The sequence below is a fragment of the Brevibacillus invocatus genome (assembly GCF_003710915.1).
In the GTDB taxonomy this organism is placed as follows: domain Bacteria; phylum Bacillota; class Bacilli; order Brevibacillales; family Brevibacillaceae; genus Brevibacillus; species Brevibacillus invocatus.
Genome location: NZ_RHHR01000037.1, coordinates 57,672 through 98,687, shown reverse-complemented (window position 1 = coordinate 98,687; position 41,016 = coordinate 57,672). Strand labels below are relative to the sequence as shown.

The window sequence follows — 41,016 nt, the reverse complement described above, 5'->3', positions numbered from 1 at the left end:
CGACATTGTAGTGGAGTTCGTATCTTCTGGCAACGGCAGCTCGATTTCCACTTTCCAGAGCTTCTTTTACCACTTGCATTTTAAACTCATTGGAGTATTGTTTTCGTTTCATTGTTGCCTTCCCCCTGTTCACATATAGTGTACTAAATTACACTCCATGTGTCCAAGTTTCCTAAGGGGCTATTGAGAAATCTGTTTAAGAATATTTGTCTCCATATAACGATTTTACCAACAAATAGAGGGGCTTGCGCCCCTCAAAATTATATACTTTCCTATATAGTAAAAAAGCCACCTTTTCAGGTGACTCGTGAGCATTTGAACAATCAAGTTATATCAAGGTTTTATGTATGGTGGAGCATAGCGGGATCGAACCGCTGACCTCTACACTGCCAGTGTAGCGCTCTGCCGTAGTGGTTATTTAACAGCCTAACATTTATGGAGAAAAACTGAAATTAGAACCCTTTTACTTATTGCTTGTCTTATTATAGGTATATCTAATTTTTTCAATTTGATGTTGGCTAATATTTTCGGCACCTTTTTCAAAGTGAGCAATACTATTATTAATAACACGAACTACTACTTCAGGAATAATTGGAAGAACCTCATCTTTTATGGTGTTCTGTTTATAAATTTGATACTTTTTCATGTTTGAGTCGGGGTCACCTATCACATCACCAATTATAATCATATTTGGTACCTTTACAAATACAAAGCCCCAGTATTGGTCATCAAACACTTTAAAATCAATACCCACGCTTCTATTGTAGGCTATACTAATTGGCTGACCATTATCAAGAAATTGCTTTACAGGAATAATGTAAACATGGTTTTTTCCTATTCCTTGTGAATTATCTAATAAATAATCCTTCCAAGTTTCCAATGCTTTTTGCATATCATTTAGTTCTTCTTCAGTCATGTCTGAGATTAAGTTCATTCCATAATTATATTCCAATGCTCTCCATACAATTGATACACCAAACTTCAGTATATATTCATCATCACACTTAAATGAAAATGTTGCGTTACAATTAGATAAAGGTTTAAATATTTTTTCTGAGAAGCTCTTTTCCCATTTACCCATAACCTTCTCACAGTTTGAACAGAGGAATTCAAGCTTTAAGCCATCCTGCAACCTTTTATTGGAATTTTGCGGTTCTCTTAAAAACCCCGTTGGCGAAGTGCGTTTTAACCAATCGAAAAAAAATTTAGAAACTATATGACTTTCAGGTTTGTCCATGTTTGGATTTCCACACAATTTACATATCATTAAATCACTCCTTAAAACAACAAACTGTTGAGCATAATCTACAGACTCTTCTACCATTTAATAGATTTATATACTGCTATCAATTATATTGAGTAAATGATTAGCAAACTCTTCTGATAGCCTAATCTTATCTGCACCAAACTGTAATGCTCCAAGAGTTTTTCCTCCAACATACGTAACGGGATACATGGTATCAAAGGAAGCCTGAATCGATGAGATCGTATTTTCGAAAGACATCCATGACTGGCTGTACTTAGGGCTAAGGTTTTTTGCTTTAATTTCCCAAGGCCATCTGCTCTTTTCGTCCCAAATGTACGGTTCGCTAATAACCTCGAAGTACCCCAATAGCTTCGTCGTTCCGACGCCATAACATATCAAAATGTCACCAATACGAATGGAGTTTGGGCGTCTTTTCGAAAAGTGCATGACCTCAATACCACTTGATAAAGTCCTTGTAGTCTCAAACGGCTCATCGGAAAAACCAACTGGCTTTATGAAATAGCGAATGTCTGTCATAGGTTCAACAACCTTATGCTTGATGAAATTGTTGATCTTTAGATTGATCTTAGGGGAAAGCGGTACTCCGTTCTGAGAGAAACTATCAATCTTAATAATAATGTTGTGAAGCTCTTCGTACGTAAGAGCATGACTACTAACTTTACTGATATCGGTTATAATTTGTTTTAGCCGCGTAGTATCATCGATCTGTATACCCCATTCATGGTTATGATTTAACCCTCGATCCGTAAAGTTTGCTGATGTGATAATACCACTGATCGGAGAACTATCTTTACAAGCGATATAAATTTTACCATGCAGCTTATTGTCCACATGAATTCGATATGCAATCGTTCGGGTAAGGCAATTCACCGAAAACGAATAAAGAGAATTTGCCTTCTTAAACAAGTCGGGGTCATTGTCCCGCAGGGTTGTTATGAGCACAATACGTTTCACACCTGAAGGGGCGATGATCTCGTCAAAAAATACATCGAAAGACTCCATGAGGTATGGACTAATGATATAAAACTCATCTGCATCCCTGACTAATTCCTTTATGTCATTGAAGTGACTAGACTCGATATTGTTTAGAATCTTCATTACCAACCTTCTCCTTGTATGTCTTGACCCAGTTTATTTTTTCGTTTCGCTTCGAAGAATTTCTCTTCCATAATGCGTTGGTAATGAGTAATTAAACTTGAGTCTGTAATAATTCGCATCTAATCCCTCCTGATAAACTACTTCTTCTATTTCATTTTTTCAAAAATTTATAACTACAAGTTGAATAACCCACCATTAATTCCACTTATTATTGATTAAAAGGTCCATAGGCAGAGTTTCCAGTACGCTATTGAGATAAGTTGGTATATGGTAAAATTGTACTATAATATGTTAAATATGGGGAGGACTATAAATGAGTGAAATATTCAGTAATGTCGAACAATGGCTATGTCAACGCCCACGCTGGCTTCAAGACGCTGCATCACGTCTAATAAGCAATAGCAATACACTGACTGATACAGACCTCCAAGAGTTAATTGAATTATGCAAAGCCGAAGTACAGCTTTTAGATTCAGAAAAGGAATTCAAACGAGTTGAAACAAATAGTCTCTCAGCAAAGGATTCATCGACACAATTAAGACTTGAAGCAATACATAGTGTTAAGGGAATAAGTGCTCTTGGTCCAAGAAGTCCGATAACCTTTGGTAGTTCTTTATCCATTGTCTATGGTCAAAATGGCTCAGGTAAATCAAGTTATGTACGTTTACTAAAACATATCTCTGGAGCTAAAAAGCCGGGAAAGTTGTTGGGGAATGTGTATGCTAAAGAACAACAACCCCAAGAATGTAGCCTGACTATTACCAAAAATGAGAAGGCAAGCGAAGTTCATTGGACTCCCGAAATGGGGCCTATTAATGAGTTAAGCACGTTACAACTGTACGATACTGACTGTGCCAATGTATATGTCAATGATGAGAACGAAGTTGCTTATGAGCCTTGGCTCCTCAAATTTTTTAGTCAATTGACAGATACATGCATCAAAGTCGGACAAGCAGTTAAACAGGAAATGGACAGCATTTCTCTGACAAAATTAACCCCTCCAGATGGAAGTTCAAGAACCAAATCTGTTATGTGGTTAAATAACATTAGCGACAAAACACTCTCCCAAGATATTGATACACGCTGTTCGTGGATAGAAGCGGATGAATTTGAGCTCAACAATAAAAGACAACAAATTGCCGAGACTGATCCTATTGAAAAGATGAAACAATTTAAGAACACAGCAAAGAGTATTAAAAATCTACATACTCAATTAACCGATATAAAAAATTCCTTAAGCGATGATGCATGTACAAAAATAATCAATGCGAAGGTAGACTATGAGAGTAAAAAGAAAGCTGCAGACGAAGATGCTAAGAAGGTATTCGAAGGCCTTCCGCTTGAAGGTATAGGTACTGATAGCTGGAAATTGCTCTGGGAGCAAGCTAGATTATTCTCTGAGCAATATGCCTATCCAAGTGAAACATTTCCATACACTTCCACCGATTCAAACTGTGTACTATGCCATCAACCCCTTTCACTGGAAGCTCAGGGCAGACTAAACTCTTTTGAATCATATGTAAAAACTTCCCTTAACAAGCAAGCTAAAACTGCCGAAGAACATCTTGCTACATTAATCAAAGCAGTTAAAGAGATTCCCAGTGAGCCAACCTTGGCATTACATTTTACTTCTATGGGTATGACATCTGATGACGAAAGGCAGAATGTAATTGACTTTTGTACTGCTCTTCAAAATCGAAATAGGTGTTTAAATGAAGCTACATCTCTCGACCAACTTGCACCCTTACCTCACGAAGACATTCTAACCGCCTTAAACGAAGCTGCAATTGTTAAAGAGCTACAAGCTGCTGACTATGATAAGTTGTCTAAAATGGAAAACAGAGATCAGATAAAGAATAACATTGTCGAACTTGAAGCTCGCAAATGGCTGCATCAAAACAAAAATATTATTGTTGATAATATTAGTAAGTTAAAACGCATTACAAAATTTAAGACTGCCCTGTCATTGACAAATACTCAAGCATTATCTATAAAAAAATCTTCACTGTCTGACGAGCTGATTACAGCAGAATACATTAAAAGATTCCAGAAAGAACTAAAAGAACTCGGTGGTTCAAGAATAAATGTTGACCTTATAAAAAGTAAGGCCGAGAGAGGACATATCTATCATCAAATCCGACTTAAAAATAACCAAACTAACGTTCGTACTTCAGAAGTACTGAGTGAAGGTGAGTTTCGAATAGTCTCCCTTGCTGGATTTCTTGCAGACGTTGAAGGAAGTTCAGATAACACTCCCTTCATATTTGATGACCCAATATCTTCCCTAGATCAAATATTTGAAGAAGCAACTGTTAAAAGAATCGCTAAACTAAGTCAATCCCGGCAAGTCATTGTTTTCACTCATAGACTTTCGTTTCTGACTTTACTTGAAGAGGCTGCAAGTGATTTGGGAGTAGATTGTACCGTAACATGGCTTAGAGCAGAATCTTGGGGTTCAGGTGAACCTGGGGAAACCCCTGTATTTGCTAAGAAACCTGATAAGGCACTAAATCTTCTCCTGAACGACAGACTTAATAGAGCACAGAAAATCTTACTTGAACATGGAAGACTAGAATACGATCTTCTGGCAAAAGGTATTTGCAGTGATTTCAGAATTTTAATCGAACGCTTTATAGAGAATGACTTACTCGCTGATGTAGTTCAACGATTTAGGCGCTCAGTAAATACAATGGGAAAAATCCATAAATTGGCTCATATCTCTGTAGATGATTGTAAAATGTTTGAAGAGTATATGACCAAGTACTCTACATATGAGCATTCTCAGTCTTATGAAACACCAGTAATGTTGCCTGAACCAGATGAACTTAAAGCCGACATGGAACGGTTAAAAACATGGTTAGTGGAATTTAAGAAACGTTCGACAGCGTAACGATTTTTATAAGAAATACAAGAATAGGCAGTGTAGAATCCATAGTGATTCTACACTGCCTTTATTTAACTATCTCTCATACCCACTCTACTCGGAGCGAGTAACTATAAGCCGCGAAATTTATACTCAGACGAGGTCAATATTAATGTAAGACCTCTTAACCACAAAACAAGTTCTAATCAAGAAATACAAAAAAACGCTCGGAAACCCAAGCGTTTAGCGACTTCTTTATGGTGGAGCATAGCGGGATCGAACCGCTGACCTCTACACTGCCAGTGTAGCGCTCTCCCAGCTGAGCTAATGCCCCATGAACTGAACAAGATTTATCTTAGCATGGAGAAAATTCAATGTCAACAAAATTTGCGCCTAAATTATCCATATACGAATACGGCTTGTATGTACACAGTAGACGTTCTCAAACAACTCGGTAAATTGTGTCCAACCCGAAAATGACAACATCAGCTTGACGAAATAACGGTATACAAAATACATTTAACTGTATAAATTTCCAAACCAATTCGGACCGGGAGGAAAGCTCGTGCCACTCACTCAAGATCAACTTTGGACCAGAAACGATGAATTCACTATCAGTACAAATAAAGATTATTTAGACGTCGAAGCCATCTATCAATTCCTCAATAAAGAATCCTATTGGGCGAACGGCATTGCAAAAGAGCTGGTACAAGCAGCGATTACCCATTCAAGCCTATGCTACGGAATCTACGAAGGCAACCCTTCGATCGGTCAGGCTAAACAAGTGGGTTTTGCTAGAGTTGTTTCGGATTTTGTCCGCTTCTCTTGGTTAGGCGATGTCTTCGTTCTACCCGGATATAGAGGTAAGGGGCTCAGCAAATGGCTGATGAGCATCATTGTTGAACATCCCCACTTAAAAGGAACCAGTTTTACACTCGCCACAAATGATGCCCATTCCTTATACGCTCAATTTGGTTTTCAGCCACTCGGGCAAATGGAAAAACGGATGGGTCGGCCGCTGAATTGGGATGAGGTGTACAGCGGATACAGCTTGACCAGGAACCAAGAGTGATCTTCATCTACATAGACACCCTTTCTATTCTATGAATAAAAAGCCATACAAAAAGCCTTTCAGGCCTTATCCTGGTTGAATACACCAAGATAAGGCCTGAACGTTTTTACTTAATTCCAAATAAGAAACATTCCACCTACTCTATTCCTTCAATGAGCTATCCCGATACACTACCTGCCCTTCAAACAACGTCAGCAGCACTTTGGTTTCACTGATCTCACTTGCCGGGATTTCCAACAGATTTTTATCCAATACGATGATATCTGCCTTCTTCCCTACCTCAATCGATCCGACTTCCTGCTCCATGAAGTTGGCGTACGCGCCGTTGTAGGTCAGCGCTTTGATCATGTCCGCTACACTGACACGCTCTTCCGGCCAAAGTGTGCGATTGACATCCGTCTCCCCGATTTCCATGCGGGTGACCCCGATCTGAATGGCTTGCATAGGGTTCCAGTTCACCGTTACAGGGTAGTCGCTGGAGTTGGTGAAGATGGCGCCTGCATCCATAAAGCTTTTCAGCGGGTATTGATGATGCGCGCGTTCATCTCCCAAGAACTCGACAGACTGCTCGAAGTATCCCTTTTCCTCCATATGCCAGAATACTTGTGCATCCGCCACTACGCCCAGCTCGCCAAAGCGTTTGACATCCTCAGGCGTGACGAGTTGAATATGGGTAATGGCGTGACGCGCGTCGTCTGTGGCGTTGTCTTTCTTCGCCAGTGCGAAGGAATCCAGTACGGTTGACGTCGCTTTATCTCCGATCGAGTGCACGTGAACCTGGAAGCCTGCTTCATCCAAAGCGACCACAGCCTTGTTCAACACTTCTGGTTCTACTTCCGCGATACCATTGAAATTGTCCTTATGCTCGTAGGACTCGTTCAGCCATGCAGTGCCGCCTTCGACGACGCCATCCATAAACAGCTTGACGGAGTTGGTTTGGAACAAAGGCCCTTGGTTTTTCGCTCTTTCCTGAACAAATACTGGGAGCTGCTTGTCGATCTCTGCAGCCTCTCCTCGAAATGCAAGGCGATAGCGCATATGCAAGTCATTGGCTGCTTCCAGCTCTTTGAATGCCTTGTATGGATTGCTATCCGGGCTAATTGCCGGAATATGTACCTCGGTAATCCCCATCGATGCTGCCTTTTTCTCAAAGCCGTGGATGGCTTCCTTGTATTGCTCCACCGTGTAATCGCTTGGCAAGATCGGCTTCAGCAGGTCTTTTGCTCCCTCGCGCAAGGTGCCGCTTGGCTCACCTGTTTTCGGATCGCGCTCAATCAAGCCGTCTTTGGGATCTGCTGTTTCCTTGGTGATGCCCGCCAGCTCCAACGCCTTCGAATTGACCCATGCGGAATGTCCGTCTTCGGATGTCAGGACTACTGGTACGTTTGGCGCCAGCTCGTCTAAAAGCTCTTTAGATGGACCAGTAGGACCAAATACGGGAGCTTGCCAGCCCATTCCCTGCACGAACTGAATGTCAGGATGTTCTTCGAGATACGCCTTCAAGGCAGCTTGATACTCTTCTAAAGTCGATTTTCCAAACAGCGGCAAGGAAAAGATCTCTCGGACGAAATAATGGGCATGATTATGGTTGTCCATCATTCCGGGCATGACCATCTTGCCATCCAGGTCAATCACTTGGGTCTGCTCGCCTTTAAATTTCTTTACGCCGTTGTTCGTTCCGACGTACACGATCTCGCCGTTTTTAATGGCGATTGCCTCTGCCCAAGGCTTGTCTTTGTCTACCGTGTACACCTTGGCATCCTCGATGACCAAATCAGCCGATTTGATGCTGAAGGGCGCAGATGAGCCGCCAGCTGCACTGGCGGCGCTTACCAGCAAGGAGCTGAGCAGCAGGCTCGCTGTACTTGTGGAAATGATTTTTGCGATATTCATTTTATCCCCCATTAACTATACTAAATAAGAAACACTTTCTTCCTATTATGACTAATTATTCACAATGGTCAATAAATATTCATGCTCCTGATAGAATGACGAAACAACCATGCGTGAATTGTGCGGCTATATGAGAATATGCTGCGATCCCGATCACGATTACGAGCAGGTTTTGTTATCGATATGGAGGTAAACCATGAGCAAAAAGAATATGTACGGGCTGCTAATCATCGCCCTGCTTGCAGTCGTCATTGCCGTTGCCGCGTTCCAGCTGTCATCAGGCATTCCGTCGACACCATCATCGCTGACTCCCCATTCCATCGTCACTACCTTCAAGGAAAATCCCCAGACAAGCCGCGCCTTTACTTGGCAGACTGCTAATCCGGATGCTGCTACTGTCCTCCAGATCGCGCCCGGCTCCGGTATTACGGATTTTGATCGGGATGTCGTGCTGACCTTCGAGGGTACGACCACACCGATCGATACGGGAAATGGCACTGTGCAAGGTGCCCACAAGGTCTTCGCAACCAATCTCACTCCTGGCACTCGTTATACCTACCGGGTAGGTAATGGCGAAAACGAAGGCTGGAGCCAACCTGCGGAGTTTGAAACCGAAGCCAAACATACGACAGCCTTTACTTTCATCAATGTAACGGATTCACAAGGGGTCACTGACGCAGATTTCCAGCTGTGGGGCAAAACCTTGAACCAAGCCTTTGCCACCTTCCCAGACGCCAAATTTATTGTGCACAACGGCGATCTGACGGAAGATCCGGAAGATGAACGCTCCTGGCAGTCGTTCTTCTCCCATGCACAAACCTGGCTTGCCAGCTATCCGCTGATGCCAGCAACCGGCAACCACGAAGAAATCGATGGGAACGCAGACCGCTTCCTTGCTCATTTCAATTTGCCTGAAAACGGTTCGGACAGCGTAAAACCCGGTACCAGCTATTCCTTCGATTACGGCCCGGCTCATTTCGTTTTTCTGAATACAGAATCGAAGGTAAAGAAGCAAACCGAATGGCTGCGTGCAGATTTGGCCGCCACGAAACAGCCCTGGATTATCGTGGCCATGCATCATGGACCCTATGGCGGCAATCAAAAAGAGTCCCTGCTGGACAAGTGGGTACCGCTCTTCGATGAATTCGGTGTCGATCTGGTATTGCAAGGCCATAATCATGAATACTCGAGGTCTTATCCACTCCAAAACAACCAAATCGTCGAGGATGGAAAAGGCACCGTATATGTCGTCACGAATGCTGCCGGCAGCAAATGGAACAAAAAGAAGGCCGATCTGTTCTACCATCGCGTCCATCTGCAAAACGGAAAGCCGACGTTTGCAGGTATTCAAATCGCGGGAAACACCCTCACGTATGCAGCTTTTGCGGTTGATGGCTCACCAGTTGATACTTTTACAATAAATAAATAAGAGAAACGAAAAACACGCCAGCTAGTAACGGCGTGTTTACCCTTTCATTCTTCAATTAGCTCGAACGCTTGAACTGGCTGTTGTACAGCTCGTAATAAAAACCGCGCTCCTCCAGCAGCTCGTCGTGGGTCCCCCGCTCGATAATCCCGCCCTGATTGATAACCAGGATCTGGTCTGCCTCTCGAATCGTACTGAGACGGTGGGCGATCACAAAGCTGGTGCGTCCCTTCATCAGCTTTCGCATCGCGGTCTGAATATGCATCTCCGTACGGGTATCGATGCTGCTCGTCGCCTCATCGAGGATCAGAATGGCCGGATCGGCAAGCACCGCACGGGCGATGGTCAAGAGCTGTCGTTGACCTTGGCTGAGATTGCCGCCACCACTCATGAGCATGGTGTCGTAGCCGTCTGGCAGCTTTTGAATAAAAGTGTGCGCGTTGGCGAGTCTGGCTGCTGCCTCAATCTCCTCGTCTGTGGCATCCAGTCTGCCGTACCGGATATTCTCGCGGATTGTATCGGAAAACACGTACGCATCCTGCAGAACGATGCCCAGCTTGCTGCGCAAACTGTTTTTATCCAGCTGTCGGATGTCCACACCGTCGATAGTGACGATACCGGAATCAATCTCGTAAAAACGAGTCAGCAGATTGATAATCGTCGTTTTTCCAGCACCTGTCGGACCGACAAGAGCGATCGTCTGCCCCGGACTTGCGGTCAGCGACACCTCGCTCAGAATGGGAACACCATTCTTGTAGCTGAAGGATACACGATCAAAGCGAACCTCGCCTCTCACCTCTTCGATGCTCCTGCTATGCGCTTCATCCTCATACTCTGTTTTTGTATCGATGGTTTCAAACGCACGCTCCGCCCCAGCGACAGCAGATTGCAGGAGATTGAACTGGTTGGCCAAATCGCTTAGCGGTCGCTGAAACTGCTTCGAGTAGTTCAGAAAAGCCACGATGACCCCGACAGTCGTCCATTCGTTGAACGCCATCCAGCCGCCAACCGCTGCAATCAGTGCAAAGCTCAGGTTGTTCAGTACGTTCATGACCGGGCCCATGGTGCCCGAATAGATTTGTGCCTGTATACTCGCGTTCGTCAGCTTGTGGTTGATTTCATCGAACTGCTCCGCCGCCTTTTGTTCCCTGCGGTATACCTGCACGACCTTCTGTCCGGAAACGGTCTCTTCGATAAAGCTGTTCAGTTCTCCCAAGCTAGCCTGTTGATTGGAAAAATACTTGCGTGTGCGCGTCGCTACCGTTTTCGTAAAAAGCATGACGAGCGGAATCGTGACCATGCTGAGCAAGGTCAGCCACACATTCAGATACAGCATGATCGCAAGCGAGCCAATTAGCGACAATACGCTGGCAATCAGCTGTGTCACACTCTGATTCAAGGTACCGGATACATTTTCGATATCATTGGTGGTCCGGCTCATCAATTCACCATGTGTTTTGCTGTCAAAAAAGCGCAACGGGAGCAGTTGTAGCCTTGCAAAAATATCTCGTCGCATCGACTGGACGGTATGCTGCGCGACCTTTACCATGACCTGCTGCTGCAGCCATGCCGTCATCGCCGTACCTGCATAGACAGCAAGCAGGACTACACATAGCCCAAGCAGCCCCTGAAAATCGCCGGGTATAATGTAGTGGTCTACGGTCGTGCCTAGCAGATAAGGAGCAACCAAGGACAATAGCGTAGTGATGATCGTAAAGAGGATAACGGCAATCAGCCCGCGCTGGTAGGAACGAATGTATCTCCACAAACGACGGATGGTCCGCATGGTGTTTTTCGGCTTCACTTTTGTCATCGGCATGCCAGGCCGTGATCCACCGCCTCTCATGCTCAGATCAATACTCCCGCCGCTGACTGGATTGGAATGCTGTTTGGGTTCAGCCATAGCTTGGTTCCTCCCCTCCCAGCTGCGAACGGTAAATATCCTGATAGAGCTCGCAGGAAGCCAGCAATTCATGGTGTGTGCCTTCACCGACTACTCGTCCATCCTCCAATACCAGAATTTTGTCTGCATCCATGACAGAAGAAATACGCTGTGCAATGAGTATACTGGTACGCCCGTGCATCAATCGTGCAAGTGCGCCCTGAATCCGCGATTCCGTCCCCATGTCGATGGCGCTGGTACTGTCATCGAGGATGAGGATGGACGGCTGGAGGATCAGCGCTCTTGCAATCGAGATGCGCTGCTTCTGCCCGCCTGACAGGTTGATGCCCCGCTGTCCAAGCTGTGTATCGTAGCCGTCTGGCATCGCCATGATGAAGTCATGTGCCTGTGCCGCTTGAGCCGCCGCCATGACCTCCTCGTCCGACGCATCTGGCTTGCCGTAACGAATATTGTCGCGGATCGACCCCGTGAAGAGGATGGTTTCCTGCAGGACGATCCCTATTTTTTCTCTCAAGGACTGCAGCTCATACTCACGCACATCTGACCCGTCTATCAAAATGCGCCCGCTAGTCGTGTCATACAGTCGCGGGATGAGACCGACCAAGGACGATTTTCCTGAGCCTGTTGCTCCGATAATCGCTACATTTTGCCCCGGCTTTACGGAGAATGATACATCCCGAAGCACTGCTCCCTTCGCATCAGACCCGTACGCAAATGTGACATTTTCAAATACAACCTCGCCTTGATGATGGACAGCCCTTACAGGATTGGCCTGGCTTTGGATCTCCGATTCGGTATGGAGTACCTCCTGAATCCGGTCTGCAGATACCTTGGCGCTGGATACGCGAACGAGCAGCATGGCTACCGAGGAGACAGAGAAAAGAACCTGTGTCACATAGTTAATGAACGCGACCAAGCTGCCGACCTCGAAAGAACCATCGATCGCGTCCTTTCCACCAAGCCAGAGCACGGCAACGATGCAAACATTCAAGATCATGGTCAGAATGGGCATGTTTATCGCGACCAGCCGCTGAGCCTTGATGGCTCCCTGCGTGTAATCCGCATTCGCCCGGCTGAAGCGTTCGTTCTCGTAATCGGCGCGCACAAAAGCCTTGGATACCCGTATACCTGCCAGATTCTCCTGCAATACGGTATTCAGCTTATCCATTTTCTTCTGAACGTTTGAAAAAAGCGGAAGTACATTTCGGATAATAAGAAACATGACAACGAAAAGCAGCGGTACGGCAATCGCTAAAATAATGGCAAGTTTCGGACTGATCATGACAGCCATAATCATGCTGCCGATAGCCAAGAAAGGAGAACGGACGAAGATGCGAAGCAGCATCTGCACCATGGTCTGCAGCTGAACAATATCGTTCGTGAGCCGCGTAATGAGCGAACCGGTATTCAATTCGTCCAGATTTCGGAATGAAAAGGTCTGTACACGTCTGAACACATCATGACGAAGATCCTCGCCAAACCGCTGTGAGGCGATACTGGAATAGATCGAGCAGCCTACACCGCCGACAAGTCCAACCAGAGCAGCACCCAGCATGAGCAGGCCGGTCTGTTGGATGTGAGCGAGATCGCCCTTCATCACGCCTTCATCGATGATGCTTGCCATCAGAATGGGCTGCATCAAATCCATCGCCACCTCCAGCAGCATGAGTAGCGGAGCCAGCAGGGTTGCCACCCAATGAGGCCGCAAATAGGAAAATAACTTAAGCATGGTTGCACCTCTTTTACTCCCTGTCTGCAGGAGCAGGGTATGTAGCTTTCATGCATGAGAATCTGAACGGTGCAAGCTTCTCATCACAAAATTAATTAGTTACCTAACTATTAAAGGTATCGAACAGACTGGCCATTGTCAAAGAAAATAAATAGCGCATACCAAAAACCCCTCCTCGTCCTTGCAACGAAAAGGGGTTTTATCCGGTCGGATTGTCAAAAATACGCTTGGTTATGTGTATGAGGATAGTTGGCCTGATTGTGGTACACCTGGTTGTAGGTGGCCTGATTCATCGTAGCCTGATCATTCCCCGCATTTCCCTGCACCGGACGATACTGGCAGCTGTTGGGAGGACCGATGATCACCGTTTCCGTAATCGGTGCAAAAGTATCCCTTACCTTCGATTCGTCGAGGCAGTACGTATGGGCCCATACGTTTGCCGGAGTCAGGCGCAGGATGTCGGAGCCCGTAATCAATTCCGGCACTGGCGCGTCAAAAATGGCGATGAGATGTGTATTGTCGACGAGAGCAATTTCATAATGCCACCATCCCTGAGGCACGTTCGCTACCTGTCCCGGCTGGATTTGAAATTGGAGCAGTTCTTTCGTAAACGGATTGATCAAAGCGACAAGCACTTCGCCTGTAATGCAATAGATGAGTTCGGAAGCATTTTGATGGATATGCGGCTCGACTACGTTACTTGTACTGAGGTAAATATCCAGCATGGAGACATTCCCCAATGTGTTCAGCTGATACACGGAGAGTGAGTTAATATAGTTTTGATCATCTTTTATAAAAAAAGGGTTGTTTCTCAAATCATAAGTAAACTGTACGTTTGGTGAAGTAAAGTCCATATAAGATACTGCCATTACGATCCCCGCCCCTCGTTAGTAAATAGGCGAACAGCCTACTAGGTACCATATGTTTTTTCTCTATGGAGGTTCGCCTATTTTGTATCAAACGGCCTCGATCCATGGATGATTCCTGAAAAAAGGAGCAACCCTTTGTTCAAAGGCTACTCCCTTTTTTTCTTGTTCAGCCAAAACTCGGCAAATTTCCTTCTTCCAATTGAATGCTTCCCGGTTTGTCAGGACTGGTTTTCCTTCCTTGAGTGCTCCTGATCAGTACGCTGACAAAAACCGGCTCGCACGATCGCCGTGCTTAGAGCAATCCAAAAGAAATCTCGCTGTATCATGTATGCTATGTTTAACCCAACATGGACCAATCTGCTAAAGGAGAGAATCTACATTGACAAAGGAACTTTGGATCAATCTGCCTGTAAAAGACCTCGGCAAATCAAAAGCGTTTTTTGCGGATATCGGTTTTCCGTTTAATCCGAAATATCCCAATCATGATGAAGGTGCTAGTTTGTTGATTGGTGAGAAGAATATCGTGGTGATGCTTTTCCCTGAGCCTGCCTTCAAAAGCTTTACGAGAAACGAAGTAACGGATACGAAGCAAGCCACCGAGGTCTTGCTCTCCATCGATGCGGACAGCAAAGAAGAAGTGGATGAGCTGATCCGTAAGGTTGAAGCTGCTGGAGGCACCATCTACAGCAAACCGCAAGCTAATGGCTGGATGTACGGAGCAGGCTTTGCTGATCTGGATGGTCATCGATGGAACGTCTTGCATATGGACCCGACTTTAATGCCAAAGGGGTAATGAGAAGATGGCTGCATCCAAAAAAGCAGAATCCGCTGAAAAAAAATCCAAAAAACTGTCTGGTCCCGAACAGGTTGCGGAATTTATGAACACCCTTGAGCACCCCCTGAAAGCGGAAATTGCCGAGGTTCGATCGATTATTTTGCAAGCAAATGAACAGCTAAGTGAACATATCAAATGGAAAGCTCCGAGCTTTTGCTGCGACCATGAAGATCGGATCACGTTTAACCTGCATGGCAAAGGGTATTTTACACTCGTCTTTCACCGCGGAGCCAAAGTCAAGGATACTATCGAACATGGACCACTGATAGAGGACGCTACTGGCCTGATGACCTGGGCGGCGAACGATCGGGCAACCATCAGGTTTACGGATATGGACGATGTCCAGGCAAAGAAGGAACCGCTTACCGTGCTGGTTAATCAATGGATCGACGCTGCGCGTTCCTAGGAAATGCATGCAAAAAAGCCTTGATCTGTATTGATCAAGACTTTTATCTATTCACGGCTCTATAACCAGAAGGTTGTTCGATTCAGGCGTGCATCTGTCCTCGTAGGAAAAGCAGTGAATGGAGTTAAGATCTGCTGTATACATCCATTTTGCATCCTGCGACCATCCGATGAATCTGATGTTGTCATGCAAAAACAGGGATGGCTCTCCATAGCTGTCCTTTGGGAAATATTGTCCCTTTTCCCCATCCTGATAGCGGAATCGAACATACGAGTCTTGCGCGTTGGAAGTGTAAAGAAACTCATTTGCAACAAATGAATGGCCGAATGGTGCCCAAACCTCATCGTCAAGCAAGCCCTGCGAAATACTGCCGCTGTATTGTCCCACAAGCAACGTTTTACCATCGTCCAGCTTTTTCAGAACATTACCAGATTGATTGGTTTCTAAGCCATATTTCAAGTCAGCAGAATAAGATGGCATCTTCATGAGCTTGTGGACATATTTCAATCCGGTGGGCATATCCAGCTCCTTAACCGTCTCACCCGCTTTGTAAAAGAGCTTTTTAGAGTTCGGCATCCACTGGAAGCTTGGCGAAAAACGATTTTTTTGATACTCGGACTGGAATCGATCATTTACCTTCATTTTCAAGGTTGGAAGATGCTGCAGGTACAGCAATTGTTCACTGCGGTTATCGATATGACTGTTTGTAAAAAAGGCCATGTAATTCTCGTCAGGCGAAACAGCGAAGTCGAGGATGGGACCATCTTTCGAACCTGTTACCAAGGTATCTTTCTTTCCCGAGACAGGATCAAAACGGACCAAATTCCCTCCTTCCAACAATACCAGCTTGTCGCTTTTGGGATACCATTTGCCCAATCCGTTCAGTTTGACCAGTTTTTTTGTTTTCATCTCATACAGATAGGAAGTAGTCGGGTCTTTTTTCGTCGCCCCAATTCGTTCCAGATAAAGAAAAGAAGTACTTGGCGACATCCTGGCAAAATGGAATGGTGGAAGCTCGGCAACTAGTTCTTTTTGAAAATGGGATGTGCTCGTGCGATAAATCTTCGTCGGCTGCTGCGTATTCGTTTGGGCATACAGCTTTGGATGGAACATACCAATCAGCACGCTCAGTATGACAGTTGTAAATAAAAGCCGCTTTAACATAGATCCTCCCACATATGTGCAAATTTATCTCCTTATTAGACTCCAATTTCAGGAAAAGGTTTCATGGCCCCGCGCTGTTTGCCACCTTTGTCCGTATATCCCCTATCATAATCAATCTTTGAAAATCCGATATGAATATAGGTGTCAATGGTTTTAACAAAATGTATCCGGGGTATATCAATAACGAATCCAAAAATGGAACGAGTTCATTTACTTGTACTGTCGAATTCAGTATGTCCATGTATTTTCCAATTTTAAAATTTTTCTATAACAACCGACTGAAGATGGGGCCACAAATCTCCTGAACGACCAAACCACTCACCTAAGAATCAGGTATAGATTTTTGGATGATCCAATCAAATACGGTTGTTTTTGTATTTTAATTACACTAAAAATCTATTCAGGGATACTGGAATTTACACTCAAAAAATGCAGTCTGCCTACCATTCCTGAGTCATAGATAAGTTTCCGAATAGAAGGGAGATCGTTGAAGTTGTTCTAAAATCAATTGAAATGTCACTATTCACTAGTCAATAGAGAAATCGTTTAGCACATTTTTTGGAGGCTTACACATGAGAAAAGCAATAAAAAGCATTCGAGCAAAATTAGTCATATGGTTTATGCTAATTGCTCTCCTGCCACTACTCGCTTTATCCACTATTAACTACAATCAGACTTCAAACGAGCTAATTCAAAAGCAAAAAGATTCCTTTCAAAGCATCGTCGAAACAAAAACACAAGCAATGGACCAGTGGTTGAATTATCGCAAGTCTGAAGTCGAATTGGCTGCGAAGACACCAACCGTTCAATCTCTCCAAGCTATGTCGATCACGCCCTACTTAAAAGTGATCCAAGACCAATCCAATGTGTATGAATCGGTTGCCGTCATTGGTGAAGATGGCCTCATCCTTGCCGATTCCACCAATACGATGGTCGGATTGAACTTGAAGGATCGGCAATACTTTCAAAAAGGGATGAAGGGGGAATCCTCTTTTTCAGAAATCTTGACCTCGAAGGGAACTGGGAATCGTATTCTGAATATCACGTCCCCTATCCACTCAACGGACGGAAAAGTAGTCGGCGTTTTGGCGGCAAGCATTAACTTCGAATCGTTCATCCGCACATTCATGGAAAATGAAAATCAAAATCTTTTTATATTGCTCGTCGATGAAGTCGATCGCCTGCAATATTCCACTTTGCCGGAGCTGATGGGCAAAACCATTGACGAAGCGCAATTAGGAGAAGCGTACTCTACTATAGTGAAAGATGCCAAAAATACAGTCGGAACGCAGATCAATGGCAATTCCGGTATGGAGTACCTAATCTCCTATGCTCCTATCACGGAGACAGGGTACAGCCTGATCTACAACATACCGCTCGACATCGTACTTGCCAGCGCCAATGCCATGCAAACCAACATGATCCTCGTCATGACCGTCGCCGCAGTCCTTGTCATTATCCTGGCAATCATCATCAGCGGTACGATATCCAAACCGATCACGAAGGTCATTGAGCAGGTAAAACAGATTGCCAATGGCGATCTGACCAACAGTGTCACCGTAAAAGGCAACGATGAAATCGCTCAGCTCGGGCGCCATGTGCAGGACATGACAGATCAGCTGCGAGAATTGATCGGCAAGGTAGCTCAGACATCCGAGCAGGTGGCCGCATCCGCCGAAGAATTGACAGCTAGTGCGGAGGAGGCGAGCCGTGCCACGGAACAAATCTCATCTTCCGCCCAGCAAATCGCTGCTGGTGCAGATCAGCAGGTAACGAATACTGACGTTTCCCAAAAAGTCGTGAGAAAAATGTCCAGCGAGATCTCACAAATCTCTTTGCTGAGTCAAAATGTGACTACCCTTTCTGACGAAGCAGTCGAGACCTCTGCGAACGGAAATCAGGTCGTCGTCCAATCGATGGAGCAGATGAAGCATATCGAAGAAACCACGAATCGGATTGCACAAACGGTCAACGAACTGGGCAACAAATCAACGGAAATTGAAGAAATCATTTCCGTGATCACAGGGATTGCCAACCAGACCAATCTGCTAGCACTGAATGCCGCGATTGAGGCGGCACGTGCTGGGGAACACGGGCGTGGATTTGCAGTCGTGGCCGATGAAGTCAGAAAGCTAGCCGAGCAATCCGGTCATGCTGCCGAGCAGATTAGCAGCATCATTCAACAAATTCAGCAAGATATTCGGATCTCGATGACTGAAATGACGGAAGGCCTAGCAGCCGTACAAGCTGGCACCCAGCTGACAGAGCAAGCCGGGGATTCCTTTAGCGCGATTTCGAGATCGGTCAGTGACGTCTACAGCCAGATTCAAAAGGTCACTGCTGCTATCAAGGAATTACAGGCTGGCTCAGATCAGATGGTTACCTCGATCGAATCCGTACAGAGCATCTCACAGGACTTTGCCGGAACGACTCAGGAGGTAGCGGCAGCCTCTGAAGAACAAAATGCCTCGATGGAGGAAATCTCAGCAACCTCCATGACGCTAGCCAGAATGGCGGAAGATCTGCAAGAATCCGTCAACTCCTTTAAGCTGTAGAAAATTTCCTGGCTTGGTATTGACACATGATCTTGCATCCCATATAATAACTAAAAATTTGATATGTAAATGTCGTGATTAGAAATAGTAAAAGTGAAGGAACCTTTCAGAGAGCCGTTGGGTGGTGCGAAACGGCAGCGTTGGTCACTTTGAACTCGTCTATGAACAGCTGCCTGATAAGTAGGGTTAGCCGGAATTCCACCGTTATAGGGATAGATGGTGATGGCCATCGAAGAAGATCATTTCAAGCTGTTGAAATGAATTAGAGTGGTACCGCGAGTTCAACCTCGTCTCTATACGTAGAGACGGGGTTTTTTTATGTGAAAAACGTCTTGACGTTTTTCATTAAACCGTATAAGACCGCTTGCGGTCTGCAACGAAATGGTCATGACCGTTTAGTTGCATTTCATTCATTCAATTTTGAGGAGGAAATGAAAATGAGCCGTAAAATTATTGTGTTGGACACTACCCTGCGTGATGGTGAGCAAGTTCCGGGCGCCAAATTGAATGTGCAGCAAAAAGTCGAATTTGCCCAGCAGCTGAAGCGTCTTCAAGTTGACATTATCGAAGCAGGATTCCCCGCATCCTCCGCAGGAGATTTCCAAGCGGTGCAAGAGATCGCCAGAAGCGTTGGCGACACCGTCTCGATTACGGCATTGGCTCGTGCGGTCAAAGGCGATATCGATGCGGTATACGAAAGCATCAAGCTGGCACAAAATCCGTTGATTCACATCGTGCTTGGCACCTCCGATATCCATGTGGAGAAAAAGTTCAGCCGCTCCAAGGATGCTGTGATGGAGATGGGCGTGGAAGCAGTCAAGTATGCCAAGACGCTGCTCCCCAACGTGCAGTACTCCACGGAGGATGCTTCTCGGTCCGAATTTGAATACCTGTGGAAAACGATTGAGGCTGTCATCAAAGCCGGAGCAACCATGATCAACGTTCCGGATACGGTCGGCTATGCGGTTCCAGACGAATTCGGCGAAATGATCCGCAAGCTGAACGAGCGAATGAAAAACCTGAATCCGGATGTCATCCTCAGCGTGCATTGTCACAACGACCTCGGACTAGCAACGGCCAATACACTTTCCGCCATCAAAAATGGGGCGGACAAAGTGGAGGTCACCATTAACGGTCTGGGCGAACGCGCCGGAAATACTTCTCTGGAAGAAGTCATCATGGCGCTCAAGGTGAGAGAAAACAGCTTCCATTGCCATACCAACATCAAATCGACCGAGCTGCTCAGAACCTCCCGCCTGCTCACCTATCTGACCGGACTGGATGTGCAAGTCAACAAAGCGATTACAGGAGACAATGCGTTTGCCCACTCCTCCGGCATTCACCAGGATGGACTGCTGAAGGATAAACAAGTATATGAGATCATGTCCCCTGAGGAAGTCGGCGCCGAAAGCATGGAGCTGATCCTGACTGCCCGCTCCGGTCGTCACGCCTTCAAGAACGCTGTTGAAAAGCTTGGCTTTGACACGAGCGATGCCGCTGAATTCGAAGTGCTATTTGATAAATTCCTGACCTTGGCTGACAGCAAAAAAGAAGTCTACGATCACGACGTATTTTATCTGGTGACCAATCACCGCACACTCGATGTAAGCAACAATCATCTGTACGAGCTGGAGTCCTTCCAGGTCATCACCAACGATCAGACTCCTACTGCTACCGTCAGCCTGAAAAAAGGCACAGAGATTTTGACTGGCAGTGCCGTTGGCGACGGTCCGATCGACGCCCTGTACAGTGTCATCAAAAACCTGATCGGGCACGATGTGCAGCTGAAGGATTACAAAATCAGCAGCCTGTCGCGCGGAAAAGAAGCCATCGGGCGCGTCAATATCCGTATCGAGCACAATGGCAACGTCTACTCTGGACGCGCAATGGACACTGACATTATCAAGGCAAGCGCTCTTGCCTTCCTGAACGGAATCAATGGCGCTGTTCTGGATGCCGCACAGGAATGTCCCACTCCCGTACAAGGCTAGTGTGCAAAGTCGTACAAACGAAAGGGTAAGCCAGTATGATGCCTTTAAAAGAAAGCGCTCAACGCGTACAACGCCGGTTGCAGGAAATGGGGTACGCCAATCAGGTGGTTGAACTGCCGGATAGCACGAGGACGGCTCAGGAAGCCGCTGATGCGACCGCACGCGTCTCCGAAAAGCTGCTGAAGGCAGGTCATCCCAAAGCTGTATTTGAGTTAAAGCCGGATGAGCTCGTCAACATGACACAAGGGCAAATCATCTCCATCCAATAGATCACTCCCATTCATCATACGGAAATAGGAAGCCGACCAGCTCAAGCTGGTTGGCTTTTTGTTCGCTCCCCTTCCCCTAAATTATTCCAATCTATTATAATGAATGTTCATAGAGATGAAAGGAGGAGCCACCGATGGGTGAATGGATCGGAAAAATCCTCGGTTATTTGGCAGCTGCATTCTGCATCGCGTTTATCGGTTTCGCCATTTTGATCATTACCCTCTTAAATGGCGGACAAATTTTTTATGCGCCATTGGTGATCGTGGTGACGGTTGTATGCTTGATCTACATGTTCATGCTCTTCTTTGTTCCGACCAAACTCCGCATCGCCAATCGTTCGCTTGTCGGATTACTGGTTGTATGTGCCTTGACTGTCACCGGATATGAAATCAATCAAGCGTATCACAATAGCATCCCGACAGTGAGCGAGCAGGATTTTGATTTGCGTGCCTACCAGCCTTATCAGGAAAATACCAAGGCACAATCACTAGGACAGCCCGCGACTCTGAAGCTGGATTCGAATTTGCCCCGCCTAGATGGGGCGACTGCCTTGTATCCGCTCTACTCTGCCTTTGTGCAAGCCGTCTATCCCAAAAAGGAATACGATTTGCACGATCACCAGGTTCGCGCCAGCACGACTCCAGAGGCGTATGAGTATCTGCTGGATGGCACTGCGGATATGATCTTTGTCGCCGGCCCTTCCACGCAGCAGCTGGCAATTGCGAAGGAAAAAGGCATAGAAATGAAGCTGACGCCGATCGGGCGTGAGGCATTCGTCTTTTTCGTCCATGCTGACAATCCTGTAAAAGGGCTGACTACTGAACAAATTCAAGGCATCTATTCCGGTGCCATCACCAACTGGCAGGAGGTAGGCGGCAAAAATGAACCGATTCGCGCCTTTCAAAGACCAGAGAATAGCGGCAGCCAGACTGCTTTGGAGAAGTTCATGGGCAACATCCCGATCATGGAGCCACCGAATGAAAATCGGGTCAGCGGCATGGGCGGCATTATTGAAAAGACTTCGGATTACAAGAATTACCCCAATGCGATCGGATATTCGTTCCGCTTTTTCGCAACGGAAATGGTTCAGAATGGAAACATCCGCCTGCTCGAAGTAAATGGCGTCCTGCCGTCCAAGGCTACCATCACCGATCAATCCTATCCGTTGTCCTCAGAGTTTTACGTGATCACAGCGGGCAGCCAAAATCCGAACGTCCCCAAGCTGATTGACTGGATTCTGTCAGAGCAAGGGCAAGCCTTGGTCGAAAAGACAGGTTATACTCCGCTCACAGGCTATTGACTTTAAAAATGGGGACTGCTATAAAAAATAGTGGGTAGCACTCAAAGACCGAGAGTGCTAAAACTTGATCTACTTTTTGGGGAAAGGGGCTATTCCAATGGAAAAAAAGCAGTTTCAGGCTGAGTCCAAGCGACTCCTGGAAATGATGATCAACTCCATTTACACGCAAAAGGAAATTTTCTTGCGCGAGCTGATCTCCAACGCTAGCGATGCGATCGACAAAATCTACTACAAGGCTTTGACCGACGACAGTCTGCATTTTGACAAGGACAGCTATTCGATTAAAATCATCCCGAACAAAGAAAACCGGACATTGACGATACGCGATACCGGGATCGGGATGACGCAGGAGGAGCTGGAAAGCCATCTGGGCATCATTGCAAAAAGCGGCTCTCTCGCCTTCAAAAACGAAAACGAAACTAAAGATGGCCACACCATTATCGGACAGTTCGGTGTCGGCTTCTACTCCGCCTTCATGGTAGCGGATGTGGTCACTGTGATCAGCAAATCAGTCAGCCACGACCAGGCCTACAAGTGGGAATCGACCGGAGCAGACGGCTACACGATCGTGCCTTGTGAGAAAGAAACGCCAGGTACAGACATCATCCTGCAAATCAAGGAAAATACGGAAGACGAAAACTACGACGAATTTTTGGACGAATACCGTCTGAGAGCGATCATCAAGAAATACTCGGATTTTATCCGCTACCCAATCAAGATGGACATTACCAGCCAACGCTTGAAAGAAGGCAGCGAAAGCGAGTACGAGTCTTATCAGGAAGAACAGCGCATCAACAGCATGGTCCCGATCTGGCGCAAAAACAAAAACGAGCTGACCGAGGAAGATTACGTGCAGTTCTACAACGAGAAGCGCTACGGCTTTGACAAACCGCTCAAGCACCTTCACATCAGTGCAGACGGCGCTGTCGTCTATCAGGCGATTCTCTTTATCCCGGAGAGCATTCCTTTCGACTATTACTCCAAGGAATACGAAAAGGGTCTGGAGCTGTATGCCAATGGCGTACTCATCATGAACAAATGCGCCGACCTGCTCCCCGACTACTTCAGCTTTGTCAAAGGGATGGTAGATTCAGAGAGCTTGTCGTTGAACATTTCCCGTGAAATGCTTCAGCATGACCGTCAATTGAAGCTGATCGCCAAAAACATCGCCAGCAAAATCAAGAGTCAGCTGCAAAGCATGCTCAAAAACGAGCGCGAGAAGTACGAGCAATTCTACCAATCCTTTGGCAGACAATTGAAATTCGGCATGTACAGCGATTTTGGCATGCACAAGGATACACTGCAGGATCTCGTCATGTTCACGTCCTCCAAGGAGAAAAAGCTGGTTACCTTGGACGAGTACGTATCCCGGATGCCGGAAGATCAAAAATATATCTACTACGCTTCGGGAGAGTCTGTTGAACGAATCGAAAAGCTTCCTCAAACCGAGCTGGTGTCCGACAAAGGCTATGAAATCCTGTATTTCACCGAGGATATCGACGAGTTTGCGATCAAGATGCTCCAGACCTACAAAGAGAAGGAATTCCGTTCCGTTTCCAGCGGAGATCTGGGCATAGAATCCGATGAAAAAGAGAACACGGACAGCGAAAACCAGGAAAACACCGAGCTGTTCGACTATATGACGAACCAATTGGCCGGAAAAGTAACCAAGGTACGCGCCTCCAAACGTCTGAAATCCCATCCGGTCTGCCTGTCTACCGATGGAGAAATCACGCTGGAGATGGAAAAGATTCTGAATGCCATGCCGAACAATCCGCAGGTAAAAGCGGACAAAGTGCTGGAGATCAATATCCATCACGATGTGTTCCAATCCTTGAAGGAGGCATATGCCAACGACAAGGAAAAGCTGGCCTTGTATACGTCCCTGCTGTACAGCCAGGCGCTCCTGATCGAAGGACTGCCGCTCCAGGACCCGGTCGAATTTACGAATGACATCTGCAAAATCATGGTCTAAGAAAAAGGATGCGGCAGAAATGCCGCATCTTTCGGATAAAGACTCGCAACCGCCGGCATCCAATCCCGGCGGTTTCCTCTTTGCAGCTAGTTTGTTTCATCTTCTTTGCATATCGATTGGATATGAGAGGTAAGCACCCGTATGATGCGTTCGGGCCTCAATCGTTGCGATTCCAGTAGTGCATGCAGGGCAATCCCGTCGATAATAGCATATAATTTCTCCGCTTCCAGCTCCAGATCCAACCCTTCCCGAAGCAAGCCATGATGAGCTAAATACTCGAGAGACCTTTCCAGTTCAGGGAAAAAGCCTTGATGCATCTCGTTTTGGGAAATCGTCTCGTACTTTTGATGAAAGGTAAAGGCAAACCAGACCTCCATTTCAGCCATCCTCTGCTCATCCACAGGGACTAGCTCAAGCAAAATCTGTACCATCTTCTCTTTCGGGCTCATCTCTCGCATAGCGATGTCTTGAATGCGCTGGGTCGCCCGTTCCTTTACCAATCTCATTGCAAAGCTCAGCAATTCATCCTGTGTGGAAAAGTAATGGCGCAACGCCCCTAATGACAACCCGGCTTCCTGGGCAATATTTCTCACCGTCGCCCCTTTCATACCCTGATTGAAAATAACCCTCCACGTAGCTTCTGCAATCTGTTTTCTTCGTTCTTCATGATCCACTATTTTTGGCATGCCTGTATTGTAGCAGAGGAAAAAGAAAAGAACAATTTTAATAGTACATTTGTATTATTTAGAAATGAATGTTACAATTCACCTGCAAAAGTAAACTGTACGCAAAAGGATGTGAGGAAATCTTGTCTTTTGTCGCCTGGATGATCGTCGCCAGTGAGGTTGCTTTCTGGATCGTGATTTTACTTGGCCTCTTGGTACGCTATGTATTCAAAAAGCCTAAGCTTGGTATGCTCCTGCTAGCGCTCACACCCGTCATTGACCTGATCTTGCTTGTAACCACGAGCGTGGATTTATATCGCGGTGCTACCGCTACTCTAGCTCACGCTCTTGCTGCTGTATACATCGGGGTCTCGATTGCCTTCGGTAAAAGCATGATTTCGTGGGCAGATGAACGCTTCCAATATTACGTCGCAAAGCAAGGACACAAGCCTCTCAAGCGCTACGGCATGGACTACGCTGTCCATTATCTGAAAAGCTGGGGACTTCATGTCATTTCCTTTTTGATCGGAGCTGGTTTTTTGGCCGGGCTGATCTATTTCGTCGGCGATCCTTCCCGTACTGAAGCGCTATCCGGGGTACTCAAGCTCTGGACACTGATTCTAGGGATTGATCTGCTGATCGCGATTTCTCATTTTATTTGGCCCAAAAAGGAAAAAGCTTGAGCGAGGTGAAAGATCAGGTGGGAATTGCCGAAACTATTTCGTTTGCCATTCTAATTGAAAATTTGCTATCCATTCAATTTCCTGTTATGATAATAAAGAATTATTTTTGTTCGAAGTAAAGGATAGCGTAGGATAAATCTTTCGTCTTGATCATCCTGAGAGCAAGGATAGTAATATATGTGTGGCTATCACACTTGGAGGCAATAACAATGGAACAAGGTACAGTAAAATGGTTTAACGCAGAAAAAGGTTTTGGATTTATCGAGCGCGAAGGCGGAGAAGACGTATTCGTTCATTTCTCAGCTATTCAAACTGACGGTTTCAAAACACTTGATGAAGGTCAAAAAGTTACTTTTGACGTAGAACAAGGTCAACGTGGCCCACAAGCTTCTAACGTTCAAAAAGCTTAATGACAACAAACAAAAAACAGACTCTTTTTAGGAGTCTGTTTTTTTGTTGTCCGAACAAGCCAACTGAAAAACCCTACTCGTAATATGAGTAGGGAAATGGTACGGAACAGTAAATGGTAGACTCAGTATAACATAATACGCATGGATTTCCTATCGATATTTATCTTCTAGAAAGTCGATGACTTCAACGATGTAACTATTAGCGCCTTCGACTTCACATTACGGAATTCACATATAAAAGGGACCCCACGATACGTTCATCGGGTGCTGTCACGCTGGAACATGTATTTGTAGATGGCATATCGATTGTGGTGTAATCGAAGTAGAATCCTCCATTTTCCGTCCACGTCGTAGAACCTTAAAAGACCAAAGGGACTTCCACCAAAATGGAAGTCCCTTTTTCATTCATCTATCTCACGGTCACCACAATCGGTGTCTTTTTACCGCCATATTGCACGTAAATCGTCGCTTTACCCGATCCAGTCGCCTTGATCACGCCGTCCTTTACATCGGCTACCAGCAGACGATTGGTAGTCCAGAGAGCCGGCTTGGTCACGTTCTGCTCTGAGCCATCCATGTAAGTAGCTGTAGCTGTCACTTGCTTGACCTCCCCTTTGCTCATGACGATCTGTACGACATCGGTTTTCAGGTACTTGAGCGTATCAACATCGACCGGAATAGACACTGTCTTGCCGCTGTATCGCGCTGTCACAGTCGATTTGCCAAACGCGATACCCGAAATCAAGCCTTTGGAGACGTCTGCCGCTTTGTAATTGCTTGTTCTCCACTCCGCAGCAGAAGTCACGTCCATCGTGCGCCCGTCTGAGAGAGTAGCGATCAAGGATACTTGAGCTGTATTTTTCGATTTCAGCGTGACAAAGCGCTTGTCTGCCTCCAGCTTGGTTACGATGCCTACTTCTACTGGAATGCTGATCGACTTTCCGCCGTATTTGGCGGTAATGGTCACGCGGCCACTGGTGAGTCCAGTCACACGTCCCTGCGCCACATCGGCGATTTTGACGTTGGAGGAACTCCACTCGGCATCAGCACTTACTTTCCTGGAATCGCCTGCAGAGTCTGTCGCCGTCAGGGCGAGATCAGCCGATTCACCGACAGTCAGGATGAGGAGTCGCGGATCGATAGCCAAAGATTGCGCTTGTCCTACCTCGACTGTAACCGTCACGGTTTTGCCGTCAAAGGTTGCACTGATGGTCGTAACCCCGGTTCCTACTGCCGTAATTTTACCTTGATGCACTTCAGCGACAGCAGCAGAAGAACTGCTCCAAGCGGCTTGCTCGGTTACATCCTTTGTCGTGCCATCTCCGTAGCTGGCAGTCACCCTCACTGTTTCACTATCATCCTTGGCCAACACGAGCTTTTTCTTGTCTACAGTCAGGGTCTGCATCACGCCTACCGATACAGGAATCGTCAGAGTGCGCGTTCCCAGTGTGGCTGTAATCGTCGTTGCCCCTGTTCCTACCCCTGTCACCAAGCCTTGGCGTACGGTTGCTACGGCTGGTGAAGTCGATGTCCAGGTCAGTTTATTCGTAACATCTTCGCTTTCACCGCTATTGTTCGGGAAGCTTGCTTTCACCGTGATTTGCTTCGCTTCACCGATTTGCATGGCGAGATTGGTCACATTGGCTACCAGGTTTTGCGGCACGTCTACATCGACCACCAGCGTAGCTGTCTTGCCGCCATAGGTCGCCTTCACATTTGCAGTTCCCGGTTTATAGGCTGAGATGGTGCCATCCTTGGCAAAAACCGCTTCTTCATTGTCCGAAGACCATTCTACTTTGTCTGTAATCTCTTCCTTCGTTCCATTTGCGAAGGAAGCTTTTACGATGACATCTTCTTTCGAGCCGCTTTTCATAACCAGGAATGCGGGTACGATGTCCAACGAACGCGGAACTTCAACATCCACTTTCATTTGAACGGTCTTGTTTCCATAGGATGCTGTAATGACAGCTTCCCCGGAAGATACGGCATGAATCTGACCATTGCTGTAATAGGCGACGCTTTCTTTGCTGGAGGTCCATGCCGCCTTGTCTTTCACGTCCAGGCTGTCTCCATTTGCGTAAGTAGCAGTCAGGACAACATCTGCTGTTGCTCCCACTTTCAAAAACAGATCCTGCTTGTTCAATTCGAGTTTTTGCGCCATATCGACATCGACTTGGATCGTCGCTGTCTTGGTTCCGTAAGAAGCGGTGATCACCGCTGTCCCTGCGTCGTACGCCTTGATTTTCCCTTTGATGACGTCAGCTACTTCAGCGTTGCTCGTCGACCACTCGGCTCTGTCCTCTACGTTTGGATTTTCCGAGCCATCTGGGAAAATCGCCTTCAAGCTCACTTGTTCTTCTTCATTCAGCAACAGCGATACCTTGCTTTTGCTAGACTCCAGGCGATGCGCGATTTCGACACTGATCGGGAAGCTGAACGTCTGGCTTCCGTATTTCGCAGTCACGTTCGCTGTTCCTGAGCTTAAGCCTTTGACCTTGCCATTGAGTACGGTGGCGATCGCCCCTTTGTCAACGGTCCAGTCAGCTTTGGCTGTTACGTCTTCCTCTGTACTGTCGCTATAGACGGCAGTCAGCTGTACTTGGTCCTCCTGTCCAATCCGCGAATTGACGGATTGGGTCTGCGAGGTCAAGGCTTTCACCTTCTTTGTTACATTCACATCTACTACCGCAGAAAAGCTCAGATAGGAGGCTGTAATGGTCGAATTCCCGACGCCGTTCCCTGAAATTTTCCCTGCATAAACAGCTGCAATCGTGGAATCTGCACTCGTCCAAGTGGTATGTAAAGTCACGTCTACCACCTTACCGGACTGATAGACAGCATTTGCAGTCAATTGATGGGTATCCCCAGTCTCCAATGTCACTTTATTTGTCGTCAGTACCAATTTGCTGACCTCGTCAGCCGCCAGTCCGACCTGATTTGTTCCAAATCCGCCTAGCAGCAAGACGGCCAGAAACAGGAGCATCGTCTTTTTCCAGAACATTGCTAGCCTCCCCGCATGTGTATAATCTACTCTTCTAAAACCGATTCCTCCATTACGTTATCGGCTTTTCAGGGAAATAATTTACTAGTTCTTAATGTCACCGATATGTCGAAATGCGTAACTACACGGAAGGATTGCTCGTCTAAACTATGTAGATAGGTGCACGCTGAAAGAGAAGGCACCTTGAGTTGACAGGAAAAGGAGAGTCTTCCCGTGTTCTTCAAACGAATGAAAGCATGGCGCAAAAAAATTCTAGTTCCCCTTCTGGGTATCCTGATTTTGGGTGCTACTTGGGCTGGATACAACTGGTACCTGATTGAAAAAACCATACAGGAAGCAGCTCCGCGTCATGCTGATGTCGGTATCGTGCTTGGTGCAGCGGTCTGGGGAGAACGTCCCAGTCCCGGTCTACGTGAGCGACTGGATTACGCTCTCTGGCTCTATAACGAAGGGTATGTTGAGTATCTACTGGTTACGGGAGGATTGGGAGAAGGTAAAAAAGTAACCGAGGCTTTCGCCATGCAACAGTATTTGCTGGAACAAGGCGTACCTGCAGATGCCATTCTATTAGAGGAAAAGGCGACGAGCACATACGAAAACCTGCTGTACAGCCAGCAGGTTATGGAATCGGTGGAATCTGTGAAATTGAAAAGCGCTCTGGTGATTAGCCACGACTATCACATAGCGCGAGCAAAGACGATGGCCGATGACCTGGAGCTGCCTGCTGCCGCTGTCGGCGTTCAGTCTCATGTCCTCTACTCGCCCTACCATAAGGTGCGAGAGATCCTTGCTCTCGCACACTGGCAAGTGACCCGAATCTGGAATTAGCTGTCCACCCGATGATTTTTTCGCAAGATCTCATACACCTCGACAAAATGACGAATCCGCTCCATGATTCGTGCCGCCTTGGTCCGCTCGATGCGGTTGCCATTGGAGATGGACAGATGCTCCTCCAGCTCCTCCAGCGAATAGTTGGAGGTGAACAGGGTGGGCAGATGGTTGTTTGCACGCTGGTTCAGAATAACACCCAGAATCTCGTCTCGCACCCAGGGCGTCAGGTTTTCTGCACCGATGTCATCCAGAATCAGTACAGGTACTTCCTTCAAAAGCTCCAGCTTGCCGACATAGGACTGATCGGAGATGGAGTCCTTCATTTCACGGATAAAGTCCGGTACGTAGACGAGCATCGACGCGACGTTGCGCTCCGACAGCTCGCGGCCAATCGCTCCCATGATGTAGCTCTTGCCCACTCCAAAAGGTCCGTGCATGTATAAACCCTTGACCCGTTCTCCTGTCCCTACTTTTTCACAAAACAGAACAGCAGCGTCCACAGCAGCAAAGTTCCCCTCGTCGATGACCAGCCCTTCAAAGGTGGCCTTCATTGTCTCCTCAGAAACGTAGTAGCTGCGCATCAGACGACGCCGTTTCAATTCCTCATCATGGGAAAGCTGCTTGTTGCATGGCGCGATTGCACTGACAATCGTCTCGTTCACCAACTCCAGCTGTGTCCGATGCCCTTTTACGAGATTGGGGCATTCCGTCAGACCAGGGCAACGCTCGCACCAGTACTGTTCCTTGACGGCAGTGTAGACACTGGAGAGTGAGCGCAGGTAGTCATCCCTCGTGAGCTCGGGATGCTTTTGCGAAAAGGCTTTTAAATAGGATGACGAACCCAGCATCTTGTCCAGCTGCTGCTCCGGAGTCAGCAGCTGACGGGGAGTTCGTTTTGCAAGCTCTTGCATAAACTGGCCGATCGACTCCATCTATCGTCACTCTCCCTTCTGTCTATTGCGCAGCATTGCCAGACGCTTCTGCAATTCCGGATAATCCTGAATCGATTGACCCTTTTTCGCTTCACTTGCCTGATTTTCCTGCGACATTTGCCATTCCACAGAGGCTGGCAGTTTATCTTCCAAAACGGCTCGTCCATTTCGACGCGCCGGGGCTGACTCTTTCTTCGGCCGCTTCGTCTTATCCACGACCTGTACGCGCTGTTCGGCACGCTCCACGATCTGCTTCACTGCCTCGTCCACGGTTGCAATCCGCTTGGCTTTCCAGCTGTCACGTATCGTCTCCATATACGCTTTGGGCAGCTCCATTTGCATGCTTGCAAGTGTATGGAACAACAGGGCATTGACTACTTCTGGCTGCATGCCATCTGCGAAGACCAGAGACTCTGCACGCTCCAGAAAGACCTTGCTCACACGGCCTCCAACCACACGCTCCAGCAGCGTCAATGGGGAGAGCAACCGACAGGCTCGGACGAATGCTTCACTGCCTGCTGGTGGCAAATTACCCGGTCCCCAGTCCTCCTCTTCGCGCAGGTCGGCAGGGACATTGCGGTACAGCTTGTCATCGGTATAGCGCTGCACCAGGCGTTTGCGGAGGACATCAGCATCCAGGCTACGGTCCTGCTTGTAGAGCGTCCAGTCGCGCAGCTCCTGGCCCAATCCCCAGCTATCCAGCTGATAAAAATGGCACAGCTGATACAAAAGCTCCATGCTGCTTCCACCCAATACCTTTTCCGCATCCGCATTGTCCGGTAGATAGAGGCGCAGGGAGGAGACGCTGAGCGGGTGATTCACTTCTGCTTCAAAGCCTGATTTCATCTCAGCCAGTGGATAGGCTGTCTCCATCTCGGATAAAAACTGCTCCCGCTCCGAACCCTTTTCCACCTCAAGCTCAGACGGTTTCAAGGATTGGAACACTTCATGAAAATCCTTGGTCACATTTTCCACCGTGCTGTACTCCTGCATGAGCTGGCTGGCGAGTGGGTCTGCATATTGCTGTCTCAGCTGTTGAAAACGGATATTTTCGATCTTGTTCAAGAGCATCAACGACAGTACGTAATCAGCAAAAAACTCTCCAGGTGTGAGAGGCGGTTTTAGGACGTATTCGTAAAAATAGTCACGCTGCGTGTTTTCCCGGCGTCGCACTTCCAGAAGACCGATCGCCTCCAGCCGCTCACGTGCTGCCAACAGCCGATCCAACGACAGCGAGGTGGCCAGCATCAAGGTTCGGTGCGAGCTCTCAGCTGCTGCACCGCTCACTTGCTGAACCTCATGAACAAGCAGTTGGTAGAGGGCGAATGATTCGACACCGATGATCGGCATATAGAGCTGAGTGACAAAGCCTGTTTCGGCAATGCTGAGTGGACGGATCATTCGCACCAGAAACCTGTCCTTAGGTGTCAATTCGTTCCATACTAGTCGGCGCATGTGACTCTTTCCTTCCTTACGTATCTCGTTTTTCTATTATAGCATGGCCACCCTGGCTTAGTGGCGAAAACAGATGGAAAGCCAAAAAGCCCCCGGCTATTCTAGGCGAGAGCACCTTGCGATCCATGTTCGATTGTCCGATCTCTATTCTTTATTGAATGGTGTATGACTGTTTCTGGCTTGTGCCAAAAGCTCCTCCAGCTCTTTCATAAAGACAGAGATATCTTTAAACTGACGGTAGACCGATGCAAAACGGACATACGCGACTTCATCTACATGGTACAAACGCTCCATTACTTTTTCCCCGACATCATTGCTGGGCACTTCGGGCTGTCCGCAGTTACGCAGCTCCTTTTCGATATCGCTGACCACGTTTTCCAGCACTTCCAATGGGACAGGACGCTTTTCACAGGCGCGTACCAGTCCGCGCAGAACCTTATCTCGACTGAACTCCTCACGGGTACCGTCTTTTTTGACGATAATGAGAGGAGATTCTTCCACCATTTCAAATGTCGTAAAACGACGTTCACATTCTTCACATTCACGCCGGCGACGAATCGATTTATTATTGTTAAACGGACGAGAATCTAGGACTCTAGTCCCGTTGTACTCACAGAATGGACAACGCATCGCGGAATCAACTCCAATACGGACAATACTTGTAAACAGTGTCCCTCATGTTCCTATTAGAAGTCAAGTCAATCCTTGTACCTATTTAAAGCGTGATTCGAATGGAGTACAATATGGTCTGTTGGAGGGATTTAGATGCGGCTAGTATCTTTGAGACAAGTCCGGCCAGGCATGACACTGGCCCGTACCGTTTTTACCCAGGATGGCAAGGTGCTTTTGGGGAAGGGAATGAACCTAACGGATAGACTGATCCAAGGATTGATACGCTCCAAAGTAGATGCGGTCTATATCGATGATCCTCGTACAGAGGACATTGTCGTCGAGGATGTCATTCGACCACAGACGAGACAGGTTGCAGTGGAAGCGATCGAAAAAACCGTCAAACAGATTACCAACTCGAATAAACTCGCACGCAAAATTTCTTTAAAAGAGATGGGCTTGCACTTCCAGCGTGCTTTCAGTGCGATATTGGAAGATCTGATTCAAAACAAGCACATGCTGGGTCACTTGACGTCTATTTCTTCTCATTCCCCTTCCCTATACCACCATTCTATCAATGTAGCTGTACTGGCCACCGCTGTCGGTATGTCACTCGGCTACAACCAAATCCAGCTGCGAGAGCTAGGGATTGGAGCGATGCTGCACGATATCGGAAAAGTCAGTCTTCCAGAGGAGCTTCTGCAAACACAGGAGCAATGGACCGAGGAGCAGAAAGAAATCGCCAAGCAGCATACCATGATTGGATTCAATCTCTTGCGAAAGCAGCACGATATCCCGCTCCTGTCTGCTCACGTCTGTCTTCAGCATCACGAGCGGATCAACGGCAGTGGCTATCCCCAAGGGTTAAAAGGAAAGCAAGTACACGAATACGCTCAGATCGTCGGGATGTGTGACGTATTTGATTCTCTTACCTCTCCTCGCCCATGGCGAGCGCGACACATGCCCCAGGATGCGATGGAATACCTGCTCGGCTCTGGCGGTCATTTATTCGAGCATCACCTCATCCAGGCGTTCATCCGGCATATCGCCATCTTTCCGATCGGAAGCAGTGTAGTCCTCAATACAGGCGAAGTCGGGGTCGTCAGCAAGGTAGATCCAGATTACAGCCACCGCCCCACCATTCGCATTCTCAAGGATGGGCGCGGCAATGATGTCCACTCCCCTTACGATCTGAACCTCAAAGGAATGATCAGGCTATTTATCGTCGGCTTCGAGGATGAGCAGTTGTTTCAAATTAGCTCCTTGAAACCGCCACCAGAACAAGCAGAACAGGACGACCCCGAAACGAAAACAGACGGGACATGATTCTCGCGAGCTTTCGTTCAAAAAGAAGCACCTCCACGAATGATTCGGGAGGTGCTTCTTTTGCATAATTTAATTCACACCTGCAGCTGCTGCTTCTTTCACTTTGCCAGCATTGTTTTGCTCGGCTACGAGACGCACGAGATCTACGACACGGCAGGAGTAGCCCCACTCGTTATCGTACCAAGCGATTACTTTTACCTGGTTGGTCCCCATAACCATCGTAGACAGCCCGTCTACGATCGAGGAATTTTCGTTGCCGTTAAAGTCACTGGAAACGAGTGGTTCATCGCAGAATTCCAGGTAGCCCTTCATGCTGCCTTCACTCGCTTCACGCAGCACACGGTTTACTTCTTCTACAGTTACAGGCTTCTTCGTGTTGATCACCAGATCGACTACGGAGACGTTTGGTGTAGGGACACGCAATGCAAAGCCGTTCAGCTTGCCGTTCAGCTCAGGCAATACGATGCCTACTGCACGTGCAGCTCCGGTCGTTGTCGGAATAATCGATTCACCAGCGGCACGTGCGCGGCGCAAGTCCTTGTGCGGATTGTCGATATTGACTTGGTCGTTGGTAATCGAGTGGATCGTCGTCATCAGGCCTTGCTCAATCCCGAATGCATCGTTCAAAACTTTCGCAACAGGCGCCAAGCAATTCGTGGTGCACGAAGCGTTGGATACAATATGATGGTTCGCATGATCGTAGATGGTGTCATTTACACCCATTACGATGGTTGCGTCCTCTTCTTTCGCCGGAGCGGTAATGACTACTTTTTTGGCACCGCTTTGCAAATGCTTGCCTGCGCCTTCACGGTTCGTAAATTTCCCAGTCGCTTCCACGACGATTTCCACCCCGAGCTCTCCCCAAGGCAGCTTCAGTGGGTCGCGATCAGACAATACCTTTGTCGGCTTGCCGTCTACAAAGATCGTTTGGTCTTTTACTTCTACTTTATTTGGAAGACGTCCGTGAATGGTGTCGTATTTCAACAGGTGAGCAAGTGTCTCGGCTGGATAACTAGCGTTGATTGCGACGATTTCGATGTTGGGGTCCTGAACTGCGCGGCGAAATACCATGCGTCCAATTCGGCCGAAACCATTAATACCAATTTTGATTGTCATAGAGAAACCCCTTCCTCAATTAAGTTACGCTGATCTGTTACCTTTATTATAATAAGTATGACACAATTATCAATGTGTTTTACTGAAAAATAAATATTTGGACGATTTACCCCTGCTGATTACCTTATTGTGTTTTCCTATTTTCGTTCTATTCTCCTAATAGGCTGGAAAAAAAGAATGCACCTATTGGAAACCCGTGGTACTTTCGTGGAGGGCAAAAAAGCGAAAAGTCGCCCCCTCTTTTTATCGAGATAGCGACTTTTTAATGTAATTCATCGTCATAGACCCGCTCATAGCGGTCTTGGTAATAAAGCACGCGCTGGACGTACATGCGCGTCTCCGGATACGGGATGTCCTCCAGATGATCTCTGCTTCCGTTCCACTGTCCATCGCTCAGCCAGCCGTTTACTTTACCAGGCCCAGCATTGTAAGCCGCGATGATCTTGGCTGCGTCTCCTTCATAGCGAGCATGTAAAAACTGAAGGTACCAGGTTCCAATCCGAATATTCATCACCGGATCGTACAGGTAATCTTCATTTGCAGGCTTGAAATCGCCTTGATCTACGATCCATTTTGCCGTATCCGGCATGATTTGCATCAACCCAACCGCCCCTTTTTTGGAGACGCGGTCAGATTGAAAGCTGCTCTCCGACCGGATCACGGCAAGGATGAGATGGGGATCCACGCTGTATTGGCGAGCCGCATCCATGATTTCCAAGCGATACTTGATCGGGTACATCCACTTCCATACCAAGGAAGAATTAAGCAATAAGAAGAGCCCTACCAGAATAAGCAAGATTAAGGCCCTTCTTCTGCCGGGCTTCATGATCCCAACTCCCCACGAATCTCGGCGAGCATGTTTTCCACCTGACGCTCTGTTTCCTCTCTTGTACGGGAATTATCAATCAGAAAATCCGCTTCTTCCCGTTTTTGATCGATCGGAAACTGGGCACGCAGCCGTTTTTGCGCCTGCTCTTCCTCCAGCTCGTCCCGCTCCATCATCCGTGCCAGCTGCATAGCGGCTGGGGCGTACACCACTACTATTTTTTCCACCATGTACTGCAGCTTGCTCTCAAACAGCAATGGAATATCCATAAAAACAATGCTTGCTCCGTTCTTTTCAGCCGTTTCCGCCTCTTCACGCATCACGCGGCGTACCTCTGGATGGACGATGGCGTTTAGCTTTTGCCGCTCGGACTCGTCAGAAAAAACGATCTCACCCAGCTTTTTCCGATCAATCTGCCCGTCTTCCAGCAAGATATCGCGGCCAAAATGTCCAACAATCGCATCGTAAGCAGGTTTTCCCGGCTCCACGACCTCTCTGGCAATCTGATCCGCATCGATGACAGGTATTCCACGCTCACGAAGCATGCCTGTGACGGTGCTTTTACCTGTAGCAATGCCGCCTGTTAATCCAAGTATCATGTCCATCCTCCTCCCCTGCTAGAGGTCGTTACTTCTTCTGACACTTCGGGCAGATGTGTGTGCCTCTGCCGCCTACCACGAATCGGACGATCTGCGTACCGCAATGGACACATGGCTCATCCTTGCGTCCGTAGACCAGGAGGGACTGCTGGAACATCCCCATTTCACCCTGTCCGTTGACGTATGACTTGATCGAGCTGCCCCCTTGATCGACAGCTTCTGCTAGCGTAGCGACGATACTTTCATACAGCTTCTTCACCTGTTTGCCTGTCAATGTGCCTGCTGGGCGCTCTGGATGAATGCCTGCCTTAAATAAGGACTCGTCCACATAAATATTCCCCAACCCGACAATACATTCCTGGTTCAACAGGAGAGGTTTGATTTTCGTGGGGCGATTTTTCAACAGCTCACGCAATACTTCTGCAGTGAAGCTCTCTTCCAATGGCTCAACACCCAGCTTTGCCAATGGACCAGCCGTCGTTTCCATGCCCAGTGGAAGCACGTCCATTGTCCCGAATTGACGAACATCGCGATAGCGCAGCTCTGTCCCGTCCGTAAAGTGGAAAATGACATGCGTATGCTTCTCCACCGGCTCTACAGCCTGATACAGACCATATCTGCCTTCCATCCGCAGATGGGAAATCAGCACGTCCTGGTCCAGTATAAATTGAATAAACTTGGCTCGCCTTTTGATCTCGTGAATCGTCTGGCCGGTCAATTGAGCTTTGAAGACTTCCACATCATCCGGCTGGCGAATGATTCTCGGCAACGTGACACTGATTCGCTCGATCTTCTTCCCCTTTACCAAGGTTTGCAGCGTGCGAACTACGGTTTCTACCTCAGGTAATTCTGGCATGTTTCTCCTCCTCTCGCTGCCTTTTCTATTCTTGTATAGGAATCCATACCGCTCATGGGCTTTTTCAATAGGGAAACCAAGGCTTTCACAGATGGTTGGGGAAGCCTTGGCAGGGTACTGCCTATTTATTACTTCGCATCGTACCAGCTGCGTCCATAGTTGACATCTGCCTTGAGGGGAACGTTTAGTGCGAGGGCACTCTCCATGACCTCCGGCACCAGCTTTTGCATGGTTTCCAATTCGTCTTCCGGCACCTCAAAGACCAACTCATCGTGCACCTGCAATAACATGCGGCTTTTCAGACCTTTTTCCTGCAATGCTTCTTGCATGCGGATCATCGCCAGCTTGATGACATCAGCAGCTGTACCTTGAATCGGTGTATTCATCGCCGTACGTTCGGCGAAGGAGCGCAGGTTGAAATTACTGCTGCGAATATCAGGCAGGTAGCGACGGCGATGTAAAAGCGTCGTCACGTAGCCGTCCTGCTTGGCTTGCTTCACGATCTCCTCCATCCAGCGCCTCACGCCCGAGAAAACGGAGAAGTACCGTTCGATAAAATCGCCTGCTTCTTTGCGCGTAATGTTCAGGTTTTGCGACAAACCATAGTCGCTGATACCGTATACAATCCCGAAGTTGACCGCTTTTGCCTGACGACGCATCAGGGAGGTCACGTCCTGTTCCGCTACACCAAACACATCCATAGCAGTTCGGGTATGAATATCCATCCCCTTGCGGAAGGCATCAATCAAGTTCTCGTCACCTGAAATATGGGCCAGAATACGCAGCTCGATCTGCGAGTAGTCCGCAGCCAGGATGTACCAGCCCTCTTCAGACGGGATAAACGCCTCGCGGATCTTTCTGCCCTCTTCCATCCGAATCGGAATGTTTTGTAGGTTGGGCTCGGTGCTGGACAGACGTCCAGTTGCCGTAGTCGCCTGATTGAATAAAGTGTGTACCTTCTTTGTTTTCCCGTTGATTTCCTTGGTCAAACCTTCAATATAGGTCGATCTCAGCTTGCCCAGCTGACGGAAAGTGAGGATAGCTTCGATGATCGGATGGTACGGCGCCAGCTTTTCCAGGACATCTGCACTGGTGGACGGGCCAGTCTTGGTCTTTTTCATCACAGGCAGATTCAGCTTGTCGTACAGGATCTCCCCCAGCTGCTTGGGAGAATTAATATTAAAGGAGGTCCCTGCCAGCTCATGGATTTGCTTGGTTAAATCCTCCAGCTTGCGATCCAGCTCTTCCCCCATTTGCTCCAGTCGTTCGGCATTCACCTTGATTCCCTGTTTTTCCATGACGGCCAAGACCAGGCTGAGCGGACCTTCCAGCTCTTGCAAAAGGCTGGTCAGCTCGTTTTCTTCCAGCTGCTCCCGAAGAACCGGGACAGCCTGCCAGATCGCCGTCGCTTTTTGTGCGACATGCTCACTCAGTACATCTGTCTCGGGTACAAGCCGCTTGGCTCCTTTTCCGTACAGCTCCTCGTCAGGCAGTACACGAACCTGCGCGTACTGAGCAGCGATGCTGTCCACTGTCGGATTGCTCTGTGCTGCGTTGAGCAGATACGATGCGAGGTACACGTCGAAGTTGATGCCTTTGATGGCATATCCGTGCCATTCCAACCCGACTGTGTCGCGTTTGCCGTCAAATGTCCATTTTTCCTGACTTGGATCAGCCAGCCAGCTGCGGAATGCTTCCCATTCGTTGGCCACATCCCAGGAGACGTATAGGGAGATGTCTTCATTAGCCAGCCCGAAGCCAAGGATCGGCGCATGGTGGTAATTCTCGCCGTCCATTTCTACGTATACCGCCATCGGCGAAGTGAGCTTCTGTGCATAGCGTTCGAAGTGCTCACTGGTTACCACTTCAAAGGCAAAAGCCTCGCTTGGTTCGCCGCCTGCAGCCGGTGTGGCTACCTTCACCTTGGAGAGCAGCGACTTGAACTCCATCTTCTTGAAGAATTCGGTCAGCGAAACGCCATCGTAGCCCTCGTAGACCGTATCATCCAGATCCAGTTCCACTGGCGAATCGCGCATGATCGTAGCCAATGCCTTGCTCAGCTTGGCCTTGTCTACATTCTCACGCAAATTTTCCTGCAGCTTTTTTCCAGATACTTGATCGATATTTTCCAAAACCTGCTCAACCGTTCCATATTCATGAAGCAGCTTGAGTGCGGTCTTCTCCCCGACACCTGGCACACCCGGAATATTGTCAGAGGTATCTCCCATCAGGCCCTTCAAATCGATGATTTGCAAGGGCTGTAAACCGTATTTATCCGAGATTTCCTGAGGTGTGTACAGCTCGATCTCACTGACTCCTTTGCGAGTCAGCGCAACTGATACCTGATCTGAGACGAGCTGCAGCATGTCCTTGTCTCCAGTAATCACGGTCGTTTTCCATTTCTGCTCGTCGGCTTGCTTCGTCAAGGTACCGATGATGTCATCCGCTTCGTAGCCTTCCAGCTCAAAGCGCTTGATGGAAAAGGCGTCCAGCAGCTCGCGGATGAGTGGGAACTGCTCAGACAGCTCCTGTGGAGTTTTCTTGCGTCCTCCCTTGTACTCAGCAAACTCACTGTGACGAAACACCACTTTGCCCGCATCAAAAGCGACCATGATATGCGTAGGCTTCATTTCCTCCAATACCTTCAACAGCATGGTCGTAAAACCAAGCACAGCATTGGTATGAAGTCCCGCTGACGTGGACAAAAGCGGCAGTGCGTAAAAGGCACGGTTGGCAATACTGTTTCCATCTATCAAGACAAAATGACCCAACGAATCCGACCCCTCTCGTAACAAAACTACTATTCTTAATCGTAACACAGGGGAAACATCTAAGCCAAGCCTCAGGGTGGAATGGGTAAAGACTTCCTCCCTTGAACAGACTAGAAAAAAACGGTTAAGGCAGGCGATCCTATGTCCATGAAAAAAACCATCTCCCTGTTGCTCACAGCTGTACTTGTCTCATGTACAAGCAGCATCCACGCAGCATTCGAACCAATTGGCACTCTGACGGCTCCACCACCCGCTGTGCCCGCAAAACAGGTGGCCTTTGTCATCGATGATTTCGGGAACAATATGAAGGGAACAGAAGA

General features: G+C 47.5%; 33 protein-coding genes, 1 tRNA gene and 1 other annotated feature (1 of these 35 cut by a window edge). Of the genes, 15 read left to right on the top strand and 19 right to left on the bottom strand.

The annotated features are described in order from the left end of the window. The 3 genes from EDM52_RS25750 to EDM52_RS19015 all read right to left on the bottom strand — a co-directional run. Nucleotides 1-112 (bottom strand): transposase (locus EDM52_RS25750; RefSeq protein WP_148038781.1); only part of this gene is annotated, 112 nt, incomplete at its 3' end. 351 nt (nt 113-463) lie between these two features. Further along, nucleotides 464-1,237 (bottom strand): hypothetical protein, encoded by a 774-nt coding sequence (locus EDM52_RS19020; RefSeq protein WP_183185194.1) that lies wholly within the window; start codon nt 1,235-1,237, stop codon nt 464-466. Nucleotides 1,238-1,333: 96 nt separating this feature from the next. Then, complete coding sequence (locus EDM52_RS19015) at nt 1,334-2,365, bottom strand: restriction endonuclease PLD domain-containing protein (protein WP_122910531.1); 1,032 nt, start codon at nt 2,363-2,365, stop codon at nt 1,334-1,336. Nucleotides 2,366-2,678: 313 nt separating this feature from the next. Here EDM52_RS19015 and EDM52_RS19010 point away from each other — a divergent pair, with 313 nt between their 5' ends. After that, nucleotides 2,679-5,255: an AAA family ATPase gene (locus EDM52_RS19010; RefSeq protein WP_122910530.1), complete on the top strand. Its 2,577-nt coding sequence runs from the start codon at nt 2,679-2,681 to the stop codon at nt 5,253-5,255. Nucleotides 5,256-5,486: 231 nt separating this feature from the next. Here EDM52_RS19010 and EDM52_RS19005 read toward each other — a convergent pair. Further along, nucleotides 5,487-5,562 (bottom strand) — tRNA-Ala (locus tag EDM52_RS19005). 231 nt (nt 5,563-5,793) lie between these two features. Between EDM52_RS19005 and EDM52_RS19000 the strand changes: the two genes are divergently transcribed. Next, complete coding sequence (locus tag EDM52_RS19000) at nt 5,794-6,300, top strand: GNAT family N-acetyltransferase (protein WP_122910529.1); 507 nt, start codon at nt 5,794-5,796, stop codon at nt 6,298-6,300. A 141-nt stretch (nt 6,301-6,441) separates the two neighbouring features. Here the strand turns inward: EDM52_RS19000 and EDM52_RS18995 are convergent, their stop codons facing one another. Next, nucleotides 6,442-8,193 carry an amidohydrolase gene (locus EDM52_RS18995; RefSeq protein WP_122910528.1) on the bottom strand — a complete coding sequence of 584 codons (1,752 nt, stop codon included), beginning with the start codon at nt 8,191-8,193 and terminating at the stop codon, nt 6,442-6,444. Between the two features lie 196 nt (nt 8,194-8,389). On the opposite strand from EDM52_RS18995, the gene EDM52_RS18990 reads away from it, so the two are divergent. Then, nucleotides 8,390-9,622, top strand: coding sequence for a purple acid phosphatase family protein (locus EDM52_RS18990; RefSeq protein WP_122910527.1), 1,233 nt, complete (start codon nt 8,390-8,392; stop codon nt 9,620-9,622). Nucleotides 9,623-9,677: 55 nt separating this feature from the next. On the opposite strand, the gene EDM52_RS18985 is transcribed toward EDM52_RS18990, so the two are convergent. From EDM52_RS18985 to EDM52_RS18975, 3 genes are all read right to left on the bottom strand, one after another. Continuing rightward, the gene (locus EDM52_RS18985) at nt 9,678-11,522 is read right to left on the bottom strand and encodes an ABC transporter ATP-binding protein (protein ID WP_122910526.1); all 1,845 of its coding nucleotides are present in this window, start codon (nt 11,520-11,522) and stop codon (nt 9,678-9,680) included. Further along, nucleotides 11,515-13,251, bottom strand: coding sequence for an ABC transporter ATP-binding protein (locus tag EDM52_RS18980; RefSeq protein WP_122910525.1), 1,737 nt, complete (start codon nt 13,249-13,251; stop codon nt 11,515-11,517). The genes EDM52_RS18985 and EDM52_RS18980 overlap by 8 nt, the downstream gene beginning before the upstream one ends. Nucleotides 13,252-13,466: 215 nt before the next feature. Next, complete coding sequence (locus EDM52_RS18975) at nt 13,467-14,120, bottom strand: cupin domain-containing protein (RefSeq protein WP_122910524.1); 654 nt, start codon at nt 14,118-14,120, stop codon at nt 13,467-13,469. Between the two features lie 379 nt (nt 14,121-14,499). Here EDM52_RS18975 and EDM52_RS18970 point away from each other — a divergent pair, with 379 nt between their 5' ends. Further along, entirely contained in the window at nt 14,500-14,913 is a 414-nt protein-coding gene (locus tag EDM52_RS18970; protein ID WP_122910523.1) for a VOC family protein, read from the top strand. A 7-nt stretch (nt 14,914-14,920) separates the two neighbouring features. After that, nucleotides 14,921-15,361: a DUF1801 domain-containing protein gene (locus EDM52_RS18965; RefSeq protein ID WP_122910522.1), complete on the top strand. Its 441-nt coding sequence runs from the start codon at nt 14,921-14,923 to the stop codon at nt 15,359-15,361. A gap of 51 nt (nt 15,362-15,412) precedes the next feature. On the opposite strand, the gene EDM52_RS18960 is transcribed toward EDM52_RS18965, so the two are convergent. Then, nucleotides 15,413-16,525 carry a hypothetical protein gene (locus EDM52_RS18960; RefSeq protein ID WP_122910521.1) on the bottom strand — a complete coding sequence of 371 codons (1,113 nt, stop codon included), beginning with the start codon at nt 16,523-16,525 and terminating at the stop codon, nt 15,413-15,415. A 572-nt stretch (nt 16,526-17,097) separates the two neighbouring features. Between EDM52_RS18960 and EDM52_RS18955 the strand changes: the two genes are divergently transcribed. The 5 genes from EDM52_RS18955 (at nt 17,098) to htpG (ending at nt 24,616) form a co-directional block, all read left to right on the top strand. Continuing rightward, nucleotides 17,098-19,080, top strand: a complete 1,983-nt coding sequence (locus tag EDM52_RS18955; RefSeq protein ID WP_122910520.1) for a methyl-accepting chemotaxis protein — start codon at nt 17,098-17,100, stop codon at nt 19,078-19,080. Between the two features lie 65 nt (nt 19,081-19,145). Beyond that, nucleotides 19,146-19,378, top strand: a binding site (T-box leader). Between the two features lie 139 nt (nt 19,379-19,517). Beyond that, on the top strand, nt 19,518-21,071 hold the full coding sequence (locus EDM52_RS18950) for a 2-isopropylmalate synthase (RefSeq protein WP_122910519.1): 1,554 nt from the start codon (nt 19,518-19,520) through the stop codon (nt 21,069-21,071). A 35-nt stretch (nt 21,072-21,106) separates the two neighbouring features. Beyond that, nucleotides 21,107-21,340 carry a YbaK/EbsC family protein gene (locus EDM52_RS18945; protein ID WP_122910518.1) on the top strand — a complete coding sequence of 78 codons (234 nt, stop codon included), beginning with the start codon at nt 21,107-21,109 and terminating at the stop codon, nt 21,338-21,340. A 134-nt stretch (nt 21,341-21,474) separates the two neighbouring features. Further along, nucleotides 21,475-22,641 carry a PstS family phosphate ABC transporter substrate-binding protein gene (locus EDM52_RS18940; RefSeq protein WP_122910517.1) on the top strand — a complete coding sequence of 389 codons (1,167 nt, stop codon included), beginning with the start codon at nt 21,475-21,477 and terminating at the stop codon, nt 22,639-22,641. Between the two features lie 97 nt (nt 22,642-22,738). After that, the gene (htpG, locus tag EDM52_RS18935) at nt 22,739-24,616 is read left to right on the top strand and encodes a molecular chaperone HtpG (RefSeq protein ID WP_122910516.1); all 1,878 of its coding nucleotides are present in this window, start codon (nt 22,739-22,741) and stop codon (nt 24,614-24,616) included. Between the two features lie 86 nt (nt 24,617-24,702). Here the strand turns inward: htpG and EDM52_RS18930 are convergent, their stop codons facing one another. Beyond that, complete coding sequence (locus tag EDM52_RS18930; protein WP_122910515.1) at nt 24,703-25,302, bottom strand: TetR/AcrR family transcriptional regulator; 600 nt, start codon at nt 25,300-25,302, stop codon at nt 24,703-24,705. 140 nt (nt 25,303-25,442) lie between these two features. Here EDM52_RS18930 and EDM52_RS18925 point away from each other — a divergent pair, with 140 nt between their 5' ends. Further along, a complete protein-coding gene (locus EDM52_RS18925; protein WP_415783081.1) occupies nt 25,443-25,964 on the top strand; it encodes a hypothetical protein in 522 nt (173 codons plus the stop codon). Nucleotides 25,965-26,173: 209 nt separating this feature from the next. Next, nucleotides 26,174-26,374, top strand: coding sequence for a cold-shock protein (locus EDM52_RS18920; protein ID WP_122910513.1), 201 nt, complete (start codon nt 26,174-26,176; stop codon nt 26,372-26,374). A 409-nt stretch (nt 26,375-26,783) separates the two neighbouring features. Here EDM52_RS18920 and EDM52_RS18915 read toward each other — a convergent pair whose 3' ends face one another. Further along, entirely contained in the window at nt 26,784-29,375 is a 2,592-nt protein-coding gene (locus EDM52_RS18915) for an Ig-like domain-containing protein (protein ID WP_122910512.1), read from the bottom strand. A 213-nt stretch (nt 29,376-29,588) separates the two neighbouring features. On the opposite strand from EDM52_RS18915, the gene EDM52_RS18910 reads away from it, so the two are divergent. Further along, nucleotides 29,589-30,203, top strand: coding sequence for a YdcF family protein (locus EDM52_RS18910; RefSeq protein ID WP_245997130.1), 615 nt, complete (start codon nt 29,589-29,591; stop codon nt 30,201-30,203). Here the strand turns inward: EDM52_RS18910 and dnaI are convergent. The 3 genes from dnaI to nrdR all read right to left on the bottom strand — a co-directional run bounded on the left by dnaI (nt 30,200) and on the right by nrdR (nt 33,223). Then, nucleotides 30,200-31,138 (bottom strand): primosomal protein DnaI, encoded by a 939-nt coding sequence (dnaI, locus tag EDM52_RS18905; RefSeq protein ID WP_122910511.1) that lies wholly within the window; start codon nt 31,136-31,138, stop codon nt 30,200-30,202. The genes EDM52_RS18910 and dnaI overlap by 4 nt on opposite strands. A 6-nt stretch (nt 31,139-31,144) precedes the next feature. Continuing rightward, complete coding sequence (locus tag EDM52_RS18900) at nt 31,145-32,593, bottom strand: replication initiation and membrane attachment family protein (protein ID WP_122910510.1); 1,449 nt, start codon at nt 32,591-32,593, stop codon at nt 31,145-31,147. A gap of 144 nt (nt 32,594-32,737) precedes the next feature. Next, a complete protein-coding gene (gene nrdR, locus EDM52_RS18895) occupies nt 32,738-33,223 on the bottom strand; it encodes a transcriptional regulator NrdR (protein WP_122910509.1) in 486 nt (161 codons plus the stop codon). A 135-nt stretch (nt 33,224-33,358) separates the two neighbouring features. Here nrdR and EDM52_RS18890 point away from each other — a divergent pair, with 135 nt between their 5' ends. Continuing rightward, a complete protein-coding gene (locus EDM52_RS18890; RefSeq protein ID WP_122910508.1) occupies nt 33,359-34,528 on the top strand; it encodes an HD-GYP domain-containing protein in 1,170 nt (389 codons plus the stop codon). 69 nt (nt 34,529-34,597) lie between these two features. Here EDM52_RS18890 and EDM52_RS18885 read toward each other — a convergent pair whose 3' ends face one another. From EDM52_RS18885 to polA, 5 genes are all read right to left on the bottom strand, one after another. After that, complete coding sequence (locus tag EDM52_RS18885; protein ID WP_122910507.1) at nt 34,598-35,644, bottom strand: glyceraldehyde-3-phosphate dehydrogenase; 1,047 nt, start codon at nt 35,642-35,644, stop codon at nt 34,598-34,600. Between the two features lie 262 nt (nt 35,645-35,906). Then, the gene (locus tag EDM52_RS18880; RefSeq protein WP_122910506.1) at nt 35,907-36,470 is read right to left on the bottom strand and encodes a lytic transglycosylase domain-containing protein; all 564 of its coding nucleotides are present in this window, start codon (nt 36,468-36,470) and stop codon (nt 35,907-35,909) included. Further along, the gene (gene coaE / locus EDM52_RS18875; RefSeq protein ID WP_183185192.1) at nt 36,467-37,075 is read right to left on the bottom strand and encodes a dephospho-CoA kinase; all 609 of its coding nucleotides are present in this window, start codon (nt 37,073-37,075) and stop codon (nt 36,467-36,469) included. The genes EDM52_RS18880 and coaE overlap by 4 nt, the downstream gene beginning before the upstream one ends. A 22-nt stretch (nt 37,076-37,097) precedes the next feature. After that, on the bottom strand, nt 37,098-37,925 hold the full coding sequence (gene mutM, locus EDM52_RS18870; protein WP_122910504.1) for a DNA-formamidopyrimidine glycosylase: 828 nt from the start codon (nt 37,923-37,925) through the stop codon (nt 37,098-37,100). Between the two features lie 128 nt (nt 37,926-38,053). Beyond that, on the bottom strand, nt 38,054-40,696 hold the full coding sequence (gene polA, locus EDM52_RS18865; protein WP_122910503.1) for a DNA polymerase I: 2,643 nt from the start codon (nt 40,694-40,696) through the stop codon (nt 38,054-38,056). A 141-nt stretch (nt 40,697-40,837) separates the two neighbouring features. Here polA and EDM52_RS18860 point away from each other — a divergent pair, with 141 nt between their 5' ends. Continuing rightward, nucleotides 40,838-41,016: the 5' end (the start) of a divergent polysaccharide deacetylase family protein gene (locus tag EDM52_RS18860; RefSeq protein WP_122910502.1), read on the top strand. It continues 622 nt past the right edge of the window; 179 of the gene's 801 nt are visible here — the first part of the coding sequence; it begins with the start codon at nt 40,838-40,840; the stop codon falls past the right edge of the window.

Coding starts and splice junctions, on each gene's coding strand:
- EDM52_RS19010 (WP_122910530.1), top strand. CDS start 2,679: ATGAGTGAAATATTCAGTAATGTCGAACAATGGCTATGTCAACGCCCA.
- EDM52_RS19015 (WP_122910531.1), bottom strand. CDS start 2,365: ATGAAGATTCTAAACAATATCGAGTCTAGTCACTTCAATGACATAAAG.
- EDM52_RS18975 (WP_122910524.1), bottom strand. CDS start 14,120: ATGGCAGTATCTTATATGGACTTTACTTCACCAAACGTACAGTTTACT.
- EDM52_RS18990 (WP_122910527.1), top strand. CDS start 8,390: ATGAGCAAAAAGAATATGTACGGGCTGCTAATCATCGCCCTGCTTGCA.
- dnaI (WP_122910511.1), bottom strand. CDS start 31,138: ATGGAGTCGATCGGCCAGTTTATGCAAGAGCTTGCAAAACGAACTCCC.
- EDM52_RS18955 (WP_122910520.1), top strand. CDS start 17,098: ATGAGAAAAGCAATAAAAAGCATTCGAGCAAAATTAGTCATATGGTTT.
- mutM (WP_122910504.1), bottom strand. CDS start 37,925: ATGCCAGAATTACCTGAGGTAGAAACCGTAGTTCGCACGCTGCAAACC.
- EDM52_RS18940 (WP_122910517.1), top strand. CDS start 21,475: ATGGGTGAATGGATCGGAAAAATCCTCGGTTATTTGGCAGCTGCATTC.
- htpG (WP_122910516.1), top strand. CDS start 22,739: ATGGAAAAAAAGCAGTTTCAGGCTGAGTCCAAGCGACTCCTGGAAATG.
- EDM52_RS18960 (WP_122910521.1), bottom strand. CDS start 16,525: ATGTTAAAGCGGCTTTTATTTACAACTGTCATACTGAGCGTGCTGATT.
- EDM52_RS18980 (WP_122910525.1), bottom strand. CDS start 13,251: ATGCTTAAGTTATTTTCCTATTTGCGGCCTCATTGGGTGGCAACCCTG.
- EDM52_RS19020 (WP_183185194.1), bottom strand. CDS start 1,237: ATGGACAAACCTGAAAGTCATATAGTTTCTAAATTTTTTTTCGATTGG.
- EDM52_RS18925 (WP_415783081.1), top strand. CDS start 25,443: ATGATCGTCGCCAGTGAGGTTGCTTTCTGGATCGTGATTTTACTTGGC.
- EDM52_RS18930 (WP_122910515.1), bottom strand. CDS start 25,302: ATGCCAAAAATAGTGGATCATGAAGAACGAAGAAAACAGATTGCAGAA.
- EDM52_RS18915 (WP_122910512.1), bottom strand. CDS start 29,375: ATGTTCTGGAAAAAGACGATGCTCCTGTTTCTGGCCGTCTTGCTGCTA.
- EDM52_RS18965 (WP_122910522.1), top strand. CDS start 14,921: ATGGCTGCATCCAAAAAAGCAGAATCCGCTGAAAAAAAATCCAAAAAA.
- EDM52_RS18985 (WP_122910526.1), bottom strand. CDS start 11,522: ATGGCTGAACCCAAACAGCATTCCAATCCAGTCAGCGGCGGGAGTATT.
- EDM52_RS18920 (WP_122910513.1), top strand. CDS start 26,174: ATGGAACAAGGTACAGTAAAATGGTTTAACGCAGAAAAAGGTTTTGGA.
- EDM52_RS18885 (WP_122910507.1), bottom strand. CDS start 35,644: ATGACAATCAAAATTGGTATTAATGGTTTCGGCCGAATTGGACGCATG.
- EDM52_RS18900 (WP_122910510.1), bottom strand. CDS start 32,593: ATGCGCCGACTAGTATGGAACGAATTGACACCTAAGGACAGGTTTCTG.
- EDM52_RS18945 (WP_122910518.1), top strand. CDS start 21,107: ATGATGCCTTTAAAAGAAAGCGCTCAACGCGTACAACGCCGGTTGCAG.
- EDM52_RS18995 (WP_122910528.1), bottom strand. CDS start 8,193: ATGAATATCGCAAAAATCATTTCCACAAGTACAGCGAGCCTGCTGCTC.
- EDM52_RS18890 (WP_122910508.1), top strand. CDS start 33,359: ATGCGGCTAGTATCTTTGAGACAAGTCCGGCCAGGCATGACACTGGCC.
- nrdR (WP_122910509.1), bottom strand. CDS start 33,223: ATGCGTTGTCCATTCTGTGAGTACAACGGGACTAGAGTCCTAGATTCT.
- EDM52_RS18950 (WP_122910519.1), top strand. CDS start 19,518: ATGAGCCGTAAAATTATTGTGTTGGACACTACCCTGCGTGATGGTGAG.
- EDM52_RS18880 (WP_122910506.1), bottom strand. CDS start 36,470: ATGAAGCCCGGCAGAAGAAGGGCCTTAATCTTGCTTATTCTGGTAGGG.
- coaE (WP_183185192.1), bottom strand. CDS start 37,075: ATGGACATGATACTTGGATTAACAGGCGGCATTGCTACAGGTAAAAGC.